The sequence below is a fragment of the Streptomyces sp. CBMA123 genome (genome assembly GCF_014596465.1).
Taxonomy (GTDB): domain Bacteria; phylum Actinomycetota; class Actinomycetes; order Streptomycetales; family Streptomycetaceae; genus Kitasatospora.
The window spans coordinates 1-40775 of record NZ_MECK01000612.1 but is presented as its reverse complement, the minus strand read 5'-3'; the positions used below and the strand labels follow the sequence as shown (position 1 = coordinate 40775).

General features: G+C 72.7%; 41 protein-coding genes. 25 read left to right on the top strand and 16 right to left on the bottom strand.

Annotated elements, in window-relative coordinates; all coding sequences use genetic code 11:
* The 12 genes from BG452_RS39805 to BG452_RS39750 all read left to right on the top strand — a co-directional run.
* Positions 1 to 931: molybdopterin-dependent oxidoreductase (locus BG452_RS39805; RefSeq protein WP_188309226.1), on the top strand; the 931-nt coding region annotated here is incomplete at its 5' end.
* The gene (nuoH, locus tag BG452_RS39800) at positions 928 to 2283 is read left to right on the top strand and encodes an NADH-quinone oxidoreductase subunit NuoH (protein WP_188309225.1); all 1356 of its coding nucleotides are present in this window, start codon (positions 928 to 930) and stop codon (positions 2281 to 2283) included. The genes BG452_RS39805 and nuoH, both read left to right, overlap by 4 nt.
* A gap of 6 nt (positions 2284 to 2289) precedes the next feature.
* Positions 2290 to 2892, top strand: a complete 603-nt coding sequence (nuoI, locus tag BG452_RS39795) for an NADH-quinone oxidoreductase subunit NuoI (protein ID WP_188309224.1) — start codon at positions 2290 to 2292, stop codon at positions 2890 to 2892.
* On the top strand, positions 2889 to 3854 hold the full coding sequence (locus tag BG452_RS39790; protein ID WP_188309223.1) for an NADH-quinone oxidoreductase subunit J: 966 nt from the start codon (positions 2889 to 2891) through the stop codon (positions 3852 to 3854). Before nuoI ends, BG452_RS39790 begins: the two co-directional genes overlap by 4 nt.
* On the top strand, positions 3851 to 4150 hold the full coding sequence (gene nuoK, locus BG452_RS39785; protein ID WP_188309222.1) for an NADH-quinone oxidoreductase subunit NuoK: 300 nt from the start codon (positions 3851 to 3853) through the stop codon (positions 4148 to 4150). The genes BG452_RS39790 and nuoK overlap by 4 nt, the downstream gene beginning before the upstream one ends.
* 14 nt (positions 4151 to 4164) lie before the next feature.
* Positions 4165 to 6060, top strand: a complete 1896-nt coding sequence (gene nuoL / locus BG452_RS39780) for an NADH-quinone oxidoreductase subunit L (RefSeq protein WP_188309221.1) — start codon at positions 4165 to 4167, stop codon at positions 6058 to 6060.
* A 34-nt stretch (positions 6061 to 6094) separates the two neighbouring features.
* The gene (locus tag BG452_RS39775) at positions 6095 to 7714 is read left to right on the top strand and encodes an NADH-quinone oxidoreductase subunit M (protein ID WP_188309220.1); all 1620 of its coding nucleotides are present in this window, start codon (positions 6095 to 6097) and stop codon (positions 7712 to 7714) included.
* The gene (gene nuoN / locus BG452_RS39770) at positions 7711 to 9348 is read left to right on the top strand and encodes an NADH-quinone oxidoreductase subunit NuoN (RefSeq protein WP_188309219.1); all 1638 of its coding nucleotides are present in this window, start codon (positions 7711 to 7713) and stop codon (positions 9346 to 9348) included. Before BG452_RS39775 ends, nuoN begins: the two co-directional genes overlap by 4 nt.
* Positions 9349 to 9673: 325 nt before the next feature.
* Positions 9674 to 10684: a polyprenyl synthetase family protein gene (locus BG452_RS39765; protein ID WP_188309218.1), complete on the top strand. Its 1011-nt coding sequence runs from the start codon at positions 9674 to 9676 to the stop codon at positions 10682 to 10684.
* 92 nt (positions 10685 to 10776) lie between these two features.
* Entirely contained in the window at positions 10777 to 11439 is a 663-nt protein-coding gene (locus BG452_RS39760; protein WP_188309217.1) for a response regulator transcription factor, read from the top strand.
* Positions 11440 to 11877: 438 nt separating this feature from the next.
* A complete protein-coding gene (locus BG452_RS39755) occupies positions 11878 to 13710 on the top strand; it encodes a 2-oxoacid:acceptor oxidoreductase subunit alpha (RefSeq protein ID WP_411293091.1) in 1833 nt (610 codons plus the stop codon).
* Positions 13707 to 14777, top strand: a complete 1071-nt coding sequence (locus tag BG452_RS39750) for a 2-oxoacid:ferredoxin oxidoreductase subunit beta (RefSeq protein ID WP_188309215.1) — start codon at positions 13707 to 13709, stop codon at positions 14775 to 14777. The genes BG452_RS39755 and BG452_RS39750 overlap by 4 nt, the downstream gene beginning before the upstream one ends.
* A 103-nt stretch (positions 14778 to 14880) precedes the next feature.
* On the opposite strand, the gene BG452_RS39745 is transcribed toward BG452_RS39750, so the two are convergent.
* Entirely contained in the window at positions 14881 to 15261 is a 381-nt protein-coding gene (locus BG452_RS39745; protein WP_188309214.1) for a VOC family protein, read from the bottom strand.
* A gap of 181 nt (positions 15262 to 15442) precedes the next feature.
* Here BG452_RS39745 and BG452_RS39740 point away from each other — a divergent pair, with 181 nt between their 5' ends.
* The 4 genes from BG452_RS39740 (at position 15443) to BG452_RS39725 (ending at position 18477) form a co-directional block, all read left to right on the top strand.
* Positions 15443 to 15739, top strand: a complete 297-nt coding sequence (locus tag BG452_RS39740) for a hypothetical protein (protein ID WP_188309213.1) — start codon at positions 15443 to 15445, stop codon at positions 15737 to 15739.
* Between the two features lie 28 nt (positions 15740 to 15767).
* Complete coding sequence (locus tag BG452_RS39735; protein WP_188309212.1) at positions 15768 to 17360, top strand: DUF2515 family protein; 1593 nt, start codon at positions 15768 to 15770, stop codon at positions 17358 to 17360.
* Positions 17361 to 17545: 185 nt separating this feature from the next.
* A complete protein-coding gene (locus BG452_RS39730) occupies positions 17546 to 17983 on the top strand; it encodes a hypothetical protein (RefSeq protein ID WP_188309211.1) in 438 nt (145 codons plus the stop codon).
* An 11-nt stretch (positions 17984 to 17994) separates the two neighbouring features.
* A complete protein-coding gene (locus tag BG452_RS39725) occupies positions 17995 to 18477 on the top strand; it encodes a hypothetical protein (protein ID WP_188309210.1) in 483 nt (160 codons plus the stop codon).
* A 48-nt stretch (positions 18478 to 18525) separates the two neighbouring features.
* Here BG452_RS39725 and BG452_RS47460 read toward each other — a convergent pair whose 3' ends face one another.
* Positions 18526 to 20181 (bottom strand): LCP family protein, encoded by a 1656-nt coding sequence (locus BG452_RS47460; RefSeq protein ID WP_188309209.1) that lies wholly within the window; start codon positions 20179 to 20181, stop codon positions 18526 to 18528.
* A complete protein-coding gene (locus BG452_RS39715) occupies positions 20174 to 20524 on the bottom strand; it encodes a DUF6542 domain-containing protein (RefSeq protein WP_188309208.1) in 351 nt (116 codons plus the stop codon). Before BG452_RS39715 ends, BG452_RS47460 begins: the two co-directional genes overlap by 8 nt.
* 417 nt (positions 20525 to 20941) lie before the next feature.
* On the opposite strand from BG452_RS39715, the gene BG452_RS47930 reads away from it, so the two are divergent.
* On the top strand, positions 20942 to 21580 hold the full coding sequence (locus tag BG452_RS47930; protein WP_188309207.1) for a TetR/AcrR family transcriptional regulator: 639 nt from the start codon (positions 20942 to 20944) through the stop codon (positions 21578 to 21580).
* 73 nt (positions 21581 to 21653) lie between these two features.
* On the opposite strand, the gene BG452_RS39705 is transcribed toward BG452_RS47930, so the two are convergent.
* The 5 genes from BG452_RS39705 to BG452_RS39685 form a co-directional block, all read right to left on the bottom strand.
* Entirely contained in the window at positions 21654 to 22358 is a 705-nt protein-coding gene (locus BG452_RS39705) for a hypothetical protein (RefSeq protein ID WP_188309206.1), read from the bottom strand.
* A gap of 292 nt (positions 22359 to 22650) precedes the next feature.
* On the bottom strand, positions 22651 to 23433 hold the full coding sequence (locus tag BG452_RS39700) for a GNAT family N-acetyltransferase (RefSeq protein ID WP_188309205.1): 783 nt from the start codon (positions 23431 to 23433) through the stop codon (positions 22651 to 22653).
* A gap of 133 nt (positions 23434 to 23566) precedes the next feature.
* Positions 23567 to 24133 (bottom strand): RICIN domain-containing protein, encoded by a 567-nt coding sequence (locus tag BG452_RS39695; protein WP_188309204.1) that lies wholly within the window; start codon positions 24131 to 24133, stop codon positions 23567 to 23569.
* A gap of 85 nt (positions 24134 to 24218) precedes the next feature.
* A complete protein-coding gene (locus tag BG452_RS39690; protein ID WP_188309203.1) occupies positions 24219 to 24668 on the bottom strand; it encodes a CAP domain-containing protein in 450 nt (149 codons plus the stop codon).
* Between the two features lie 116 nt (positions 24669 to 24784).
* Positions 24785 to 27703 (bottom strand): AfsR/SARP family transcriptional regulator, encoded by a 2919-nt coding sequence (locus tag BG452_RS39685; protein ID WP_188309202.1) that lies wholly within the window; start codon positions 27701 to 27703, stop codon positions 24785 to 24787.
* Positions 27704 to 27833: 130 nt separating this feature from the next.
* Here BG452_RS39685 and BG452_RS39680 point away from each other — a divergent pair, with 130 nt between their 5' ends.
* On the top strand, positions 27834 to 29294 hold the full coding sequence (locus tag BG452_RS39680; protein WP_188309201.1) for a BTAD domain-containing putative transcriptional regulator: 1461 nt from the start codon (positions 27834 to 27836) through the stop codon (positions 29292 to 29294).
* A gap of 20 nt (positions 29295 to 29314) precedes the next feature.
* Here the strand turns inward: BG452_RS39680 and BG452_RS39675 are convergent, their stop codons facing one another.
* Positions 29315 to 29803, bottom strand: a complete 489-nt coding sequence (locus BG452_RS39675; protein ID WP_188309200.1) for a hypothetical protein — start codon at positions 29801 to 29803, stop codon at positions 29315 to 29317.
* Between the two features lie 171 nt (positions 29804 to 29974).
* On the opposite strand from BG452_RS39675, the gene BG452_RS39670 reads away from it, so the two are divergent.
* Positions 29975 to 30649 (top strand): hypothetical protein, encoded by a 675-nt coding sequence (locus BG452_RS39670; RefSeq protein WP_188309199.1) that lies wholly within the window; start codon positions 29975 to 29977, stop codon positions 30647 to 30649.
* Positions 30650 to 30816: 167 nt separating this feature from the next.
* On the opposite strand, the gene BG452_RS39665 is transcribed toward BG452_RS39670, so the two are convergent.
* Complete coding sequence (locus BG452_RS39665) at positions 30817 to 30984, bottom strand: hypothetical protein (protein ID WP_188309198.1); 168 nt, start codon at positions 30982 to 30984, stop codon at positions 30817 to 30819.
* Positions 30985 to 31153: 169 nt separating this feature from the next.
* Positions 31154 to 31297, bottom strand: coding sequence for a hypothetical protein (locus BG452_RS39660; protein ID WP_188309197.1), 144 nt, complete (start codon positions 31295 to 31297; stop codon positions 31154 to 31156).
* 48 nt (positions 31298 to 31345) lie between these two features.
* Here BG452_RS39660 and BG452_RS39655 point away from each other — a divergent pair, with 48 nt between their 5' ends.
* Together BG452_RS39655 and BG452_RS39650 are read left to right on the top strand one after the other, a co-directional pair.
* Positions 31346 to 31831 (top strand): hypothetical protein, encoded by a 486-nt coding sequence (locus tag BG452_RS39655; RefSeq protein ID WP_188309196.1) that lies wholly within the window; start codon positions 31346 to 31348, stop codon positions 31829 to 31831.
* Positions 31832 to 31988: 157 nt separating this feature from the next.
* A complete protein-coding gene (locus BG452_RS39650; RefSeq protein ID WP_188309195.1) occupies positions 31989 to 33104 on the top strand; it encodes an alpha/beta hydrolase in 1116 nt (371 codons plus the stop codon).
* Between the two features lie 3 nt (positions 33105 to 33107).
* Here BG452_RS39650 and BG452_RS39645 read toward each other — a convergent pair whose 3' ends face one another.
* The 3 genes from BG452_RS39645 to BG452_RS39635 form a co-directional block, all read right to left on the bottom strand.
* On the bottom strand, positions 33108 to 33824 hold the full coding sequence (locus tag BG452_RS39645; RefSeq protein WP_188309194.1) for a DsbA family oxidoreductase: 717 nt from the start codon (positions 33822 to 33824) through the stop codon (positions 33108 to 33110).
* A gap of 95 nt (positions 33825 to 33919) precedes the next feature.
* Positions 33920 to 34141, bottom strand: coding sequence for a hypothetical protein (locus tag BG452_RS39640; protein ID WP_188309193.1), 222 nt, complete (start codon positions 34139 to 34141; stop codon positions 33920 to 33922).
* 85 nt (positions 34142 to 34226) lie between these two features.
* Positions 34227 to 34946, bottom strand: coding sequence for a chitinase (locus BG452_RS39635; RefSeq protein ID WP_188309192.1), 720 nt, complete (start codon positions 34944 to 34946; stop codon positions 34227 to 34229).
* 232 nt (positions 34947 to 35178) lie between these two features.
* Here BG452_RS39635 and BG452_RS39630 point away from each other — a divergent pair, with 232 nt between their 5' ends.
* Positions 35179 to 37236, top strand: coding sequence for a hypothetical protein (locus tag BG452_RS39630; protein WP_188309191.1), 2058 nt, complete (start codon positions 35179 to 35181; stop codon positions 37234 to 37236).
* Positions 37237 to 37316: 80 nt separating this feature from the next.
* On the opposite strand, the gene BG452_RS39625 is transcribed toward BG452_RS39630, so the two are convergent.
* Positions 37317 to 37508: a DUF6011 domain-containing protein gene (locus BG452_RS39625; protein WP_188309190.1), complete on the bottom strand. Its 192-nt coding sequence runs from the start codon at positions 37506 to 37508 to the stop codon at positions 37317 to 37319.
* A 41-nt stretch (positions 37509 to 37549) separates the two neighbouring features.
* Between BG452_RS39625 and BG452_RS39620 the strand changes: the two genes are divergently transcribed.
* Entirely contained in the window at positions 37550 to 38317 is a 768-nt protein-coding gene (locus BG452_RS39620) for a TetR/AcrR family transcriptional regulator C-terminal domain-containing protein (RefSeq protein WP_188309189.1), read from the top strand.
* Positions 38318 to 38329: 12 nt separating this feature from the next.
* Here the strand turns inward: BG452_RS39620 and BG452_RS39615 are convergent, their stop codons facing one another.
* Positions 38330 to 38728: a winged helix-turn-helix transcriptional regulator gene (locus BG452_RS39615; RefSeq protein ID WP_223243412.1), complete on the bottom strand. Its 399-nt coding sequence runs from the start codon at positions 38726 to 38728 to the stop codon at positions 38330 to 38332.
* Positions 38729 to 38828: 100 nt separating this feature from the next.
* On the opposite strand from BG452_RS39615, the gene BG452_RS39610 reads away from it, so the two are divergent.
* Both BG452_RS39610 and rarD read left to right on the top strand, forming a co-directional pair.
* Positions 38829 to 39677, top strand: coding sequence for an SDR family oxidoreductase (locus tag BG452_RS39610; protein ID WP_188309188.1), 849 nt, complete (start codon positions 38829 to 38831; stop codon positions 39675 to 39677).
* Between the two features lie 146 nt (positions 39678 to 39823).
* The coding region (gene rarD / locus BG452_RS39605) for an EamA family transporter RarD (protein ID WP_188309187.1) at positions 39824 to 40775 on the top strand (952 nt) is incomplete at its 3' end.

Sequence of the window (40775 nt, the reverse complement as noted above, 5' to 3'; positions counted from 1 at the left end):
TGCGCTGCCGGGTCTGTTGCCGGGTGGCCGTCCGGTGGCGGCGGTGGCGGCGCGGGCGGAGGCGGCCGCGGTCTGGGGGGTGGCGGAGCTGCCGTCGCGTCCGGGCCGGGACACCGGTCAGATCCTGACCGCGGCGGCGCGGGGTGATCTGGACGCGCTGCTGGTCGGCGGGGTGGATCCGGGCGACCTGCCGGATCCGGCGTTGGCCGGGGAGGCGTTGGCGGCGGTGCCGTTCGTGGTGTCGCTGGAGCTGCGGCCGTCGGCGGTGACCGAGCGGGCCGATGTGGTGCTGCCGGTGGCGGCGGTGGCGGAGAAGGCGGGCACCTTCCTGGACTGGGAGGGCCGGGTGCGGATGTTCGAGGCCGCGCTGAAGCCGGACCAGCAGATGGGCCGTCATCTCTGGTCCGACCTAAGGGTGCTGGAGATGCTGGCGGACGCGCTGGGCCACCGGCTGGGTCTGGCGGACGTGCGGGCGGCCCGGCTGGAGCTGGACCGCTTCGAGCCGTGGCGGGGTGACCGCGCGGCGGATCCGGCGGCGCACCCGGGGGTGCTGCCGCGGCCGGCCACCGGCCAGGCGGTGCTGGCGGGTTGGCGTCTGCTGCTGGACGAGGGGTCGCTGCAGGACGGCGATCCGCATCTGGCGGGGACGCGGCACCGGGCGGTGGCCCGGGTGTCGGCGGCGACCGCGAAGGAGATCGACGCCGGTGCGGCGGGGGCGCTGCGGCTGACCGGTCCGGCCGGTTCGCTGACGCTGCCGCTGGAGGTCACCGACTCGGTCCCGGACCGTACGGTCTGGATCCCGCTCAACTCCACGCCGGGCGGCGCCCACCGCGCGCTCGGTACGACCGTCGGCCACCTGGTGACGATCGCCGCGGCGGAGCTCGCGCCGGTCGTCGTCGAGGGCGGGGCCCGGGAAGGGGAGGTCCGATGACTCCGAAGCCGTACGAGACGCTGCACTTCTTCGGCCAGGACCCGTGGTGGCTGGTGCTGCTGAAGGCGGTGTTCTGCTTCGCGTTCCTGCTGCTGACGGTGCTGGTCGCGATCGTCTGGGAGCGCAAGGTGGTGGCCTGGATGCAGTTGCGCATCGGGCCGAACCGGCACGGGCCGTGGGGTCTGCTGCAGTCGCTGGCGGACGGCGTGAAGCTGGCGCTGAAGGAAGACCTGGTGGTCAAGGGCGCGGACAAGGTGGTCTACATCCTGGCGCCGATCGTCTGCGCGATCCCGGCGTTCATGGCCTTCGCGGTGATCCCGTTCGGTCCGCCCGGCGACGAGGTGTCGATCTTCGGGACCCGGACGCCGTTGCAGCTGACGGACTTCCCGGTGGCGCTGCTGTACGTGCTGGCGACGGCCTCGGTGGGCATCTACGGGATCGTGCTGGCGGGCTGGTCGTCGGGTTCGACGTATCCGCTGCTGGGCGGGGTGCGGTCGGCCGCGCAGATGATCAGCTACGAGATCGCGATGGGCCTGTCCTTCGCGGCGGTGTTCGTCTACTCGGGGTCGATGTCGACCTCGGAGATCGTGGCGCACCAGCAGCCGAGGTGGTTCGCGGTGCTGCTGCCGGTGTCGTTCATCGTGTACGTCATCGCGATGGTCGGTGAGACCAACCGGGCGCCGTTCGACCTTCCGGAGGCCGAGGGCGAGCTGGTGGGCGGCTTCAACACCGAGTACTCCTCGCTGAAGTTCGCGATGTTCATGCTGGCCGAGTACGTCAACATGGTGACGGTCTCGGCGGTGGCCTCGACCCTGTTCCTGGGCGGTTGGCGGGCCCCGTGGCCGGTGTCGACGTTCTGGGAGGGCGCCAACCACGGCTGGTGGCCGATGCTGTGGATCACGCTGAAGATCCAGTTGCTGCTGTTCTTCTTCATCTGGCTGCGCGGCACGCTGCCCCGGCTGCGCTACGACCAGTTCATGAAGCTGGGCTGGAAGGTGCTGATCCCGGTCTCGCTGGTGTGGCTGGTGCTGATCGCGAGCGTGCGGGCGCTGCGCAACGAGGGGTACGGCTCCGGTTCGGTGGTGCTGTACGTGGGGGCGCCGGTCGGCGCGGTCCTGCTGCTGGTGCTGGTCCGGGACTTCCTGAAGAAGCAGCCGGAGGAAGAACAGCCGCCACCGGGTGGGGGCACCTCCCGGCCGAAGGCTGGGGGAGAGTTCGACCCGATGGCGGGCGGGTACCCGGTGCCGCCGCTGCCCGGTCAGGTGCTCCCGCCGGTGCCGCGCCGGCCGAGCCGCGCTCCGAAGCAACTCCAGGACGCCCTCAACGGGGCCGACCATTCCGAAGGGAGCTGATCCGAGATGGAGTCCGACCAGACGGGCCGGCCCGAGCGGGCCGACCGGCCGTCGATCCTCGGTCCGGCCGCCGGCTTCGGCGTGACCTTCAAGGCCATGTTCAAGAAGCGGCTCACCGAGCAGTACCCGGAGCAGAAGAAGCCCACCGCTCCGCGTTTCCACGGCCGCCACCAGCTGAACCGGCATCCGGACGGCCTGGAGAAGTGCGTCGGCTGCGAGTTGTGCGCGTGGGCCTGCCCGGCCGACGCGATCTACGTGGAGGGCGCGGACAACCGGGACGAGGAGCGCTACTCGCCGGGTGAGCGCTACGGCGTGGTGTACCAGATCAACTACGCCCGCTGCATCCTGTGCGGGCTGTGCATCGAGGCCTGCCCGACCAGGGCGCTGACCATGACCAACGACTACGAGCTGGCCGACTCCTCCCGCAAGGACCTGATCTTCACCAAGGAGCAGCTGCTGGTGGGCCTGTCCGAGGGCATGGTGGACACCCCGCACGAGATCTTCCCGGGCGCCGACGAGGGCGCGTACTACCGGGGCGAGATCACCGCGGCGGCGCCGGGGACGGTCCAGCAGGAGCGCACCGACCGGGACAAGGAGGTGCGGCAGTGATCGCACAGCTGGCGGCGGCGAGCGGGACGACCTCCACGGGTGAGGCCGTCCAGTTCTGGGTGCTCGCGGTGATCGCGGTCGGTGGCGCGCTGGGCATGCTGCTGATGCGCAAGGCGGTGCACAGCGCGCTGTGCCTGGCGGCGACGATGCTGGCGCTGGCGGTCTGTTACATGGCCCAGGGCGCGGTGTTCCTGGGCGTGGTGCAGATCGTGGTGTACACCGGCGCGATCATGATGCTGTTCCTGTTCGTGGTGATGCTGGTCGGCGTGACCAGCGAGGACTCCCTGAAGGAGCAGCTGAAGGGCCAGCGGTTCGCGGCGGTGCTGTGCGGGCTGGGCTTCGGGGTGCTGCTGATCGCGGGGATCGCCGCTGCGAAGCTGGACCACTTCACCGGGCTGGCCGAGGCGAACGCCGAGGGCAATGTGCCGGGTCTGGCCCGGCTGATCTTCACCCGGTACGTGTGGGCCTTCGAGGTCACCGGCGCGCTGCTGATCACCGCGGCGATCGGCGCGATGGTGCTGACCCACCGGGAGCACGTGAAGGCGCCGAAGACCCAGCGCGAGCTGGCGGAGCAGCGGGTGCGGGACAACATCCAGGTGCCGCCGATGCCGGCGCCGGGTGTGTACGCGCGGCACAACGCGGTGGACGTCCCGGCGCTGCTGCCGGACGGCACGGTCGCCGAGGACTCGGTGATGGCGACGCTGCGCGAGCGCGGTCAGGTCCGGGACGTCAGCCAGGCGATGCTCCGGCGGATGGCGGAGCTGGAGAACAGCACGGCGGACTGGCTGGGCCGTCCGTCCTCGGAGCGGCCGGCGGTGGCGGCTGTGCGCAAGTCCCTGGCGCCGGCCAACGCCCGTGCCAACGCCCGTGCCAACGGCAACGGCGACACCGGCAACGGCAACGGCAATGGCAACGGCAACGGCGGTACCGATCACGCGGCCGGCAAGGAGGGCGCGGAGTGAACCCGGTCAACTACCTCTACCTGTCAGCCCTGTTGTTCACCATCGGCGCGTCCGGGGTGCTGATCCGGCGCAACGCGATCGTGCTGTTCATGTGCGTGGAGCTGATGCTGAACGCCTCGAACCTGGCGCTGGTGACGTTCTCCCGGCTGCACGGGACCCTGGACGGTCAGATCATCGCGTTCTTCACGATGGTGGTCGCGGCGGCCGAGGTCGTGGTCGGCCTCGCCATCATCGTCTCCATCTTCCGGACCAGGCACTCCGCTTCGGTCGACGACAGCAACCTGATGAAGCTGTAGGCGGAGGGCCCTCGGTGAACTCTCTCATTCCGCTGCTGGTGGCGGCCCCGCTGGCCGGTGCCGCCCTGCTGCTCCTGGGCGGCCGGGCATTCGACCGGTTCGGCCACTGGCTGGCCACCGCGCTTGCCGCGCTCTCGTTCGGCTTCGGCCTGGCGTTGTTCTCGGACATGCTGGGCCGGAGCGCCGAGCACCGGGCGGTGACCGAGCACCTGTTCAGCTGGGTGTCGGTGAACGCCTTCCAGGCCGACGTCTCGTTCCGGCTCGACCAGTTGTCGATGACCTTCGTGCTGCTGATCACGGGTGTCGGCACGCTGATCCACCTGTACTCGGTGGGCTACATGGCGCACGACGAGCGCAGGCGCCGCTTCTTCGCGTATCTGAACCTGTTCCTGGCCGCCATGCTGCTGCTGGTGCTCGCGGACAACTACCTCCTGCTGTACGCCGGTTGGGAGGGTGTGGGGCTGGCCTCGTACCTGCTGATCGGCTTCTGGCAGCACAAGCCGAGCGCGGCGACGGCGGCCAAGAAGGCCTTCATCGTCAACCGGGTCGGCGACATGGGCCTGTCGATCGCGATCATGCTGATGTTTGCCGAGTTCGGCTCCTTCGCCTTCACCCCGGTCTTCGACGGGGCGCACCAGGCGAGCGAGGGCAAGCTGACGGCGATCGGCCTGATGCTGCTGCTGGCCGCGTGCGGCAAGTCGGCGCAGGTGCCGTTGCAGTCCTGGCTCGGGGACGCGATGGAGGGCCCGACCCCGGTCTCGGCCCTGATCCACGCGGCCACCATGGTGACGGCTGGCGTCTACCTGATCACCCGCTCCTCGGCGATCTTCAACCTGGCGCCGGACGCCCAGACCGCCGTGGTGGTGGTCGGCGTGGTGACGCTGCTGTTCGGTGCGATCGTCGGGTGTGCCAAGGACGACATCAAGAAGGCGCTGGCCGGTTCGACCATGTCGCAGATCGGCTACATGGTGATGGCGGCCGGGCTGGGCCCGATCGGCTACGCCTTCGCGATCATGCACCTGGTGACCCACGGCTTCTTCAAGGCCGGGCTGTTCCTCGGCGCCGGGTCGGTCATGCACGGCATGGACGACGAGGTGGACATGCGTCACTACGGCGGCCTGCGGAAGTACCTGCCGTGGACCTTCGCCACCTTCGGCCTGGGCTACCTCGCCATCATCGGCTTCCCGGGCCTGTCCGGCTTCTTCTCCAAGGACAAGATCATCGAGGCGGCCTTCGCCAAGGGCGGCACCGAGGGTTGGATCCTCGGCCTGTGCGCGCTGGTCGGCGCGGCCGTCACCGCGTTCTACATGACCCGGGTGATGCTGCTGACCTTCTTCGGCGAGAAGCGCTGGCAGCCGGACGCGAAGGGCGACCTCCCGCACCCGCACGAGTCGCCGAGGACCATGGTGATCCCGATGGTCCTGCTGTCCTTCGGCTCGGTGTTCGCGGGCGGGCTGTTCGTCTACAACAACTCCTTCCTGAGGTGGCTGGAGCCGGTCACCGGGCACAGCGAGGGCAACTCGCCGCTCGGTTCCTGGACCGTCACCGGGCTGACCACCGCCTGCATGCTGGCCGGCGTCGGGCTGTCGTACGCGATGTACGGGCGCTCGCCCGTCCCGGTGGTGCCGCCGGTCGGCTCCCCGCTCACCCGGGCCGCCCGCCGCGACCTGCTGCAGGACGACTTCAACCACGCCGTGCTGGTGCGGCCGGGCTCGGCGCTCACCGCGACCCTGGTCTACTTCGACAGCCGCGGCCTGGACGGCTTCGTCAACGGCCTGGCCGCCCTCATCGGTGGCCTGTCCGGCCGGCTGCGGCGGGTCCAGAACGGTTTCGTCCGCTCGTACGCGCTCTCCATGTTCGGCGGCACGCTGGTGCTGGTCGCCTCGACTCTCCTGATGAGGTCCGTGTGATGACTCGTCCTGAAACGCGTCGGGAGGCCAGGCCATGAGTGTGCTGCTGACCGTCACCTGCGCCGTCCCGGCGGCCGGTGCGGTGCTGACCGCCGCGCTGCCGGCCGGCTCGACCGAGGCCCGGCGCCGCACCACCAAGGCCGTCGCGCTGGGCGTCTCGGCCGTCACCCTGGCGCTGGCCGCCGTGGTGGCGCTGCGGTTCGACCCGCACGGCGCCCGCTACCAGCTGACCGAGTCGTACAGCTGGATCCGTTCCTTCGGCATCACCTTCTCGCTCGGCGTGGACGGCATCGGCGCGGTGCTGGCCCTGCTGACGGCCGTCCTGGTGCCGATGGTGATGCTGGCCTCCTGGCACGACGCCGACCCGGGCCCCGCCGCGCCGGACGGCACCTTCGAGAACAGGCGCCGCACCCAGGCCTTCTTCGCCCTGATCCTGGCGGTGGAGGCGATGGTGATCGTCTCCTTCTACGCCACCGACGTCTTCCTGTTCTACGTGTTCTTCGAAGCCATGCTGATCCCGATGTACTTCCTGATCGGCGGCTTCGGCGACCGGGCCGGCGGCCCGGAGTCGGCGCGTCAGCGCTCCTACGCGGCCGTCAAGTTCCTGCTGTACAACCTGCTCGGCGGCCTGGTGATGCTGGCCGCGGTGATCGGCCTGTACGTGATCGCCCAGGACCAGGGCCTCGGCACCTTCGACCTGCGGACCCTCACCGGCGCGGTCGCCGACGGCAGCCTGAAGCTGTCCGGCACCGCCCAGGACGCGCTGTTCCTGGGCTTCTTCTTCGCCTTCGCGGTGAAGGCCCCGCTGTGGCCGCTGCACACCTGGCTGCCGAACGCGATGGGCGAGGCGACGGCCGGCACCGCCGTGCTGATCACCGCCGTGGTGGACAAGGTCGGCACCTTCGCGATGCTGCGCTTCTGCCTCGGGCTGTTCCCGGACGCCTCGAAGACCTTCGCCCCGGCGATCCTGGTCCTGTCGCTGATCGGGATCGTCTACGGCGCGCTGCTGGCGGTCGGCCAGAAGGACATCAAGCGGCTGGTCGCCTACGCCTCGATCTCGCACTTCGGCTTCATCATCATGGGCATCTTCGCCCTGACCAGCCAGGGCCAGAGCGGCGCGACCCTCTACATGGTCAACCACGGCCTCTCCACCGCCGCGTGGATGCTGGTGGCCGGCTTCCTGATCTCGCGTCGCGGCTCGCGGCTGATCGCCGACTACGGCGGTGTGCAGAAGGTCGCCCCGGTGCTCGCCGGGACGTTCCTGATCGGCAGCCTGGCCACCCTGTCGCTGCCGGGGCTGGCCCCGTTCGTCAGCGAGTTCCTGGTGCTGGTGGGTACCTTCACCCGCTACCCGGCGATCGGGATCGTCGCCACCTTCGGCATCGTGCTGGCCGCGCTGTACGCCCTGCTGCTGTACCAGCGCACCATGACCGGCCCGGTGAAGGAGGGCGTGCGCGCGATGCCCGACCTCAAGGTCCGCGAACTCGCCGTGGTGGCGCCGCTGGTGGCGCTGACCGTGCTGCTCGGCGTCTACCCCAAGCCGCTCACCGACCTGGTGAACCCCTCGGTGGACGCGACGCTCTCGCAGGTCCACCGGACCGACCCGGCGCCGGCCCACCCGGTCGCCGCCACCTCAGGAGGTGAGCAGAAGTGAGTGTCACCGCAGTGCTCGCCGCCGCCGGCGGCAACACCCCGAGCATCCCGTCCCCGCACATCGAGTACGGCCAACTCTCCCCGATGCTGGTGGTGTTTGCCGCCGCCGTGGCCGGCGTCCTGGTCGAGGCGTTCGTCCCGCGCCGGCTGCGGCACTGGACCCAGGTCACCCTCGCCCTGGTCGCGCTGGCCGGCGCCTTCGCCGCCGTGGTGGTGCTGGCCGCGCAGGGCCACGGCGCGCCGCGGATCGACCTGCTGGCCATGGAGTCGGTCGCGCTGGACGGCCCGGCGCTGTTCCTGCAAGGCGTGATCCTGCTGGTCGCCGTGGTGACGGTGCTGACCTACGCGGAGCGCCGGCTGGAGCCCAAGGCCGGCGGCCTGCCCGCCGACGCCTTCGCCGCCCAGGCCTCCGCCACCCCCGGCGGGGAGCAGGAGCGGGCCGCGGTCCGGGCCGGCTTCACCACCACCGAGGTCTTCCCGCTGACCATGTTCGCGGTCGGCGGGATGCTGCTCTTCCCGTCCGCCAACGACCTGCTGACCATGTTCGTGGCGCTGGAGGTCTTCTCCCTCCCGCTGTACCTGCTCTGCGCGCTGGCCCGGCGCCGCCGGCTGCTCTCCCAGGAGGCGGCGGTCAAGTACTTCCTGCTCGGCGCCTTCGCCTCGGCGTTCTTCCTGTTCGGCACGGCGCTGCTGTACGGCTACGCCGGCAGCGTGAAACTCGGCGACATCGCGGACGTCATCTCCGGCAAGGCGATGACCACCCCGGCGCAGCTCAGCAGCACCCAGAGCGACGTGCTGCTGCTGGCCGGCCTGGCGATGCTGGCGGTGGGCCTGCTGTTCAAGGTCGGCGCGGTGCCGTTCCACTCCTGGACCCCGGACGTCTACCAGGGCGCGCCGACCCCGGTGACCGGCTTCATGGCCTCGGCCACCAAGGTGGCGGCGTTCGGCGCGTTCCTGCGGTTGTTCTACGTGGCCTTCCCGGGCCTGCGGCTGGACTGGCGGCCGGTGCTGTGGGGCGTGGCGATCCTGACCATGGTGGTGGGCGCGGTGCTGGCGGTGACCCAGCAGGACGTCAAGCGGCTGCTGGCGTACTCCTCGGTCGCGCACGCCGGGTTCATCCTGACCGGGGTGATCGCCGTCAACAAGCAGGGGCTGTCCTCGGTGCTGTTCTACCTGGCGGCGTACTCCTTCGTGACGCTCGGCGCCTTCGCCGTGGTCACCCTGGTGCGCGACTCCAAGGGCGAGGCGACCCACCTGTCCAGCTGGGCGGGGCTGGGGCGGCGTTCACCGCTGGTGGCGGCGGTGTTCGCGCTGTTCCTGCTGGCCTTCGCCGGGATCCCGCTGACCTCCGGGTTCACCGGGAAGTTCGCGGTGTTCCAGGCGGCGGCGGCCGGCGGGGCCACACCGCTGGTGATCGTCGGTGTGCTGAGTTCGGCGGTGGCCGCGTTCTTCTACATCCGGGTGATCGTGCTGATGTTCTTCTCCGACCCGCAGCCGGGCGGTCCGACGGTGGCGGTCCCGAGCGCCTTCACGGCGACCGCGATCGGGGTGGGGGTGCTGGTCACGCTGGGTCTGGGCCTGCTGCCGCAGTACTTCCTGGACCTCGCGTCCAAGGCCTCGTTGTTCGCCTACTGATTCGCGGCATTCGCGGCACTGGTCCGCGCAGCGGTGCGCGTCGTGGCGATGCGCGCACCGACGCGCGCGCCGAGCGGCGCGGGTCGGTCCGCTGGAGGTCGGTCCGGAAGTCCGGGCCGATCTCCAGCCGTTGTTTCCAGAGGAATTCGCCCCCACCGCCGCATGGCCCGTGGAGACCGTCTGACCAGGCCTTCCGGCTCGGGCATGACAGGATCCGCACGCCCGTGCAGTGATCCACTCGCGACCGGATACCCTGCCTGTATGGCCAGCGGCGGCACTCAGGGACCAGGCCGCTAGATCGACCAGGGACAGAGGAGTGGTCTTCGTGACCGTCGTGGGACCCTTCGGGCTCAGCGTGCAGGACCGCGACCTGACCCGGGACGTCCAGGCCGGACTGGACGCGGTGGAGGCGGCGCTCTCCGAGGCCGTCAAGAGCGACGTCCCGTTCATCACCGTCACCGCCAGCCACCTGATCGAGGCCGGCGGCAAGCGCTTCCGTCCGCTGCTCCTGCTGCTGGCCGCCCAGTTCGGCGACCCGGGCGCGCCCGGCGTGGTGCCGGCCGCGGTGGTCGTCGAGCTGACCCACCTGGCCACGCTGTACCACGACGACGTGATGGACGAGGCCCCGGTGCGGCGCGGCGCCGAGAGCGCCAACTCCCGCTGGGACAACTCGGTGGCCATCCTCACCGGCGACTTCCTGTTCTCCCGGGCCTCCCAGGTGCTGGCCGACCTCGGCCCGGCGGCGGTGCGGATGCAGGCCGAGGCCTTCGAGCGGCTGGTCACCGGCCAGATCCTGGAGACCCGCGGCCCCGGCCCGGATCTGGACCCGCTGCTGCACTACCTGGACGTGCTCGCGGGCAAGACCGGATCGCTGATCGCCGTCTCCTGCCGGATAGGAGCGCTGATGGCCGGCGCCGCGCCGGACCTGGTGGACACCCTCGGCGAGTTCGGCGAGCGGATCGGCATCGCCTTCCAGCTGGCTGACGACGTGCTGGACATCGCCAGCGACGGCCACGAGTCCGGCAAGACCCCCGGCACCGACCTGCGCGAGGGCGTGCCCACCCTGCCGACCCTGCTGCTGGAGCAGATGCCGGCCGACCCGGCCGACCCGGACGACACCCGGCTGCGCGAACTGCTCGCCCAGGACCTCTCCGACGACGACCTGCACGCCGAGGCGCTGCGCCTGCTGCGCGCCCACCCCGCCCTGGAGCGCGCCCGCCGGGAGACCCTGCGGCACGCCGAGGAGGCCCGGGCGCTGCTGGCCCCGCTGCCGGACTGCGCGGCGAAGGCGGCCCTGGACGGGCTGTGCGACGCGGTGGCCATCCGCACCATGTGACCGCCCTCGGGCGATCCGGCCCCACGGCCGCGGCGGCCCGCCGGGATGGGGGAGACTGACACCCGTCAGCTCACGCCTGCCGGAAGGTCACCATGCGCCGCGTCGTCATCGCCGAGGACTCCGTACTGCTGCGGGAAGGTCTGACCCGGCTGCTCACCGACCGCGGCCTGGAGGTGGTGGCCGGGGTCGGGGACGGCGCCGCCCTGGTGAAGACCATCCACGACCTGGCGGCGTCCGGCGACCTGCCGGACGTGGTGGTCTCGGACGTGCGGATGCCCCCGACCCACACCGACGAGGGCCTGCGCGCCTGCGTGGAACTGCGCGGGCGCTACCCGCAGCTGGGCGTGCTGGTGCTGTCGCAGTTCGTGGAGGAGCGGTACGCCTCCGAGCTGCTGGCCGGCTCCACCCGGGGCGTCGGCTACCTGCTGAAGGACCGGGTCGCCGAGGTGCGCGAGTTCGCCGACGCGGTGGTGCGGGTCGCCGAGGGCGGCACCGCGCTGGACCCGGAGGTGGTGCAGCAGTTGCTCAGCCGCAGTCGCAAGGGCGACGTGCTGGCCAACCTCACGCCGCGCGAGCGCGAGGTGCTCGCGCTGATGGCGGAGGGGCGCACCAACGCGGCGGTGGCCAAGCAGATGGTGGTCTCGGACGGCGCGGTGGAAAAGCACGTCAGCAACATCTTCCTCAAGCTCGGCCTGGCGCAGAGCCCGGAGGACCACCGCCGGGTGCTCGCGGTGCTCACCTACCTCAACTCCTGAGCCGTGAGAGCTCGTGACCCGTGAGAACTCCTGAGCCTGGAGCCGCCCCGGGCCGGCTCCGCGCGGCCCGGGCGCGGCCCGCTCGGTCCGTGTGCGGAATGATCTCCGGCGGCCGGCTGTTGTGCCGGAAAGAGGTACCGGCATGGGCGGGTGAAATCCTGCCGGAGTTCCGGCCTGGGCGGAGTGCGCGCGCATAGGATGCGAGCGGTGCACCAGGCGGACGGGGCACGGGGCCGCGCCCGCGGTGGTGTGCCCACGAGGAGGTCCGCGGCAGTGACCAGTCAGGTCGATCAGTCAGAGGCAGTGGACGGATCGGACGGCGACGAGGGTCGTACCGGTGACGGTGCCGGACCCCCCGGAGCGGCCGGGCCCGTCGGCGCGCACGCCCCGGGCGGCCCACCGGAGCGGCGGGCCAAGCCCATCCGCAGACTCGACCGGGTGATCATCCGGTTCGCCGGCGACTCGGGTGACGGCATGCAGCTCACCGGTGACCGGTTCACCTCGGAGACGGCCGCGTTCGGCAACGACCTCTCCACGCTGCCGAACTTCCCGGCCGAGATCCGGGCTCCCGCCGGCACCCTGCCGGGCGTCTCGTCCTTCCAACTGCACTTCGCCGACCACGACATCCTCACCCCGGGCGACGCCCCGAACGTGCTGGTGGCGATGAACCCGGCGGCCCTGAAGGCGAACCTGCCGGACCTGCCGCGCGGCGCGGAGATCATCGTCAACACCGACGAGTTCACCAAGCGGGCGCTGGCCAAGGTGGGTTACGCCGCGGACCCGCTCGGCGACGGCTCGCTGGACGCCTTCCACCTCCACCCGGTGCCGCTCACCGCGCTGACCCTGGAGGCGCTCAAGGACAGCGGGCTGGCCCGCAAGGACGCCGAGCGGGCGAAGAACATGTTCGCCCTGGGGCTGCTGTCCTGGATGTACCACCGGCCCACCCACGGCACCGAGACCTTCCTGCGCGCCAAGTTCGCCAAGAATCCGCAGATCGCCGAGGCGAACATCGGCGCCTTCCGGGCGGGCTGGAACTTCGGCGAGACCACCGAGACCTTCGCGGTCTCCTACGAGGTGCCGCCGGCCAGGCTCCCGGCCGGGCGCTACCGCAACATCTCCGGCAACCTGGCGCTGTCCTACGGGCTGATCGCCGCCGCGCAGCGCTCCGGCCTGCCGCTGTACCTGGGCTCGTACCCGATCACCCCGGCCTCGGACATCCTGCACGAGCTGAGCCGGCACAAGGACTTCGGGGTGCGCACCTTCCAGGCCGAGGACGAGATCGCCGGCATCGGCGCGGCGCTCGGCGCGGCCTTCGGCGGGGCGCTGGGCGTGACGACCACCTCCGGGCCGGGCGTGGCACTCAAGTCGGAGACGATCGGCCTGGCGGTCTCGCTGGAACTGCCGCTGCTGGTGGTGGACATCCAGCGCGGCGGCCCGTCCACCGGGTTGCCGACCAAGACCGAGCAGGCGGACCTGCTGCAGGCGATGTTCGGCCGCAACGGCGAGGCGCCGGTACCGATCGTCGCCCCGGCCACGGCCGCCGAGTGCTTCGACGCCGCGCTGGAGGCGGCCCGGATCGCGGTGACCTACCGCACCCCGGTGTTCCTGCTCTCGGACGGCTACCTGGCGAACGGCTCGGAGCCCTGGCGGATCCCGGAGGTCGGCGAACTGCCGGAGATCGACCCGAAGTTCGCCACCGCCCCGAACCGCGAGGACGGCGCCTTCTGGCCGTACCTGCGGGATCCGCACACCCTGGCCCGGCCCTGGGCGGTGCCCGGCACGGCCGGGCTGGAGCACCGGATCGGCGGCATCGAGAAGGAGGACGGCACCGGGAACATCTCCTACGACCCGGCCAACCACGACCTGATGGTGCGCACCCGGCAGGCGAAGGTCGACGGGATCACGGTCAAGCCGGTGGAGGTCGACGACCCGAGCGGGGACGCCCGGGTGCTGGTGCTCGGCTGGGGCTCGACCTACGGCCCGATCACCGCGGCGGTGCGCCGGGTGCGGGCGGACGGCGGCGAGGTCGCCCAGGCGCACCTGCGCAACCTCAACCCGTTCCCGGCCAACCTGGGTGTGGTGCTGCGCAGTTACGAGAAGGTCATCGTGCCCGAGATGAACCTGGGCCAGCTCGCGCTGCTGCTGCGGGCGAAGTACCTGGTGGACGCGGAGTCCTACAACCAGGTGCGCGGACTGCCGTTCAAGGCGGCGCAGTTGGCGGACGTGCTGTGGGCGGCGATCGGCAGCCTGGACGAGGAGGACCACCGATGAGTGACGTTGGCTCCGAGAAGCGTGCCTTCCCGTCGTTGCGGCTGGTGCCCAAGGCCGAAGAGCCGCAGAGCGCCCGGGACTTCAAGACCGACCAGGAGGTGCGCTGGTGCCCGGGCTGCGGGGACTACGCGGTCCTGGCGGCGGTGCAGTCCTTCATGCCGGAGCTCGGCATCCGGCGCGAGAACACGGTGTTCGTCTCCGGCATCGGCTGCTCCTCGCGCTTCCCGTACTACATGAACACCTACGGGGTGCACTCGATCCACGGCCGGGCGCCGGCGATCGCGACCGGGCTGGCCTCCTCCCGGCGGGACCTGAGCGTGTGGGTGGTGACCGGTGACGGCGACGCGCTGTCGATCGGCGGCAACCACCTGATCCACGCCCTGCGGCGCAACGTCAATCTGAAGATCCTGCTGTTCAACAACCGGATCTACGGCCTCACCAAGGGCCAGTACTCGCCGACCAGCGAACTCGGCAAGATCACCAAGTCCACCCCGATGGGCTCGCTGGACGCGCCGTTCAACCCGTTGTCGCTGGCGATCGGCGCCGAGGCCACCTTCGTGGCCCGCACCATCGACTCGGATCGCCGGCACCTCCAGTCGGTGCTGCGGGCGGCGGCCGGGCACGAGGGCACCGCGCTGGTGGAGATCTACCAGAACTGCAACATCTTCAACGACGGCGCCTTCGAGGTGCTGAAGGACGCCGGCACCCGGGACGAGGCGCTGATCCGGCTGGAGCACGGGCAGCCGATCCGCTTCGGCGCGGAGTCGGGCAGCGGCGTCTTCCGGGGCCCGGACGGCGAGCTGTTCGTCGCGCCGGTCACGCCCTCGAACGAGGCGGACGTCCTGGTGCACGACGCCCACGCGGCCGGCCCGGCGACGGCCTTCGCGCTCTCCCGGATCGCCGACGCGGACACCCTGCACCACACGCCGATCGGCGTGCTGCGCGACGTCCGCCGGCCGGTCTACGACGAGCTGATGGCGGACCAGCTGGCCACCGCCGTCGCCCAGCGCGGGCCGGGCGACCTGGCGACGCTGCTGGCGGGCAACGACACCTGGACGGTGGACTGACCGCCCCGGTCCGCCCTGGTCCGCCCCGGCCCGCACGTCGGCGCCCCCGTCCCTCGTCGGACGGGGGCGCCTCGCGTTCTCCGGTCCTGCGTACGGCCGGCCCTTACCGCTGGGCCCACTCGACCAGCTGGATCACGACCCCGTTCGGGTCGGCGACCTGGAACAGCTTCTCGCCCCACGGCTCCTCGCGCAGCGGCAGGGTGATCTCGACCCCCTCCTCGCGCAGCCGCCGCTCCTGCGCGGCGATGTCCTCGACGGTGAAGGCCAGGATCAGCCCGTCCGCCGTGCGGTCGCGCTGGTCCTCGGGCAGCACCTCCAGGCCGCGGCGCAGGTAGACGACGCCGATCCCGCCGCCCGGGTGGGCGAGCGAGACGAAGCCGTCGGCGGACATCTGCTCGGTGTAGCCGAAGTGCCGCTGGAGGAAGGCGGCGGAGGCGGCGGTGTCCTCGACGGTCAGGGAGACGACGGTGGTGGTGATCTGCATGGCGGAGCCCTCTCGTCACTGCGTACGGATATCCCGTACGCGGTACACTATACATAGTACGGAGAATCTCGCCAGGGGTCCGCCCGCAACGGATCGCGCTCACGTTCGAGAAAGTCCGGCGGCGAACGGTCCGCCACCGCTAGGGTTTTGGAAATCGCATCGAACATGGGGGGTCGATCCGATGCCGGATCCCGGATTCGACGTGTCGCCGCAACAGCTGAAGTTCGCGGCGGACAACGCGTCGTCCATCACCGCCGGCCTGGCCAAACCGGTCCAGACCGCCGGCACCGCCTCGGGGACCGCCGAGACGGCCCTCGGGGGCTGGCAGGTGGCCGGGCAACTGGCTGCCGTGGTGACCTCGTGGACCCAGGGCGTGGAGAAGATCCGTACCGCGCTCGGCAAGGACGAGGAGGCGCTCCGCACGGCCGCCGACGGCTACGGCAGGACCGAGAAGGGGACGGCCAAGGCCCTCCAGTAGGAGAACACGGGGAAGGGGGGCTCCTGTGGTGGACTTCGCGCACCTGCGCGACGTGAAGCTGGAGTCGGTGACGGAGGCCGGCAAGGACTGGCAGGCCGTCGCCAAGGCGTTCGACCAAGCACGGCAGCACATCGAGGAGTCGGTGCTGAAGCCGATCGGCACCTGGACCGGCACCGCCGCGACCGGAGCCCGGCACTCCTTCGGCGAGCAGGAACTGCAACTGCAGGTGGCCGCGCTGGAACTGCAGGCGGTGCAGAAGGTCCTGGACGGCTTCGTCCAGGCCGTGACCGCCGCCCAGCAGGAACTGCAGTGGGCGCTGACGGAGGCGAGCAGGCGAGGCCTCGCGGTCGACGCGAACGGGACGGTCACGGCGACGCCGACACCGGTGGACCAACTGCCCAAGAACGCGGCGCTCCGCCAGGAGGCCGCCGACTCCTACCGGGCGGAGGCCGCCTACGCCGCCACCCTGACCGCCGACATCGCCGCCGCCGTGCAGGCCGCCACCCGGGCGGACGCCAAGTGCGCGGAAGAACTGGGCAAGCTGGCCGGGGAGTCCAAGCTCCTGGACGGCAGTGGGCGGACCGGCCTCGCGGGTGCGGTCCAGGCCGCGACCAAGGACCTCGGCGAGGCCACCCGGCTCGCCGGGGCCGTCGAGGGGGACGCCGTCCCCACGGACCCGGCCGCCCGGTCCGCCTGGTGGGGCGCGCTGACGCCGGACCAGCGGAACCTGTTCCTGGACGCCGCGCCGTGGAAGGTCCAGGGTCTGCCCGGTGTGCCGCCGCTGGAGGAGTACTACAAGCAACTCGCGATGCGGAAGGCCGGGATCGACCCGTCGAAGTGGCACCCGGATCAGGGGCTCGACTTCAACGACGAGACCGTGCAGAAGGTCTATGCCTGGTACCAGAAGCTGTGGGACGAGAACCCGGACTTCCAGTGGGCCGGCATGGCCAAGCTGGCCGGAGCGCCGGTGTACGGGGGGATCCACGACCTCGACGAGTTCATCAAGGGAGCGGACGTCGGCGGGCTGGTGACCCCCGTCCCCGGGGTGGGGCTGCTGTCCACGATGAGTACCGACGAGGTGCAGTGGTTCGAGAACAAGTTCCTGCACATGCAGAAGGACATCTTCGACGACGTCGGCTCCATGCACGCCGCCTACCAGCAGTACGGGGTGGCCGGCATCGAGGCGTTGCAGCAGCAGGACCAGCACAAGTACCCGCCGGAACTGGTCGATGCCTGGCGGGACATCGACTCGGGCGACCCGAAGCGGGTGGCGGCGGGGAACGCCGCTCTGCTGGAGCGTGAGCAGACCAAGGTGCTGCCGGACTCGTACCGGGACGTGGAGAACTACCACGGCCCGGTCGGGGAGACCTTCGCCGAGGTGTTGTCGGCCATGACCAAGTCGCCGATCCCGGGCGGCAAGTCCTTCAACGGCTACTACGGCGGCGAATGGTCGACCTGGTGGGACGACCGCTACGTGACCGATACGAATGACCGGATGGACTGGATCCGCAAGGACATGTTGCCCAAGTATCAGCAGCTCCTGAAGAACCCGGTGGAGGCGAAGACGCTCATCGACACTCCGCTGCTCGACCGAGCCGACCAGTACGAGATCCTGCCATGACGGGCGAGTGGCGGACTCGGAGTCTGCCGGCCCTTCTCTGCGTGGGCGGGTTGATCACCGGATGCGCCCTGACAGGCGGTACGTCGCGTCCCGTCCACTGGGATCTGCGGAACTCGCACCGGGGCGCCGACCTCGGGGTCAAGCTGAACCCGCACAGCGGACACGACTTCGACGACCTGGGGCCGGTGGACATCGACCTGCCGGGTGGCAGGCAGTTCCACGCCGACAAGCTCAAGCTTGTCGTTGCCGCCACCCACGACGACGCTGAGAACATTGACGAGCTCATCTGCTGGTATCCCGCTCTCCCGCTGGACGAGGCGTACGGGAAGGCCATGGAGCTCACCAGGCAGTTCGGGCTGAAGTCTGACGGGATCACCGAGTTCCGGCGGACGGTCCTCGATGGCTTGGCTGCGGGGGACCGGAAGGATCTCGACGGGAAGGACGGTGGGTCCGACTTCCCGTTGCTGACTTCGACCGGGCCGCTGTTCGGGATCGGCCTCAAGTACTCGACCGTCAAGAACATGCAGCCCGTGACTCTCCAGGTCAACATCGCCTGGGGCGACAACCTGAGGCTCACCCTCCGGGACCAGGCCACCCAGTCCGCCACCCCGCCCGCGCCCTGATCGGAGGCCCGATGTCCCACGAGCAACCCGTCCAGCCGACCGCTGTCACCTGGAACCTCCGCAGCGGCCACGGCCGGGGCGATGTCGGCTGGCCCGAGGCCGTTCGGCGCCGCTGGCGCATCCCCGCCGTCGCCGCGACCATCGCGTTGCCGGGCGGGCGCTGGCTCACCGGGCGGGTCGAGCTGCTGGCCACTGCCGAGGGGGAGGCGCTCGACCTGGTCAGTGCGACCTTCCCGGCGGCCACGGTGGAGGACGCGTACCGGCTGGCGGGCGAGCTGGTCGCGTACTGGGGGCTGCCGGTCGAGCCGTTGGAGTCCTGGTACCGCGAGGTCCGGGCGGGACTGGCGGCGGGGAAGGCGATCAACGGGTTCGGGTTGAGCATCCGTGGCCCGCGGCTGGAGGAGCCGTTCGGGCCGACGGTGAACCTGGTGTTCCTGTTCGCGCCGGGCAGCCCGAGGCCGGTGCGGCCGGCGTTGTACTTCGAGTGGTCCTGAGTCGGTGCCCTGCCCGGGGGCGGGGCACCGACTCCACGGCCGGTCGCGTCAGAAGACGCAGGGGATGCCACCGTCGGACTCGGCGTCGACACCGGGGCCCTGCACGGGCAGGTTGGCGGCCGGGTCGCCGCTGGGGGCGGGGCCGGGGGCGGTGGGCTTGTCGGCCGCGACGCCGGTGAAGGAGGTGCCGAGGGTGACCACCACGTGGTCCGCGGCGGTGCCGGCCGACTCGGTGGCGGTGACGCCGTAGCGGGCCGCGATCTGGTCGGCGGCGTCCTTGCCGCCCTTGCCGTAGGTGACCGTGGTGGTCTTCTGCTTGGTGCGGGCCGGGCCGGTGGTGCCCTCCTTGAAGCCCATCGCGACCAGGCTCTTGGCCTCGTTGCCGGAGGAGACTCCGGCGGCCGCGGAGGCGTTGTACACGTCGACGGTGGCCGGGGAGGCGGCCTTGGCCGGGGTGGTCGCGGTCGCCGAGGGGGCGGGGGCTTCGGTGGTCGGGGTGTCGGTGGCGCCGTCGGCCCCGGCGGCGGGCGCGGCGGCGTCGGCGTAGCCGAAGATCTGCTTGACGACCTTCTGGATCTTCGACGGGGTGACGATGTTGACGTCCTGGCCGTTGCGGGTGTCGAACTTGTCGAAGGTCAGGGTGTTGAACTCGACGTTGCCGCCGGTGAGCGCCGGGGCCTGCTGGGCGAAGTCCAGGACGTTCCACTCGTTGTCGATCACCAGGTCCTTCTGGACGACGCCGAAGAGGTCCTTCAGCTTGCCGAGGTCGCTGATGATGCCGTCCTGCTTGAGCTTGTGCACGACGGAGGAGATGAAGGCCTGCTGGCGGTGGGTGCGGGCGAAGTCGCCGCTGTTGCCCTTGCCGTCGTCCAGGTTGTGGCGCTGGCGGACGAAGGCGAGCGCCTGGGAGGCGTTGAGGGTGTTGATGCCCTTCTTGAAGTCGGCGCCGGAGCCCTGGCCCTCCATGGCCGGGTCCTTGGTGTCGTGGGTCAGGCAGACCTGGATCGGCTCGACGGCCTTGGCGATGTCGTAGAAGCCCATCAGGTTGACCTCGGCGACGTGGTCGACCGGCTGGTTCACGAAGGTCTGGACGGTGCGGATGGTGGCCGCGCGGCCGGCGTCGCGGCCGGCCTTCTCCAGGTCGGCGCCCTTGAGGCCCTTGGCCTTGGAGCTCCGGTCGAAGGCGTCCTTGGCGTTGCCGTAGGCCTCCTTGATCTTGTGCATGCCCTGCTGGGAGCCGTCCCCGTTGTAGGTCATGACGTAGTCGTCGCGTGGGATGGAGATCGCCTGCACCTTGCCGCCGCCCGCCGGTATGTGCAGCAGGATCAGCGAGTTGGTGTTGTAGCCGCCGATGTCCGAGCTGTGGCCGGCGTGCAGTTCGTCCTGGACGAACTGCGGGGGCAGGTCGGAGCCGTCCATGTTCTTGCGGCTGTCCAGGCCGATCAGCAGCAGGTTGACCGAGTTGTCCAGGTGCTTGGGGGCGTCCTTCTTGGTCTCGGCGATGGCGTTGGACGTCGTCATGCCGTCGGTGAGGGACGTGTACTCGTACCAGACCACCCCGCTCGCCGCGAACACCGCGAAGCCGACGGTGGTGGCCACCACCCGCCCGGCGATCAGCAGCGGTGAGTTCTTGCGGGGTGCCGCGTTCGTGCTGCGGCGCCCGGCGGCCCGGCCGTCCTCCTGCTGCTCACGGTCCTCAGCCATGCTGCCTCCTCCGGTCCCGGACCACCCGGACCACGATCACCAGCAGGGCCGCCGCCGCGGCCTGCGCCATCACGGGGAAGCCGTGCACCAGCCACTTCGCGGAGCCGGTGGCCAGGCCGTTGCCCTGGTACTTCTCGGTGTTCGCCGAGAATTCGACCACGGCCGTCACGCCGAGCACGACCACCGGCGAGGCGGCGACCACCCACCACCAGCCGCGGTGGGTGCAGAGCGCGGCCGCCAGGCCGGTGCCGAGCGCCGCGCAGAGGGCGAAGACCAGGCCCATGCCCGGCCCGGCGAGCTCGTCGATCACCGCGCCCAGCAGCGGGAGCCCGAGGGCCGCCACGGCGGGCAGGGTGGGTCCGCCGGAGAAGGGACGCGTGGGGCCGGTGGGCCGGGCCGCCGCCCGCCGTCGTGAACCCTGGTCGGACGACCGTCCTCGCTGCCCCGCCACTCACTCACCCCCGGTGTTCCCGTGCTTCGCGCGCCGCCTCGGCGCTGCGCCGGGTCTGCTGTGGAAGAGCGGTAGCGGCGCTGCCAGTACGGGACGCTGGTGTTCGGCCGGCCGGTTCCCGTTCTCGGTTTCCCGCTGCTGCTCGGGGGCAGGCACGTTTTCGGATTTGCTCTACAGAGGTGTAGAGATCGTACGCAGCATAGAGCACGCCTGTTCGGCGGCAAGCCCGTTCGTGAGCGGGCCTGCATACACTACACCGAGCAGTTTCTGAGAGGGTCGGCGGGGGCGCCGACGGAGAAGGAGAGCGTCGTGGCGACCACGGGCGGAGCGGGACGACCGGAGAAGCGCAAGGCGATCACCCGGGCCGCGACCACGGTGTTCGGGCGCGAGGGCTACGTCCGGGCCAGCATGGACGCGATCGCGGCCGAGGCGGGAGTGTCCAAGCGCACGGTCTACAACCACTTCGCCGACAAGGAGACCCTCTTCCTGTCGGTGGCACTGCAGAACTCGGCCGAACTGACCGAGCGGATCCGCGAACTGATGGCGCACCACCTCGACCGGGTGCTGGACCTGCGGCGCGACCTCGTGGCCTTCGCGGTCGAGCGGGCGAACGCCGTGCTGTCCGCGGGCGAGCACGGGGCGCTCGGCCGGGCCATCCGCGCCGAGGTGGCCAACATCCCGGCGGACGTCCTGGAGGCCTGGCTGGAGGCCGGCCCGGTGGCCTCCCAGCGCGATCTCGCGGAGCGCTTCACGGCGCTCGCCGAGCGCGGACTGCTGGCCGTCCGGGACCCTGAGCTGGCCGCCGAGCAGTTCACCCTGCTGACCTTCCACGGCGTGGCCGAACGCTCCTTCTGGGGCGCCCTGCCGGTGGCCGCCGCGGAGGTCGGGCGGATCGCCGAGCAGGGCGTGGACGCCTTCCTGACGATCTACGGCCCGGCGGCGGACTGACCGGGCGGACCGGGCCGGCGGACGCCGGTGGGCGGGGCGGCATCGGGCCGCCCCGCCCACCGGTCGTCGCGGGTCACTTCCAGTTGACGCCCTTGCCCAGGGTGTACGGCTCGCCCCAGTACTCGGCGCCGGACACCTTGGTCGCCTGCGGCGCCAGGGCCAGCACGCAGGAGGTGACCGACTGCCCGTTGGTGAAGCCCTTCGGGAAGGACGGGTGCGGGCACTTGTCGAAGGTGCCGATCAGCATCACCTCGCTGGCCTCCGAGCCGTCCGGCAGGGTGCCCTTCATCTGGGTCAGGCTGGCGAAGGACAGGTCGGTGCTGCCGGTGTTGGTGACCTTGAAGCGGACGTAGTACGGCACCATGCCCGCGGCCTTGTCGCCCAGCTTCAGCGGGGTGAGGTCGGCCGGGTCGCCCTTGTCGATCGAGGTGACCGCGAGCGAGACGGTGCCCTTGGTGCTGCCCGAGACGAACGGGATGGTGGCGGCCTCGCCGATCTTCACCGTGCTGCCCGCGGCCGCGGTCGGACCGGCCTGGGCCGGGGCCCCGCCGGTGGAGCCGCCCGTCGCCCCGTCGGTGGCGGCGCCGGTCGGCGCGGCCGCGGAGGCCACCGGGGTGGTCGGCGCGGCGGACGGCGTGGCCGGCGCCTGGGTGGCGGGCGGGGTGGTCGCGGTGTCGGACGAGGACGCGTCGTCGTTGCAGGCGGTCATGGTGAGCGCGCCGACCACGGCCAGGCCGGCCAGGGCCATGGTGCTGCGACTGGTGCGGATGGTCTTCACGTGATGTCCCCCGTTTTGCGGACCGCCGTCGCGGCGGTCCTCCTGAGGGACGTTCATAGCGCAGGGGGAACGCGGAACGCCATGCCTTTGGGGTCGTCTTGACGCCGCCGTGACGAGTCCCACGCGGGTCCGTGACAAGGGATGCCGAGTCGTGATCAGTGGTGCCCGAACCGCCCGCCACCTCGGGCGATCGGCGCCGTGCGATCCTGTGCGCCACGGCCGAGGGTGCCGCAGACGTCCCGAAGGCGGTCGATCGGGCCCGTCGGCCGGCGCCCGACCGCCTCCCGGACGGCTACGAGGCCCGCAGCACCAGCTCGTTGTACGTCGTGACGGTGGTGAACCCCAGCTGCCGGTAGAGGTGGATCGCCGGGGTGTTGTCCGTGCGGACGTTGAGGCCCAGGTGGTCGGTGGTCGGCGCGAGGTGACGGGCCAGCGCGGTGACGCAGGCGCGGGCGAGGCCGCGGCCGCGGGCGTCCGGGTGGGTGACCACGTTGCCGAGCACGGCGACCCGGTGGGCGGGGGAGTGGACGTGCACCCCGGCGGCGGCCACCAGCCGGCCGTGCTCGCGGACGCCGACGTAGCCGCCGGCCGCCAGCAGCCGCCGGTCGAACCAGGACTCGGGGTAGGCCTCGGCCAGCAGGGCGTGCAGCGCGTCCAGGTCGGCCAGGCTCAACGGCTCGGTGTGGTGGGCGGGTTCGGCGGGGAGCAGGCCCTGGTCCGGGAGGATCATCCGCAGCAGCGGGGTGCGGCGCTCGGCGGTGTAGTCGGGGGCGAGGGCCCGCTCGGCGCCGTCCGGGAGCCCGGCGGTGAAGCGGCGCGGCAGGAACGGCCGCAGCGCGCCCAGCAGTTCCTCCAGCGCGGGGACGGCGGCGGGCCGGGCGAAGGCGAGCAGGACGGGGGTGTCGCCGCCGCTGTAGAGCAGGGCGACCGGCCCGTGGCCGGGATCGGCCGTGTACCAGGCGGTGTTGGGCCACAGGGTGTCGTCCAGGTCGCCGAGTTCGAACAGGTGCAGGGCCGGGTCGGTGCGGAACCGTTCGGCGAGCGCGGTCCGGTCGTGCAGGCTGATGAGGGGCACGCGGTCGAGCTTAGGCCCGGCCCGAACCGGCCCGGCCTGTCCCGGCCCGGCCTGTCCCGGCCCGGCCCGGACCGGGCCCTCCCGGACCGGTCCGTCCGTCGGCCGACAGACGGACCGGGGCCCGCGGGGGTGCCTACTTGTGCCAGCGCTGCGCCGGGTCGTTGCCGTTGCAGGAGGTCACCGAGGTGTACTGGCCGATGCCGTTGCCCTTGAGGCACTGCCCGGTGGCGACGTTGCGGATCAGGTACCAGCCGCGGTCCTCGTCAGTGAGCCGCCACTTCTGGTTGGCGCCCATCCAGGCGCCGTTCTGCTGGTTGAGGCCGTCCCAGCCGCCGGGGGTGTCCCAGAGCTGGACGGCGCCGGTGCCGTGCGAGTCGAGGTCGAGCACCTTGCCGCCGCCGCCGTGCGAGATGGCTGTGGTGCCGTCGCAGTAGTCCCAGAACGTCCAGGTCTGGGCGGGGGACTGGTTGGCGGTGTAGGTGCCGACCAACTGGCCGTTGGCCTCGTTGTTCTGCGGCAGGTCGAGGGCGCCGGCGGAGCCGTTGACGACGCTCACGGTGGCGCCCACGGAGGGCCCGAGGTCGCAGGGGCCGGGCGTGGCGGCCTGGGCGGCCGGGGCGGCGACCAGGACGGTGGTGGCCAGGGCCGCGGCGGCGCCGAGTCCGGCGAGCAGGCGGCGGGTGCGGGTGGGGGTGGTCATGGCGGTTCTCCTGTCAGTGGGTTGTCGCTGTCGGTGTCGCTGTCGATGGCCTGTCGCCGGGGGCGGGCTGCCGCCGGGGCCGGTGTCAGACCTGGCCGAGGGTCAGCACGTAGCGGCCCCGCGTGCTGTCGCCCCGGCGGGGTGCGCGGCCGATGCCGAGGTGGTTGAAGCGCGGGTCGAGCAGGGTGTCGCGGTGCTGCGGGCTGTTCATCCAGCGCTGCATGGCCTCCGGCGCGCTGTCGGCCGCGGCGGTGATCTCGGCGGCGAAGCGGAAGGCGAAGCCGGCCGTCCGGATCCGGCGCCAGGGCGTGCTGCCGTCGGTGCCGTCGTGCTGGAGGAGGTCGTGCGCGGCGAGGTCGTCGGCGTGGCGCTGGGCGGCGGTGTTGAGCCGTTCGTCCAGGTTCAGCAGCCGGGCGCCGGCGTGGACGCGCCGGAAGTTGACGGAGGTCAGCATCTCGGTGCGGAAGTCGCCGCCGGCGGTCCGGCCCGCCGCCGCGGGGGTCAGGACCCGGCCGTCGCGTACGAGCGTGGTCATGGGTGGCGCCTCTCCTCGGGTGGCGCCCCGGGGCCGCGAGCGGCGCGGTCCGGGGCCGGATGAGGACTACCGTCCCGGACCGCGGTAGACAGGCGGTCAACGCGCGCAGCGGATGATCACCCGAGTCGGGCGAGCTGCCCTTCGACCTGCGCGGCGTCCTCGGCGAGGCCGAGCCGCCGGTACACCTCCAGCGCCTCGGTGAGCAGGGCCCGGGCGCGGCGCGGGCGGCCGAGGCCGGTGAGCGCGGTGCCGAGGGTGCGCAGCAGGGCGGCCTCCAGGGCGGCGCTGGTGCGGCGGGCCTGCGGCAGGACGGCCTCGGCGAGGTCGGCGGCGAGCAGCCAGCGGTCGGCCTCGGCGTGGATGCGGGCGGCGAGGTCCCCGGCGGCGGCCTCGAACACGGTGACCTGGAGGGCGGCGAACTCGTCCCGGGCGGTGAGCGCGTGAGTGAGGGCGGTTTCCGGGTCGCCGCACAGTCGAAGGACCCTGGCGAGGTAGTAGCGGCCGATCGCGGCGGAGACCGGTCCGGAGCCGGTCATCAGGCGGGCGCTGCGCTCGGCGGCTTCCCTGGCTTCGGGGAGCCGTCCGGTGTGGGCGGCGCTGAACGCGAACTCGCCGAGCGCGCTGCCCTCGGCCCGTCGGGCGCCGAGGCGGTGGAACAGTTCGGCGGCGCGGCCCGCGTGTTCGGCGGCCTCGGCGTAGCGGCCCTGGATCCGGGCGTTGCTGCCGAGGTTGATCAGGGCCTTGGCGAGCACGCGTTCGGTCTGTCGGTCGGTGCAGAGGTCGACGGCCCGGCGGATCTCCTCCTCGGACTCGGTGTAGCGGTTGATGTGCCAGAGCATGGTGCCGCGCAGGTAGCGGGCGAGGGCGAGCGGGCCGCGTTCGCCGCGGGTCTCGGCCTCCTGGGCGAGCCGTCCGGCGAGGTCGCCGATGACGCCGGTCTGGGTGCGTTCGGCGAGTACGGCGCCCATCCGGTCGGCGAGTTCGGCGGCGCGGTCGAGCGGCAGGGCGGGGTCGGCGCAGTTGAGCACGATGGCGGCGGCGTGTACGTCGGCCTGGTCGCGCATCCAGCGCACGGCTTCGGCGCCGTCGGTGATCGGACGGCCGGCCGCGGTCACGGACGCGTCGAGCAGGCTGAGTTCGGCGGGTTCGGCCTTGCGGGCGGCCAGGTCGGCGTTGCGGGCGGTGGCGAGGCAGAAGTCGATGAACCGGTCGGCGGCGGCGGTGTGTTCGGCGGGGGGCTCCTCGGCGGCGAGTCGGCCCCGGGCGTAGTCCCGGACGAGGTCGTGGAAGCCGTAGCGGCCGAAGCGGGGGGAGTGCAGCAGGTTGAGGTCGACGAGGGTTTCGAGCAGTCGGTCGGTCTCGTCCTCGGTGCGGCCGAGCAGGGCGGCGGCGCAGGGCAGCGGCAGGTCGGGGGCTTCGGGGAGGGAGAGGAGGCGGAAGGCGCGGGCGAGTTCCGGGTCGAGGCGGTGGTAGGAGAGGGCGAAGGTGGCCTCCACGGTCCTTTCGCCGTCGCAGAGTTGGGCGAGGCGGTGCTCGTGGCGGAGCCCTTCGGCGAGGGCGGCGAGGGTGAGCGCGGGGTCGGCGGCGAGCCGGGAGGCGGCGATGCGGACGGCGAGCGGCAGCAGCCCGCAGGCCCGGACGACCTCCTCGGCGGCCTCCGGTTCGGCGGTGACGCGGTCGGCGCCGACGATCCTGGTGAGCAGTTCGAGGGCCTCGGCGGGCGGCAGGGTGTCCAGCCGCAGGTGGTGGGCGCCGGAGAGGCCGGTGAGCCGCAGCCGGCTGGTGATGAGGACGGCGCAGCCGGCGGCGCCGGGCAGCAGCGGTTCGACGTGCTCGGGGGCGGCGGCGTTGTCGAGGACGACCAGGACGCGCCGTCCGGCGAGGGCGGATCGGTAGAGGGCGCTGCGTTCTCCGGTGGCCGGCGGGATCTCGTCGGGGGCGATGCCGAGGGCGCTGAGGAAGCCGGCCAGCACGGCGCCGGGGTCGGGCGGGGTGCGGTCGGCGCCGCGCAGGTCGGCGAAGAGCTGTCCGTCGGGGAAGCGGTCGCGGACCTGCCGGGCGAGGTGCACGGCGAGGGCGGTCTTGCCGACGCCGCCCATGCCGTCCAGGGCGGAGACCGCCACGGCCCGGCCGCCGGCCCCGGCGAGCTGGTCGGCGAGGGTGTCGAGTTCCTCGGCGCGGCCGATGAAGTCGGGTAGGCCGCTGGGCAGTTGGTCGGGGGCCTGCCAGGGGCCGGCGGCGGGCTCGGGCTCGGTCCTGGGCGGCAGCAGGGCGGCGTCCTCGCGCAGGATGCGCAGCTGGAGCCGGGCCGGTCCGGGGTCGCCGGCGGGCAGGGTGGGGCGGGCGTCCTCGTAGACGGCGAGCGCCTCGGCCTTGCGGCCGGCCTGGTAGAGGGCGTGCATCAGGACGGCGGTGAGCCGGGGGCGGCCCGGGTGCTCCAGGGCGAGGGCGGCGGCCTCCGCGGTCAGGTCGGTGCGGTCGCCGAGTTCGGCGTCCAGTTCGAGCTGGGTTTCCTTGGCCGATATCCGTTGTTCGCCGAGCCGGGTGCGGACGGCTTCGGCGTGCGGTCCGGGCAGTCCGGCGAGGGGTTCGCCGGTCCACAGCCGCTGGGCGCGGAACAGCACGTCCCGGACGTCCTGTGGGGGTGCGTCGGTGCGGCGCAGTTCCTCCGCCTCGGCCAGGAGCGCCTGCCAGGCGAGGGCGTCGACCTCGGCTCCGGGCACCCGCAGCGCGTAGCCGTCGCCGACCCGGACCAGCGGCATCCGCTCCGGGTCGCCCCCGGTATAGGGCCGGAAGGCGGTGCGCAGCCGGGAGACGGCGAGCTGGACGGCCTTGCGCGGGTCGGCCGGCGCGGCCCCGCCCCACACCCCCTCGACCAGCACCGGGACGGCCGCGGCCCGTCCGGCGGCGTCCAGCAGCACGGCGAGCACGGCGCGCTGCTGCGGCCGGCCCAGTTCCAGCTCCTGCTCCCCGTACCAGGCCCGCAGCGGGCCCAGCAGTCCGAAGCGCAGTCCGGCGCCCCCCATGTCAGTCATGTCCCGTCCCGAGAGTCGTCCCTGCGCCGGGATCCCGCCACTTCCGTCCGGACAGCGGCGCCCCCGTGTCCCGGCGACATATGCTCTGTCACAGATTGTGCACCGGATTCCGAGCTTCGAGGGGTGGGCTGTGCGGCTCGAATTCCGCGTGCTGGGGCCGCTGAGCGCCCGGTGCGACGGTGGTGAGATCGAGCTCGGCCGTCCGCAGCAGCGGGCGGTGCTGGCCGCGCTGCTGCTCGCCCCGGGGCAGTTGGTGCCGACGGACCGGCTGGTCGAGGGCCTGTGGGGGGAGGACGACAGCCGCTGGCCGAAGGATCCGGTCGGGCAGATCGGCACCCATGTGCACCGTTTGCGGCGGGCGCTCGGCGCCCCCGAGCTGCTCGTGGCGGCGGCGGGCGGGTACCGGCTGGCGGTGCCGCGGGAGGCGGTGGACCTCTTCCGCTACGAGGCCGCGGTGGCGGAGGCCGTCGCGCTGCGTCACCGGGAGCCGTCGCGGGCGCGGGAGTTGCTGGGGCGGGCGCTCGACGCCTGGACGGGCGGCCGGGCGCTGGACGGCGTGCCGGGGGAGTTCGCCGAGCGGGCGCGGGAGCGGCTGGCGGCCGGGCGCTTCGCGGCGGTGAAGGCGCTGCTCGACCTGGACGTGGCGCTCGGGCGGCACGTGGAGGCGGTGGAGCCGCTGGCCGTGCTGGCGGCGGAGTACCCGCAGGACGAGGAGGTGCACCGGCTGCACCTGCTGGCGCTGCACCGCTGCGGCCACCGGACGGAGGCACTGGCGGTGTACGAGGCGCTGCGGGAGCGGCTGGACCGCGAACTGGGGCTGGAGCCGGGGGCCGCCGTGGTGGAGCTGGCGAACCGGATCCGGAGCGGGGAGGCCCCGGCGTCGCTGCGGCGGCTGCCCCGGCCGAGCCAGCTCCCGTCCGACATTCCGGACCTGGTCGGGCGGGCCGGCCTGGCCCGGCGGGCGGAGCAGGCCCTGCGGGCGGGCGGCGGTGCGCCGGTGGCGGGCGGTGCGCCGCTCGCGGGTGGTTCGCCGGTGGTCGGGCTGTCCGGTCCGGCCGGCAGCGGTAAGTCGGCGTTGGCGGTGCACGTCGCCCATGCCGCCCAGGACGCCTTCCCGGACGGACAGTTGTACGCGAGCGGAGGGGAACCGGGCACGGTCCTGGCGGCCTTCCTGCGAGCCCTGGGGGAGCGGCCCGTGGGCGGCGCCCCGGTCGGGGAGCTGGTCGAGCGCTACCGCGCGGCACTGGCCGGGCGGCGCGTCCTGGTGGTGCTCGACGGGGTGCCCGAGCCCGGGCCGCTGCTGCCCGCGACCAGCGGGTGCGCGGCCGTGGTGACGGGGGCGGACCCGGGGGCGCTGCCCGGCGACGCGGTCCGGCTGACGGTCGGAGCGCTGGAGCCGCACGACGCCCACGAGCTGCTGGCGCGGATCGTGGGCGTGGAGCGGATCAGCCGGGAGCCGGCCGCGGTCGCCGAGCTGGCCGAGATCTGCGGCCACCTGCCCGTCCTGCTGCGGACGGCGGCGACGCGGCTCGCGGCCCGGCCCTGGTGGTCGGTGGCGGACCTGGTCCGGTGGTTCACCGAACGGGGGTGAGGCCGGGCGACGGGGGCGGCTTAGTACGGGTCGGTGCTCTGGAGGGTGACCGAGCTCGGGCTGCTCTCGAACCGGGAGGTGTAGTTGATCCGGAGCCCGCCGAAGCCCCAGACCTCCAGGGTGGCCCGGTCGCCGGGGGAGCTCTTGAAGGTGTCGGTGCGCCAGCAGACGTAGTTGTTGGCGTCGTAGACGACGAAGTTGCCGTCGCCCTGGAGGATCGCCCGGTTGCCGCAGTTCGCGGTGTTCGTCGCCCACCTCGGCTCGTACCGGTTGTCGGTGCGGTAGAGGACGAGGTTGCCGTCGGACTGCATGATCAGCCGGGTCTTGCCGGTGTCGAGGGACTGGCCCTGGTAGAGCGTGAACGGGTCGTTCACGGTGATCCGGGGCTGCTGGTCGGGGTCGAGCGAGTCGGCCTGCGCCGTCCCCGCCGTCGCCACCGACCCGGTCAGCGCCAGGAGGCCCGCCGCCACCGTCATGGCCATGTGCCGCATCGTCTTCGTCGCCTTCATGTCCCCGTGCTGCCTCTCTCACGTGAGTGCGCGCCCGTGAAAGTGACGGGCGCCCTGCGGTGGGGATGATCATGGCGGAAGGCGGTAGACAAACGATAAACGTGACATTGAGGGGCGGGCCCGCGCGGGATCGTTGATCGCATGTCAACCGAGGCACGAGAGCTTCGGGGCATGGAGAACACGACCACCGCAACCGAGGGCGCCCGTACGAAGCGCCCGCTGCGAGCCCTCGCCGCCACCGCCGTCGCGGCCGCCGCGCTCGCGCTCAACCTCGTCTCCGCGGCGCCGAGCAGCGCCGCGGCGCCCACCTGTTCGGGGGTGCCGTCCGGCTGGGACCACCTCACCCAGGGCATGTGCCTGCGGGGCGGCGAGCGGATGTCCTCGCCGATCCAGTACGGCAGCGAGGGTCTGGTGGCCACGGAGGAGGCGAACGTCCTCAGCTACCAGCAGGACGGGAACCTCGTCGTCTCGCACTGGAAGAGCTGGATCCCGCCGGAGGTCGGTGGGGCGCCCGACCTCGGCTCGCTCATCGAGATGATCCAGCGCTGCGTGTCGTTCCACGACTGCCAGGACGGCGAGACGGTCGTCGACATCCTGTGGCAGGCCGGCACCCAGGGCCGGAGCACGGGCGAGGCCGTGATGCAGGACGACGGAAACTTCGTGGTGTACGACGGCAACGGGAACGCGGCGTGGAACAGCGGCACCTATCAGTGCGGCGGCTCCTACGTGTGGGGCCGGATGCAGACCGACGGCAACTTCGTCCTGTACAAGGGCCACGCGGCCGGCGACAACAACTGGAAGCCGGTCTGGTCGACGAAGAACGGGCGCACCGCCGAGCCCTGCTGAACGGTCAGGAGGCGCAGCGCGGCGCGGAGGGCGGGACGGCCGTGCCGCCCTCGTCGGCTTCGGCGTCAGGGGTGTCGGCGCAGCGGGTGACTGGGGCCGACGCCCCTCGACAGTGCAGCCTCCCGGGAGCCGCCTCCCTGTCACGGTGAACCATCCCGGTCACAGCCCTAGTTGTGCAGGTACGGGCAGGTGTTCGTCAGGATCTGCCACACGGTGCAGAAGTCCGTGCCCCCGGCGCGGACGGACGGGACGGACGGGGTGGCCGCGCCGGCGGGCACGGCCAGCGCCCCGAGCAGGGCACAGGTGCCGATGACGAGTGCGGCGATACGGCGCATGGGGCTGCCTTCCCACGAGGCGACTGGTCCACCCGGCCCTACCCGCCGTCCCGGCCCACACGCCCGATGTCGCCGGTGTGAGTGACGGGCCGGCGAAGCGAGCACGGCGCATTCGCGCCCCGCCCGCGCGCTGGCCTCCAGCGAGCGGGCGGGGCTTCGGGGTGGTGCGTCAGCAGCAGCCGGCGTTGCTCCCGGCGAGCTGGGAGTGCGGCGCGGGGGCGGGCGCCGGGGCGGCGCTGCCGGGCGCCGTGGCGAAGAGAAGGGTGGCGGTCAGTGCGAGGCCGCTGGCGGCCGCGATCAGCATCGTGCGCATGGTGAAGTCCCCCTGATGGTCGGTCGGCTCGGGCCTTCAGCCAAGCGGATGTGGCGGAGGACTGTCAATGGACTCGGGGCCGCCCGCCTCGGTGGCCGAGGCGGGCTGGACAGCGCCTGGGAGTGGTGGGACGCCGCCATCGAGGACTCCCAGGAGGGCCGGTGGATCCGCACCGACACCGAGCGCCGGACGATCGACGACATCGCCGCCGCGACCGTCGGTTGCCCGCCCGCGTCCGGTGAACTCCCGTGGCGGGCCCGGCTGGCCCGGATCGTGCGCTGGGCCGCCGTGCTGCGGCTCGCCGCCCGGGCCGGCGGCTGGGAGCTGGTGCCCGTCACCGGCGTGGCTCCGGCCCGGCCGGCCGGCATGGCGACCCTGCTCTCCGCCGTCTACGCGGTCGGGGAGCAGGGTGAGATCTGGCTCGACGCCCTTCGGACGGAGGGCCCGCCGCCGGTCGTCGAGGTCGGCCGGGCGGAGGCCTTCCTCTTCGGGCCGGGCTCGGTCGAGGACCTCCGCCAGTTCTTCTACGACTGACGCGCTACGACTGACGCGCTACGACTGACGCCCGGCTCGGCTTTCTCCCCGTGCGCCGACGGGCCCCCGGCGCCGGAAGTCGGCCCGTCCGACGTCCTGTGCCGTTTGGTGCCGGATGGGTGCAACCGAACACGCGTTTTCACCCGTTTCAGCTGATGTGAATCTCACCGGCACCCCGTTCTTCGTCCTCGCGCTCCTCCTCGTCCCGATCTCCGTGGGTCTGCTGATGTACCTGTGGAACCGGGTGCGCGGCCCGCAGGCCCTGCGCTTCGGGTCGCGGCTGCTGATGGTGGCCTTCGCGCAGGTCACGGCCGTGACGCTGGTGTTCGTGCTGGTGAACAACGACAACCAGCTGTACGGCAACTGGGACGACCTGCTCGGCACCGGCAGCCACGTGCACGCCGTGCCCGCCCCGCCCCCGGCGGACGCGACGGCGGCCGCGAACGCGCCCGACCAGCCCAAGGTGGTGCAGCAGTTCGGGCCGGTGGACGACGACGCGGTGCCGAAGGACGTGAAGACCACCCAGCTGAAGGGCCGGGTGTCCGGGGTCGACGGCGAGGTGCTGGTCTGGACGCCGCCGCAGTACGACGACCCGGCCTACACGGACAAGAAGTTCCCGGTGGTCGAGCTGCTCGCGGGCTTCCCCGGCTCGTCCAGCGCCTGGTTCGGCAGCATGAACGTCTCCAAGCAGCTGGGCCCGCTGATGAAGTCCGGGCAGGTCGCGCCGTTCATCCTGGTCGCGCCGCGGGTCGTGCTGCTCGGCGCGCACGTGGACACCGGCTGCGCGGACGTGCCGGGCAAGGTCAACGCCGAGACCTGGCTGGCGCGGGACGTGCCGCAGATGGTGCTGGACAACTTCCGGGCCGAGCCCGGCCCCGAGCGGTGGGCGGTGGCCGGCTACTCGGCGGGCGCGCACTGCGCGGTGCGGCTGGCGCTGGCGCACCCGAACCGGTACCACGCGGGCGTCGGCCTGTCCGGGTACAACGACCCGATGGGCGAGTCCGCCTCGCTGACCGCCAAGGACCCGCACCTGCGCGAGGTCTCCAACCCGGTCTACCTGCTGCAGCACGCCCAGACCCCGCCGAACGTCGCCCTGTACGTGACCGGGAAGAAGGGCGACGGCTACGAGGACGCCTTGGCGCTGCAGAAGAACGCCAAGGCGCCCACGGCCGTCACCCCGGTGGAGGTCGACGGGCCGCACCTGACGTCCACGTGGCAGCCGCTGGTGCCGTCCGTGTTCACCTGGCTCACCCAGACCGTCGGGAAGGGCTGACGGTCAGCGCGGGGGCAGCTCGCAGCCGTCCGGGCCGCAGGCCTCCGCGTCGCCGGGTACGCCGACCTGGATCAGCGGGGTCGGCACCCGGCTGCCCCAGGCCTGCTCCAACGCCTGGGTGAACGTTTCCGCGGGCTGGGCGCCGGAGACGCCGAGGCGCCGGTCGAGGACGAAGAACGGCACGCCCGTCGCCCCCATGGCGGAGGCCGTCTCCTCGTCCTCGCGCACCGCTTCCGCGTACGCCTCCGGGTCCGCCAGCACGGCGGCCGCCGCGGAGGCGTCCAGCCCGGCCTCGACGGCCAGCTCGGTCAGCCGCCCGGCGTCGAAGGCGGAGCGCTCCTCGGCGAAGTTCGCACGGTACAGCGCGTCCAGCAGTTCGGCCTGCCGACCGTGCTCCTTGGCGAAGTGCAGCAGCCGGTGCATGTCGAAGGAGTTCGCGGCGTCCCGCCCGCCTGCCAGATAGGGCAGGCCCTCGCCGCGGGCGTTCTCGGCGATCCGGGCCTCCGCGGCCTCGGCCTGCTCCAGGCTCATCCCGTACTTGGCGGCGAGCAGCGGGATCACCGGGCGGGCGGTGCGCGGGGCGTTGGGGTCCAGCTCGAACGAGCGGTGGACGACCTCCACCTCCGCGCGGTGCGGGAACACCGCCAGGGCCCGCTCGAACCGGGCCTTGCCGATGTAGCACCACGGGCAGTTGATGTCGCTCCAGATCTCCACGCGCACGGCGCCGCACTCCTCACGGTCTCTCGCGCGGACCGTCCGCGCCGACGCCTACCGGAACGCCGGCCTCCACCTGAATATTTCTCGTCCTGAAATGTTCAGGTGCGAGAGCCGGCGACCGGCCGCTCGTAGCGGCTCATCCAGAGCGCCGGGACGTCCTCCTTCGGCTGCCCCGGCAGGCCGGGCCGGCGCGTGTCGCCGCGGTGGACGAAGCCGCGCCCCTCGTCGTAGTCGCGCAGCGAGCGGTTGTGGGAGACGCAGTCCTGGGAGGCGTCGAGCCGTCGAGGCGTCGAGCGGTCGAGTGGTCGAGCGGACGCCACGGACACCGTTCACCCGATCGGCTGAAGCGCGGAGCGGGAAGTCGGACCGGCCGACTTCCCGCTCCACCGGCCACCAACCCGGCGCTCAGCAGGAGATGTTGCCCCCGCCCACGGTGGTGCCCAGCACACCGACGAACTGCTTGAACAGGTTGATCCGGTCGTTGCGCTCGTCCGGGTTCTTGCCGTTGCACTCCAGGTCGCCGTTGATGCTGCGGATGGTCTCGCCGAAGCCCCGGTTGTCGACGATGGCGTCGTGCGGGGTCACCGTCCCGGCGCCCTTCTGGCTGTCCCAGAACCAGAGGGCGGTCTTCCAGGAGACGGCCGGGTTCTTCTCGACCTGGGAGGGGTCGTGCAGCAGGTCGATGTGGAGGGCGTCGCCGGCGGCCTTGTAGTTGAAGTTCCAGCTGATCTGCAGCGGTCCGCGCCCGTAGTACGCGGACTTCCCCGCCGGGCAGCCGTACGGCTGGGTGGTGTCGCAGTAGTGGCTGTAGTTGGCGGTGTTCTGCTCGACGACGTACCGGAGCCCGCCGGTCTCGTGGCTGACGTTGGCGAGGAACGCGGCTGCTTCGCGCTTGCGGGTGGCCGTGTCGCCGGTGGTGGTGAACTGCGGGTAGGCGCCCAGGGCGTCGGTCAGGCCCCGGTACGTGTAGAAGGGGTTCCGGTTCGGGAACATCTTGTCGAACTGGGCCTCGCTGACCACGAAGGAGCCCGCCGCGGCCGCCTGGCCGGCGGTCGGACCGGTCAGGGCGACGGTGCTCAGGACGGCGGCCGCGGCGGCTGCGGAGAGGGTGCGGGAGAGCTTCATCGTTCCTCGTCGGGGGTCTTGGGGGGAGCGGTGCTTCGCGCTCGAAGCGCCGGTGCCATCGTGGTCGGCGGCACCCCGGCATCCGGGCCGTTCCGAGGTCCAAACCACTCGTACGGGTCCCATCCGGCCCGGGAGTTGTCGCCGCGTTCACCGCAGGGTGATCATCCGGCAGTCATACGCACCGGATAGCCTCATCCGCGCACGGCACGAGAGCGGACCCGGGGGACAGGGCATGGCGCACACCGACGACGAGGGCGACGAGCGGCTGGCAGCCGAGGGCGAGGTGGCCGTCGCCCGGCTGGCGATCGACTCCGGCGACCTCACCCACGCCGCCGACCACCTCTCCGACGCGATCCTCGCCGACCCCCAGCTGCCCGAACTCCACGAGGCACTGGCCGAGTTGTCCGCGGCCGCGGGCGGCCCCGCCAAGGCGCGCGAGCTGTTCCCGCTGGACGGCGAGGTCTACCTGGGCACGGTCGTCTGCCGGGCCCACGTGGAGGCCGCCGCCGGGGACTGGGACACCGCCGTCACCCTGCTCGCCTCGGCGATCCAGTACGAGCCGGCCCGCCCCTGGGCGCACACCGCCTGGCTCGCCCGCGAGGACCTGCCCACCCTGGTCGACCCGGACGCCGTCGCCCAGGCGGTGGCCCGCGCCGCCGGCACCCTGCCCGACCCGCTGCCCACCGAACTCGCCGACGCCGTACGGCCCTTCGAGCGCTTCCTGCGGGCCGTGGTGGCCCGCCACCCCGAGCACCCGCTGCTGCTGGCGATGGCGTCCGGCCTGACCCGCCGCTTCGGCGCCACCGCCCGCGCCGTCGAACTCGCCGAGCGGGCCCACCGCCTGGCCCCCGGCTACCTGCCCTCTGTGATGCTCGGCAACGCCCTGCGCGCCGACGGCCGCCCCGAGGAGGCGCTCGCCGTCTGGGAGGCCGAACTGGCCCGGGTCGCCCCGGACGAGGGCAACTCCAGCAGCTACCTCGCCGTGGACGTCGCCGAGCTGTACGCCACCCTCGGCCGCCCCGCCGAGGGCCTGCCCTGGCTGGAGCGCGTCCTCGCCACCGAGCCCGACCACCCCAAGGCCGCCCCCGCCCGGCACGGGCTGCGGCACGCCGTCGACGGCGACGCCGTCCACCTGCTCGCCCTCGCCGACCACCACCGCGACCACCCCGACCACGAGTACGCCCAGGACCTGCTGGAGCGGCTCAGCCACCGGGAGTCCTGGCTCGGCATGGTCTCCGGCGCCACCGAGGCGACCGTCAACGTGCTGCACCAGGTGCTCGGTTCGGCCGGCGCCGGCCCCGACGCCGAGATCGACTGCACCGCCTCCGCCGTCGAGCCGCCCAGCTCGGTGCTGGCCGTCCACCTCGCCCTGCCGCGCTCCACGGTGTCCTACCGGTCCGTCGGCGAGCCCGACCCCCGGCTGCCGCTGACCGAGCCCACCACCCGGATCTGGGCCTGGGACGGCACCGACCCGCGCCCGGCCGTCGCCGCGCCCGCCCCGTCGAGCGCCGAACTCGTCCGCGCCACCGCCGAGATCGTCTGGCCGACCGTCCCCGCCGCCTACGACCACGCCGTCCGGCTGGCCGGGCTGCCGCTGGACGAACTGCTCGGCGTGCTCGTCCACCCGCCGGCACCCCGCGAGGACGACCTCGGCCGCGCCCTGCTCGCCCACCAGCCCGAGCTGTGGGTGCGCGCCGTCCAGTCCTTCGCCTGCCTCGGCATCGCCCACCACCGCACCGACCAGCCCTGGGAGGGCTCCGAACGCCGCCGGGTGCTGCGCGACCTGCTGCTCGGGCCGGAGGACTGGGTGGTCGAGGCGGCCGGCTTCGCCCTGGTCGCGATCGGCTGGACCCACCCCGCCGCCCGCGCCGACGTCGCCGCACTGCTGCGCCAGCGGCTGGACTACAGCGCCCGGGCGAGCCGCAGCCGGGTGGTGACGATCCTCCGCTCGTACTGCGCCCTGGTGCTGGCCGCGCCCTGGGCGGAGCCGGCCGACCTCGCGCTCGCCCGGCAGCTGCTGGAGGAGGCGGACGCCCGGGACGCCGAGGACGGCGAGGACGGCGACGACGGCGAGGAGGCGGAGGACGCCGACGGGACCGGCGACGCCCGGGACGCCGAGGACGGCGAGGACAGCGAGGACGGCGACGACGGCGAGGAGGCGGAGGACGCCGACGGGACCGGCGACGCCCGGGGCGCCGACGAAGGGCCCGCGCCGGCGGAGCCCGGACCGCCGCAGGACCGGGGGCAGTCCCGCCCCGGCCTGTTCCGCCGCCTCTTCGGCCGCTCGTAGCGCAGCGGGCCGGTGGCAGCGGGCCCCTGCACCCCTGGTGGCAGCAGCGGCCGTTGCTCCCCTGGTGGCAGCAGCGGCCGCTACACCCCCGGCAGCGTCTCCTGGTCCACGTCGAACCGCGCGACCCGCTCCGCCGGATCGCGGCACTCCGGCCCCAGCCGCAGCATCCGCGACTCCGGATCGTGCAGCGGCCGGTGGCAGCGTCGGCAGGTCACCCGGGGGCGGAGGGCCTCGGTGGTGGCCGTGCCGGGCAGGGGCTCAGGGCTGGTCATGGGGAGACGGTAGCGGCCGTCGGCCGTGAAAGGATCCCCGCATGGCCACCGACCGCAGCAGCGCAGGAGACCCGGCGCGCACCCTCGCCCTGCTCTGGGGGCTGACCGCCGAGGAGAAGCCGGGCCGGCGCGGCCCCCGGCAGGCCCGTTCGACCGGCGAGATCGCCGCCGCCGCGATCGCCTTGGCCGACGCCGAGGGCGTGGACGCCGTCACCATGCGCCGGGTCGCCCAGGAGCTGGGGCTGTCCGCGATGGCGCTCTACACCTACGTGCCCGGCAAGGCCGAACTCGTCGACCTGATGCTGGACACGGTCTACGCCACCATGCCCCGCAGCACCCCGGCGGACGAGGGCTGGCGGGCCCGGGCCACCGCCGTCGCCGACGACAACCGGGCGCTGTTCCGCGCCCACCCGTGGGTCGCGGCCGTGTCCACCAGCCGCCCGCCGCTGGGCCCCGGTCTGATGGCCAAGTACGAGTACGAGCTGCGCGCCCTGGAGGGCACCGGCCTGCCCGACGTCGAGCTGGACGCCGCGCTGACCCACCTGCTCGGCTTCGTCCAGACCTGTGCCCGGATGGCCGCCGACGAGCGGGCCGCCCAGCGGGACAGCGCGCTGACCGACGCCCAGTGGTGGCAGGCCAACGCCGAGCTGCTGGCCCGGGTCTTCGACCCCGAGCGCCACCCGGTCGCCGCCCGCGTGGGCGCCGCGGCCGGGGAGGCGCACGGCGGCGCGTACAGCCCGGACCACGCGTACGCCTTCGGCCTGGCCCGCGTCCTGGACGGTCTGGAAGCCCTGATCAGGGAGCGGTAGCCCCCGCCCGGATCAGGCGGTGGCGGCCCGCCCGTCGTACTCCTCGCGGGCCGCGACCACGGAGGCCACCTGCTGCTCCGACCAGTGCGCGAGCGCCGCGACCAGCTCCGCCGCCTCCCGCCCGAGCGGGGTGAGGCTGTAGTCGACCCGGGGCGGGATCACCGGGTGCGCCTCGCGCCGTACGAAGCCGTCCCGCTCCAGCGTCTGCAGGGTCTGGGCGAGCATCTTCTCGCTGACCCCCGAGACCCGCCGCCGCAGTTCGCTGAACCGGTAGCCGCGTTCGCGCAGCGCGCCGAGGACGAGCACGCCCCAGCGGCTGGTGACGTGCTCCAGCACGCCCCGGGACGGGCACATCCGGTCGAAGACGTTCGCGGGCGGGAGTCCGTCCGCGATCCCTGTGCTTACCTTCATGTCAGTACCATACTTTGAAGTGCGTACTTTCGAAAGGTTAGTGCCGTCCCTAAGGTTAGTTGCGAGCCCGAAAGCCCGCGAACCCCCTGAGGAGCACGCCATGTACGTCGTCACCGGAGCCACCGGCCAGCTCGGCCGTCTCGTCGTCGAGGGCCTGCTGGCCGCCGTCCCCGCGAGCGAGGTGGCGGTCGCCGTCCGCTCCGCCGAGAAGGCCGCCGACCTGGCCGCACGCGGGGTCGACGTCCGGGTGGTCGACTACGACCGGCCGCAGACCCTGGCGGGCGCCTTCGCCGCCGGCGACCGGGTGCTGCTGATCTCGGGCAGCGAGGTCGGCCGCCGCATCCCGCAGCACCGGGCCGTGGTGGAGGCCGCGCGGGCGGCCGGGGTCGGCCTGCTCGCCTACACCAGCATCCCGGGCGCCGCGACCTTCGGGCTGGCCGACGAGCACAAGGCGACCGAGGAGCTGATCCTCGCCTCCGGGCTGCCGTACGCCTTCCTGCGCAACGGCTGGTACACCGAGAACTACCTGGGCGACGCGGCCGGCACCGTCGAGCGCGGCGTGGTGCTCGGCAGCGCCGGGGGCGGCCGGGTGGCCACCGCCCCCCGCCGGGACTACGCCGACGCCGCGGTCGCCGTGCTGCTGCGCGAGGGCGAGCGGAACCGGGTCTACGAGCTGAGCGGCGACACCGCCTGGAGCCTGCCCGAGCTGGCCGCGGAACTGGCGCAGGCCTCCGGCAAGCCGGTCGCCCACCGCGACGTGACCCCGGCCGAGCACCTGGAGGTCCTGGTCGGCGCGGGCCTGCCGCAGGGCTTCGCGCAGGCCCTGGTCGACGTGGACGCGGGCATCGCGCGCGGCGAGCTGTCCGGCACCCCGGGCGACCTGGCCCGGCTGATCGGCCGCCCGACCGTCCCGCTGGCGGAGTCCGTCCGTACCGCGCTGGGCGTCTGAGGCACCCCGCCTGAGCAGCGGAAACGACGGGATTCGTCCAGCATTCAGGCGCTGTCATGACCAAAATACGGAAACGGAGATGACAGGCTGCCCTCCCGCCCGCTACCGTCGCCTCGATATTCGCGCGCGCGGGAGGGCACTCGGCCATGCCAGAGACAACCCAGCAGGACAGTGGCCGAGGCCTCTGGTACGGCATGGCGGCCTACGGCATCTGGGGCCTGTTCCCCCTCTTCTGGCCACTGCTGGAGCCCGGCGCCGCCGACGACATCCTGGCCAACCGGATGGTCTGGTCCCTGGTCGCGGTGGTGCTGATGCTGGTCGCCCAGCGGCACTGGAGCTGGATACGCCCGCTGCTGCGCCAGCCCCGCCGGGTCGCCATGCTGGCCGGCGCGGCCGCGGTGATCTCCGTCAACTGGGGCGTCTACATCTGGGCCGTCAACAACGGCCACGTCGTGGAGACCAGCCTCGGCTACTTCATCAACCCGCTGGTCACCATCGGCTTCGGCGTAGTGGTGCTCAAGGAGAAGCTGCGCGGCGCGCAGTGGACGGCCGTCGGCATCGGCGCGGCCGCCGTCGCGGTGCTGACCGCCGCCTTCGGGCAGCTGCCCTGGATCGCGCTCACCCTGGCGCTCTCCTTCGCCACCTACGGCCTGCTGAAGAAGCAGGTCGGGCTGAGCGGGCTGGAGAGCCTGGCCGCGGAGAGCGCCTTCATGTTCCCCTTCGCCCTCGGCTACCTCGTCTACCTGGAGGTCAGCGGGCGCGGCACCTTCGGGCACACGGTGGCCGGCTCGTACGGCTGGGGGCACTCCGGGCTGCTGGTGCTCAGCGGGGTGATCACCGCGATCCCGCTGCTGTTCTTCGGCGCGGCCGCCATCCGGGTGCCGCTGACCGTGATGGGCCTGCTGCAGTACCTGGCGCCGGTGTTCCAGTTCCTGATCGGCGTCGCGGTGTTCCACGAGTCGATGCCGCCCGCGCGCTGGGCCGGCTTCGCCCTGGTGTGGGCCGCGCTGGCGCTGCTCACCTGGGACGCGCTGCGCCAGGTGCGCGCCGACCGGGCCGGGCGGGCCGACGGCGCCGACCGGGACGACGGCGCCGACC

Bases quoted from the DNA above. Each gene is read 5' to 3' on its own strand.
- BG452_RS39740 (WP_188309213.1), top strand. From the start codon at position 15,443: ATGCCGGATCCCGGATTCGACGTGTCGCCGCAACAGCTGAAGTTCGCG.
- BG452_RS39625 (WP_188309190.1), bottom strand. From the start codon at position 37,508: ATGACCAGCCCTGAGCCCCTGCCCGGCACGGCCACCACCGAGGCCCTC.
- BG452_RS39745 (WP_188309214.1), bottom strand. From the start codon at position 15,261: ATGCAGATCACCACCACCGTCGTCTCCCTGACCGTCGAGGACACCGCC.
- BG452_RS39695 (WP_188309204.1), bottom strand. From the start codon at position 24,133: ATGACCACCCCCACCCGCACCCGCCGCCTGCTCGCCGGACTCGGCGCC.
- BG452_RS39670 (WP_188309199.1), top strand. From the start codon at position 29,975: ATGGAGAACACGACCACCGCAACCGAGGGCGCCCGTACGAAGCGCCCG.
- BG452_RS39655 (WP_188309196.1), top strand. From the start codon at position 31,346: ATGTGGCGGAGGACTGTCAATGGACTCGGGGCCGCCCGCCTCGGTGGC.
- nuoH (WP_188309225.1), top strand. From the start codon at position 928: ATGACTCCGAAGCCGTACGAGACGCTGCACTTCTTCGGCCAGGACCCG.
- BG452_RS39665 (WP_188309198.1), bottom strand. From the start codon at position 30,984: ATGCGCCGTATCGCCGCACTCGTCATCGGCACCTGTGCCCTGCTCGGG.
- BG452_RS39775 (WP_188309220.1), top strand. From the start codon at position 6,095: ATGAGTGTGCTGCTGACCGTCACCTGCGCCGTCCCGGCGGCCGGTGCG.
- BG452_RS39620 (WP_188309189.1), top strand. From the start codon at position 37,550: ATGGCCACCGACCGCAGCAGCGCAGGAGACCCGGCGCGCACCCTCGCC.
- BG452_RS39660 (WP_188309197.1), bottom strand. From the start codon at position 31,297: ATGCGCACGATGCTGATCGCGGCCGCCAGCGGCCTCGCACTGACCGCC.
- BG452_RS39630 (WP_188309191.1), top strand. From the start codon at position 35,179: ATGGCGCACACCGACGACGAGGGCGACGAGCGGCTGGCAGCCGAGGGC.
- BG452_RS39750 (WP_188309215.1), top strand. From the start codon at position 13,707: ATGAGTGACGTTGGCTCCGAGAAGCGTGCCTTCCCGTCGTTGCGGCTG.
- nuoI (WP_188309224.1), top strand. From the start codon at position 2,290: ATGGAGTCCGACCAGACGGGCCGGCCCGAGCGGGCCGACCGGCCGTCG.
- BG452_RS39615 (WP_223243412.1), bottom strand. From the start codon at position 38,728: ATGAAGGTAAGCACAGGGATCGCGGACGGACTCCCGCCCGCGAACGTC.
- BG452_RS39610 (WP_188309188.1), top strand. From the start codon at position 38,829: ATGTACGTCGTCACCGGAGCCACCGGCCAGCTCGGCCGTCTCGTCGTC.
- BG452_RS39685 (WP_188309202.1), bottom strand. From the start codon at position 27,703: ATGACTGACATGGGGGGCGCCGGACTGCGCTTCGGACTGCTGGGCCCG.
- BG452_RS47460 (WP_188309209.1), bottom strand. From the start codon at position 20,181: ATGGCTGAGGACCGTGAGCAGCAGGAGGACGGCCGGGCCGCCGGGCGC.
- BG452_RS39725 (WP_188309210.1), top strand. From the start codon at position 17,995: ATGTCCCACGAGCAACCCGTCCAGCCGACCGCTGTCACCTGGAACCTC.
- BG452_RS39760 (WP_188309217.1), top strand. From the start codon at position 10,777: ATGCGCCGCGTCGTCATCGCCGAGGACTCCGTACTGCTGCGGGAAGGT.
- BG452_RS39690 (WP_188309203.1), bottom strand. From the start codon at position 24,668: ATGACCACGCTCGTACGCGACGGCCGGGTCCTGACCCCCGCGGCGGCG.
- BG452_RS39675 (WP_188309200.1), bottom strand. From the start codon at position 29,803: ATGAAGGCGACGAAGACGATGCGGCACATGGCCATGACGGTGGCGGCG.
- BG452_RS39635 (WP_188309192.1), bottom strand. From the start codon at position 34,946: ATGAAGCTCTCCCGCACCCTCTCCGCAGCCGCCGCGGCCGCCGTCCTG.